The organism is Paenibacillus sp. J22P15 (assembly GCF_056269345.1).
The window spans coordinates 230,686-287,239 of sequence record NZ_JBWDNT010000006.1 but is presented as its reverse complement, the minus strand read 5'-3'; the positions used below and the strand labels follow the sequence as shown (position 1 = coordinate 287,239).

Genomic DNA, 56,554 nt, shown 5'->3' with positions numbered 1-56,554 from the left:
TTGTATATCAATTATATGGCGGAACCTATAGGAATTCGTAACAGAACAGTTACAAACCGGTATCAAACTGGAAACAACGGATTTGAAAAGTTACGGTCCTAAAGGTGTATGTTTCAACTAGCAAAGGGAACGGTAACCATAAGTATTTCTCTTAGGAGGTTCCCGCAAAATGAAAGTAATAAAAGTGTGGCTTGCTTTGTTTCTTGCGATGGTCTTTATGACGGGTGGAGTCGATATCGCTGCGGCCCCAAATGGGGAACAGCTGATAAGGGCTGCTTTTGTGCGTAATGGCGATCTCTGGCTTAAAGTAAGAAATGTAGAGAAGAAGCTGGTAAGCGGGCCGTATGTGCGTAATCCGAAGTGGTCATTCGACGGCCAATGGCTTGCTTATACGAAGGGAGAGGCAGAACAAGAGCTATGGGTGCTACAAATTGGTACCGGTCAAAGCAAACTCGTTGCTTTGGATGGCGGGATAAATTTTCAGTGGGCACCGCATGATCTAAAGCTTGCTTATCAGACGAAGGATCGGCTGCTATACGTTGATGCGAGAAGGCCTGAAGTGCCGCTCGGTTCCTCATCTGCTATAAGTAATTATTCGTGGCTTCCGGATGGCGAAGGTTTCTTTGCTTCTTCGCAATCAGACCTGCTCCCGGATGGTTGGACGCCTATTCGTCTTTACCGGATACCGCTCGATTCCATGGATGATCCTCGTACCTATACGACCGTCCATGTGCTTCCTGCACCATCGGATGATTTTTTTGCAGTGGGTACGAGTATATTCAAGTGGTCTGCGGATGGCAAATGGATTGCCTTCATAGCACATCCAACGGCCTCTTTGTCTGCTGACAGCAACTTGCTTTGTGTTGTTTCGTCTGATGGTGTTGTATTTCGAACGCTCGATGAGATGCTGCTTAATCCACAGTGGTTCTCATGGGCAGAGAGCGGAAATCGACTGGCTTATATTGCAGGTGTCGGACGTGAAGCCTTTAGTAATAAGGAACTCAAAGTACTCGAAGTGACCTCTGAGAAAAAAGCGGCTTATACGCCCAAGGGTTATGTTGATCAGGCGTTTGCATGGCAGGATATGCAGCATATCATCGTTTCGAGAGCGATTGAGTCTAAGCCAGAAGCCGATCGGCGTATACCTGTCTATCCGTACTTGGTAAAGATACAGCTGAGTGATGGGGTGCAGAAGCATGTGACGAAGCCTTCTCGCAAGTATGGCTCCTATAATCCAGTTGTCCTTCATTCGAAGCTGGTTTGGATCAATGCAGACAAGAATGCGGCTAACGTAATGGTGGCGAATGAAGACGGACGCCGTGCTGCTGAATGGATTCAAAATATCGATCGTACAGATTCCTATTACGGACAGTGGCACTGGCCCGCGGTGATCTCATTTTATTAAACGCTGGAATCACAATCTGGTATCACTCGATTCGTGTATACGTCATATCGTCTGATACCAGCCATTTGGTTCCAAGGGAAAAGATATTACGGTTGTCATCATCAAGCGTTATTTCACTGATTTGTCCTGTCTGAAGGTTCCACGTATGGTAGCTGGATGCTGCTGACTCATTTCCGAATGTCAGCCATTTGGCTTGCAGCTCATTTGGAGCGGAAAGCCACTTCCCGTTTTGCGTTAGGATTGTAATCTGCAGTGACTCCGTGTCGATCCCGTATATATGCTGTTCCGCTCTAGCAGTGTACCACGTACCGGAACGGATAGGAATGGGTTCTCTCAATCGTGATGAATCAGGCTCCATTCGTAATTCACTTGTTGTACCTGATTTTACATCGAGCAGCTTGTAACGTGATTTAATGATGGGTTTTATTTCATCCACAGGAGGAGCAAGCTCATATTCATGCAGCAGTGCAATTCCATCCGATTGATCAAGCCATCCCGCAACCTCGATATACTTTTTCGATTCATTGTCCGTTTGTATGGTTCGAATAATCTTTCCCTGTCGATCGTGAAATTGAATGCGCTGCGGTGCGATAGAGGGTATCTCTCCCATATTTGAGATGAGATGCTCATCACTCTGTTCTCTTGTGTCTTGGTACGCAGCATACCGGCTATCCGGGCTCCATTTGAGGAATGGGTATTGATTGTAGCCTTTGCCGAACGATGTACTCGAAAGCAGCCTTCCCATTATATCGTACAAGCGGTATTCGCTTTTGGCATAATCGATATACCAGAACCTTTCACCATCAGGTGATGGGATCGTCGAAAAAAAAGGCCAATAATGGTTGAATTTTTGTTTATGAAGTACGGTTTCCCCTTTGAGCAAATTATAGGACCATAATTGACCAGTGTTATAGCTGTTTAATACCAGAGTATCCTTTGAATCATTCAGCCAACCCGGGGCAAAATGGTCGTTCGGCGGCAATTTCTTAATTTCCGGAATGAGAATGGTCGTTTTCCCGGTTATTATATTGAGCTTTTCTATTCGATAAAAATAGTTGTCGGATTTGTCGGTGTTGTTAACCGCCGAGACGTAGACGACATGTCGATCATCAAGAAAGCCATAGGCTTCTGCTACGGAGTCAACCTGATAGCTATCATTCACTAACGCATTGTACAAAGGATAAGTTCGGAATTCTGATGTTTCAGGATCAACGATGATTGCATCTCTCTTAAAGGTAATATTTGAATCCCCGCTGAGCGTTCGGCCAATATGAACGGCGTAGACTTTGCCTTTAATGGGCGGTGAAATTAATGTTTGTAATATATTGAAATCATCCTGCCCCGCATAAGCCAATCGAAAACCGTTACTGGTTCCCTCCATCGACAGAAGCGTATCCACATTAGGAGTTTGGCCTGTTGTAAGCTCGCAGCCCTCGCACTCCGAGCGAACGTATTGATCAGAAGTATTTGGAGCGTTCTTGCAGCCTGAAACGAGCACCATTGCAATGATACACAGCAAAGAAAGAACACTCTTCATATCCCAACCATCCATTCCAAATATTTCTATGTAGTTAGACGCAAGAACGGGGGAAATGTTTCATCGATTGCGTATAAAAAATAGAAGTAACTTCACCCGCCTAAAATACCGCTTGCTCATAACAAATCAGGGATGCTCCTCAAGCCAATAACTCGCTTGAGAAACATCCCTATTACTTAAATCTGTACAAGCAGCAATATGATCGAAGATAGACATAAACAAGTGCTGATCAGGCAAAGGAACATGACGACCTGCTTATGATTGAGACCGGCGCGCAGCAAACGATAATGTGCTTGGCTGGCATCTGCCTGATAAATGGCTTTTCCTTGCAGCATCCGTCTCACGACGACGAAGATATTGTCGAAGATCGGGACGCCAAGCGCTAGAATCGGTATGAACAACGACATGACAGTCGCTTGCTTGAATGCGCCGTCTAGAGCAATAACCGCTAGAATAAACCCAAGGAAGGTTGCCCCGGCATCGCCCATAAAAATTTTTGCGGGAGGCTTGTTGTATCGCAAGTACGCAAGCGTAACACCTACTAAAATAATCGCCATGATAGCGGAATTGGATTGTCCTTTGGCTAAAGCCACAACGAAAAGCGTAACGGCAGAAATAGCTGAAAGCCCGCCAGCGAGCCCATCCATCCCGTCAGAGAAGTTAATGACCGTCGTTACACCAAATATCCACAAAATCGTAAGCGTGAACTGCAAAATAACAGGAAGCAGTACATATTCGCCTGAAAGCGGATTGTAAAAGCCGGTGAATGCTATGCCCGAGGCATATACGAGAACGGCTGCTGATATTTGTACGATGAATTTAGGAAGCGACGGGAAGTCCTTGCCCTTCGTCTTGTACCAATCATCGAGAGTACCAATGCTGAGCAGCAGTACGCCCCCTAAGAAGATGGCGCCAGTTTGCATCGAGAAATCTCTAGTGACGAGCAAATAGGTGAAGAAGAAACCAATGAAGATAACATAGCTTGCCGTGAGCGGGATCGGCTCTCGATGGAGCTTGCGCTCAACATCCTTGCGAGGCTTGTCCACAAAATCAAGGCGGAAGGCTAGCCTTCCAAACGGCGGAATTAAGAAATAAACGATTGCAAATGAAACGAGTAAAGAGAATGCGTATAAAATAATCGTCACCACCGTTAGTTAATGAAGGAACAACAGAATTATACAATTCGTGAAGAATATTGTCGATTAGAGAATTCAAATGTGAGAAGATATTAATCTGTTTCATCAGTAATATTCGGTATTACTTAGTCGTATTTTCATTTTAACATGCGTGTATTAATTGTACCTTAAAAAGCGATTTCGAATTCGTCTTAATCAAGATGCATCCTTCCTGCTAGGAATGAATAAGGATAAGCGATAATTGGTTTACATGCAGCGTTCGCTAATAGTTGCGATATAAGGGAGCGATAGATATGAAGCTGGATTGTGCTATCATTGGCGGCGGGCCGGCCGGCTTAAATGCTGCACTCGTGCTGGGCAGATCACGGAGAGTCGTTATTGTTTTTGACCACAATAAGCCAAGAAACGCAGTAACGCACGAGTCACATGGCTTCATCACACGTGATGGGATTGAGCCGCGCGAGCTTCGACGATTAGCCCATGCGGATATTGCTAAATATCCTTCCGTTACCATTAAACCAGACAAGGTGACAGAGGTGAGGCATCACGATACGGGCTTTCAGTTGATGACGAGCAACGGGGTCATATATCAAGCTCGCACCATTATTTTGGCAGCAGGACTGAAGGAGTCATTGCCTGCTATTCCCGGCATTCGTGACTTTTATGGAAAAAGCTTATTCAGCTGCCCTTACTGCGACGGCTGGGAGCTGCGCGACCAACCGCTCATTGTCATTTCGGAGGGCTCGAATATTTTTAACTTAGCCAAAACAGTGTATAACTGGAGCCGTAATGTAATCGTGTGCACGAATGGAGCGGATAGGCTAAGTGCCCAGCAAATTGGCCAGTTAGCGTACAAGGGCATTCAAGTGACTCAGCAAAGGATCAAGGGATTGTACGGGGAGAACGGTCGTCTTCATCGTGTTCTCTTTGCGGATAACACCGTGGTCAACTGTGCTGGCGGCTTCGTCACCCCATCATGGGATCAAGCAGCGCCCTTCGGCGAAGCGCTTGGCTGTGCGATGACGGGGTCAGGGGGCTTCGTTACGGACGATTATGGCAGAACGAGCGTAAGAGGTGTATATGCGGCTGGAGACTCTTCCATTATTGTGCCTGCACAGCTTGTTGTAGCAGCGGGAGAGGGCAGCAAAGCGGCAATCGGGGCGAATACTGATTTGACACATATGGATTTTGGATTTTAGCAGCGTATAATCTTACATAAACAGCTTGATCCAAAAAAACCGTCAGTTAAGATTATTTTTTACTAAAATAAGGATATTACACCGAACGTGCTTGTTACATCTACTCGCTTAATGGGTATTGATGTCGGACTGAAATAATTGAGCGGCTCTTAGCGTGCAAGAGGGCTTTAATTATGAGCAGAAGGAGGGATCTTATGCTAGAGAAGCTGCATCCAGATGATTACGTGTTGAATCAGTTTCCTTTTATGCGAGATGAGCTGCAATATAATTTGATTCATTTAATTTCGGCAATAGAAGGCGCAACGAGATTGAAGACGTCTGATGGTCGTATGCTGTTTGCAGGCTCACCAGGACATAACGCTTGGTTATGGTTGTCGGAGGACTTAACGGATGAGCGCAGAAACTTGCTGATGAAGGAGCTTATTGCTTACTATAAAGGAGGGGATTTGCCTGGTATTTGTGGAGACCCCTCTACGGCAGAATCATTTGCAAAGCAGTATGCAGAAGCCAATCAGCTGAAATATGATACATACATGATGATGATGGCCTATTCATGTCCGAAGGTGAATAAGCCCATTAAGGTAAATGGGAAAATGATTCAGGCTACGCGGCAGCATGTAGAGCTCGTTGCTGAATTTTTGGCGGGCTTCTCGGAGGATGCTTATGGCGCATCGGTTATCCCTGCTAGTCAACTTGCAGCCGCTGAGGGTATGGTTATGCGAGGAAACCTATACTTCTGGACAGTCGATGAGCTGCCGGTCGCAATGGCAAATATCGCTCATCGTTCTCCGCGGCATGGACGATTTAATGCGGTTTATACACCGCAGGTTCTACGGAGAAACGGTTATGCAAGTGCGATTGTAGCCGGACTATGTTCGGTTCTGGAGGCAGAGAATAGAGAAGCAATGCTGTATGCAGATATGAAAAATCCAGCGTCGAATAAGGTTTATAAAAATATAGGGTTTGTTGAGAGTGGTCCGATTGCTGAAATTAGATTTAAGTAGATGCAAAAGCTAAGAAAGTAGGGAATGAACTGAAAATCGATCGTTTACTGGCGATGACCGTACTGCTTCTTAATCGCGGAAGAATAAGCGCTAAGGAACTGGCTGACCGTTTCGAGGTTTCAACGAAGACCATATATCGGGATATGGATACGTTAAGCCAATCAGGTATTCCTGTACTCGCCCATCAAGGGACAACGGGCGGGTTCGAGATTATGGAGCAGTACACCCTGTCTCGTCATTATTTAACATTAGCAGAAATATCATCTCTGATCGCAGCCGTAAAGGGTATAGGCACCGCGTTAGACGATGCGACCTATGCCGGATTGCATGAGAAGGTCAAAGCGCTGCTTCGTAAATCCGATAAGCTCGAGGATGATCGCCTTGGGGACAGCTTGGTTTTTGATTTGAACCCTTGGGGGCAAGGGCCGGCAGCACGTGACAAGGTTAATCTGTTCAAGAAAGCGATTGAAGAGACGCGGAAGGTAGCGTTCAGCTATATTAATATGAATGGCTCTGAAACGGAGAGAGTGATAGAGCCTTATGCGCTTATTTTGAAAGGGAACATATGGTACCTGCAGGCGTATTGCACGCTAAGGGAGCAGTTTCGCATATTTCGATTGTCGCGTGTGCAGCAGCTCAGCCTGTTGATGGAGCGATTTGAACGCCGCCAGACACCGTCATTAGACGGTTATGCTTGGGATGCGGAATGGTCGAATAACGCCGATACCATTGTGACCCTCGTATTTCAGCCCAAGGTACGTCATCGTGTCATGGATGCCTTCCAACCCGATCAAGTGACTGTGCTTGCTGATGGGTGCCTGCGGGTAGAGGGCAAGCATACCGTAGACGAATGGTTTTATGGGATGCTGCTGAGCTATGGTGATCAGGTTAAGGTCGAGCAGCCAGCCTCCCTTGTAGAGGAAATTATTTTGCGAGCACGAAATATTGTCAGCCGCTACGAGAACTAAGACAGATAGCTGTCCAGTTTCCTTAGGTACAATAAGATTCATACCAAGGAAATGGGGAACAAATGATGACGAATACTATCGTAGTAAAACCAGCGGTTGTACTAATAGGAGTAACTGCACGCACGACTAATGCTGAGGAAGCGGGAGGAAATGGTCGTTTGTCTGGCCTTTGGGACTCGTATTTCGGCAGCGGCATCGCTAGTCGCACACAAGTGAGCAACGGTCATTTGATCTATGGGCTGTATACAGACTATGAGAGTGATGCCAGCGGTGCTTATACGGTTCTTATTGGCCATGAACAGGCAGGAGTGCATACTGAATTGCCGGACGGGCTAGAGCAAGCGGCGGTGCCGGAATCTAAGTTTATGGTTTTTAAGACGAAGAGGGGTCCTGTGTATGAGGTCGTAGCAGAGGCGTGGGGCGAGATTTGGACGTTTTTTGAGCAATCGTCGATCGAGCGTACTTATACCGGTGATTATGAGCTGTACGATGGCCGATCTTTTGATCCGGCGAATGCAGAGGTAGACATTTATATTGCTATAAAATAATTCGATAAAACAGCTTTCTCCAATTGGCTATTCCTATGCCGTGGGGACGGCTGTTTTTTTATGTGCTAGACACGTACGTTGTAGTTTATACAACAGATGCCTTACATACAGCCTTTAATCGTGAGCTACGTTGCAGTTATACATCAGAATAGTCTCAAAAGTGCACCAAATGCACTCTATCACCGGATTCTGTTGCAGAAACTACAATGTAGACCTCATTGGATAGTTCTGTCCGCCATTCTATTGCAGAAACTACAATGTAGGTTGGGCGGAGTTGCTACATAGGAGGATAACAGAGCATGTTAGTGGAGGAGCAACGTAAGTTTGTCTAGTAGAGAGCAGTAGTGTAGGTTAGTGGAGAAGCGGCGTAGGCTTGTCCAGCAGAGAAACAATATAGGGCAAGAGTTGTAGAAGCTATGGCGGAATAGACGCTAGCTACTTCTCGCACATAACCTGCAGCGCAACCACGCTTTGACACAGAATGTGCCAAGACGCGCCTCGCTGCATTAATTGTACGTAATAAGTTATGGGGAGTTGTTACGCCTCTTCGCGATAATCCTGAACGAGAAGCTCTAGAGCGCCCGTCTCTGGGTCGAGGATACAGCCGTGAACGGGAATCGCTTTAGGGAAGAGAGGATGCTTGCGAATCAATTTGACGCTGTGCATGACACCTTCTTCGGAAGTTGCGAATCCCCGCAAGAACTTCTCCATGCGTATGCCTGAGTTTTCGAGAGTTTCTATCGTAAGCGGATCGATGCCATGATCACTGAACTTGCTAACCATACCTTTTGTATCAAGATTGGTCATGCCGCAGCCGTGATGGCCGATGACAAGCACCTCTTGAGCGCCAAGCTCATAGACAGCGATCAAAATGCTGCGCATCGCACTTCCGAACGGTTGAGTAAGAATGGCACCCGCATTTTTAATAAATTTGGCATCACCATTTTTGATGTTTAATGCTTTCGGCAGCAGCTCGACGAGCCTAGTGTCCATACAGGTAAGGACAGCAACCTTTTTATCGGGAAATTTGTCGGTCAAATAGGTTTCATATTGCTTTTCTTCGACAAACTTCTTATTAAACTCCAAAATTTGCGGAATGATGGACATATTATTCCCTCCTACATTTCTATTGATAATTAATATTATTCATAGAAAAAGGGTGGTAGTCAAATGTTGTTCTAATGAATTAATCCGCTTTGCTTCGCTTTTTCCAGCATTTTGGTAGAATAACGGTTGATCCACTTTTTCAAAGCTAGACCAATCAGCAGTGCAGCGCCGGCAAAAATCGCAAGAGCGATCAAATCTCTTGTAACAATATCCCACAATATGCCACCCACAGCTTCCCGCATCATGCTGATAGCGTAGGTGAAGGGAAGGAAGGGATGAATCGCTTGGAAAAAAGGCGGTGTAACTTGTATCGGGAATGTGCCGCCGGATCCAGCAAGCTGAAGTACAAGCAGGACGATCGCCATCGCTTTGCCTACATTGCCGAATACAGACACGAGCGTATACACAATGAGCATGAACACTGCGCTCAGAATGACACCAAACAGAACAAACCACAATTTATTAGCGACATACGCCTGAAGAATCCATATATCACCAATCGTAACGAGCAGTGATTGTACGATCGCAATTGTAAGGAAGGTGAGGTAACGTCCGAAATAAATGTGATAGCTGCGGTACGAATTTTCAGTAGAATGTACATCTACGCTCAGCAACGATACGAGCAGCAGCGCACCGACCCATAGGGATAGTGTTGTAAAAAATGGAGACATCGCCGACCCGTAATTCGGTATCGGGAATAACCGTACTTCCTTCAAAACAACAGGCTCAGCGAAAAAAGCCGCCTCGCGCTCCGCGTCGTTTTTGAGCAAATCGACTAACTCGTTTAAGTTGCCTTCCTTCTCCAGCTCACGAATCCGCTGTGCCACTCCTTTAATCTTTTGCTTCGCTGCAGGCAGATTCTTTTGGATTTTCGCAAGCTCTTTGCCTCCGAGCTCCAGTCCCTTTGCCGCATCACCTACAATCAGCGCCGCACTCGGAATCATCAGCCCTGCTTCGGTTAATATGGATTCGGCAGTGGATGCTGCTTGCTTTGCTTTATCGACAGCTTGTGTAATCCGTGGCAGTATTTCGCTGTCATAGCGGCCTAGCACATCTGTTAGAATGGACGAGGTTTCTTTGGATATGGAGCTTAAGCGATCAATAAGTGTCTGTGCAGGCTTCTCGCCTTTCTCGATCGCAGATTGAATTTGCCTCACAAGGGTGAGCTGCTGCTGAAACCTTGTCGTGATTTGCTTCATTCGATCTATTGTCGAAATTAGTATTTTGCTCGGGGCGATGTTATTCAAACTCTCTAACACATGGATTAGTCCGCCGGTTGCAGCGATGGCGCCTGTCAAACGCTGCTCTGCCTGCGCCAAGGTCGTTTTCACAACCTCGGGATCAACCGTTGTATCTTGCAAAATAGCGGTAAGCTCCTGCATGGCATTCGCTGTTTGGAGAAGCAGCTGCAAATCCTGTTTGATCAGCGGGCCGGCCTTATTGAGTGCCGTCGTGCTTTGGTCAAAAAAAGCGCCTAGCTGCTTAGTAAAGGCTTCGCCATCCTTCGCAAGCTGAGCAGCTTTTGGCAGCTCTTTCTGAACGGTTGCGACGATCTTCTTCGACTTCTCAATATCGGCAGCTGCAAGAGCAACGGCTTCATCGATTTGAGGGAATAACGATTCCAACTTGAATACGGTACTGCGAACCTGATCAATCGCTGGCCGGTTTGCCTCTAGCTCGATACCGATTTGATTGAAAACGCGAAATATCGTTTCGTTTGCGGTTTTGACGAAGTTTGCGCGGACCTCCTCAATAATTCCGCTCGCGCCCTTTTGGGCGATTTTTGGCGATACGGCATTGATCTTCTCATTTACGGCATAGTCCAGCTCCGCTTGCTGCAAATTATTGCTCAGTACGGTAGCTAATTTGGCAGAGAAGTCAGCAGGAATCGTAATACTAGCATAATAATCGCCATGCTTAACGCCCTCTATCGCCTTCTTATTCTCCACAAACACCCAGCCAATTTTTTTATTTTCCTTCAAGGAAGCAATGATTTCATCTCCGACTTTAATGGGCGTGCCATGGAGCACGGCTCCTTCATCGTTGTTTACGACGGCGATGGCAAGTGAGCTCGTCTGGCCGTAGGGGTCCCATGACGCTTTGATGTTAAACCATGCATATAGAGAGGGCAGAAAGGTCAGTCCGATAATGACGATGGCAGCGGCGCTGTTTCGAAAAATATTGCGAAGATCTTTGGCGTAAATAGCGAAAATATGGTTCATGTTCTCCCACCCTCAAAAATGATTTTTTTAGTATTGCTAAATAAGCACAAATCTACACTACGGAATTGTCGATTTAGCTCAAAGAGGGGGAGAGGAGACCGGAGTAACAGAAATACTTTAGTGGATCAATGGCGAGGCAAGACAATCTTAACAGGACATGTGATAAAAGAAGGGCTGCTCTCAAGTAGATTTTTTCTACTTAAGTGCAGCCCCTAACTTGCTTATTACACCTCGGCAGAGGCACGGCTTTCATTAATAATTTCAGAGAGCAGCTTGAAGGAGCGAAGGCGTGCCTCATGATCATACACTTGGCTGACGACAATCAGCTCATCGGCGCCCGTCTGCTTGATTAAGGCGCTGAGCTGGTCCTTGACGGTTGCTTTCGAGCCAGCGACGGTGAAGCTTAGCTGCTTGCGGACGATCATTTTCTCTTGCTCACTCCAAAGCCCGTCCATGCTGTCCACGGGCGGGTTCAGCTGTCCCATACGTCCGCGTATCAAGTTCAGGAACGCTTGCTCTTGTGAGGTGGTGAGGAATGTGCCAGCCTCGTCCGAATCTGCCACAACGATATTGATACCGACCATAGCATAAGGCTTATCGAGCACCTCGGATGGGCGGAAGTTGTCGCGATAAAGCTTCAAGGCAGGAAGCAGGAAGTCCGGTGCGAAATGGCTCGCAAACGCAAATGGAAGGTCGTGGTGTCCGGCAAGCTGCGCGCTAAAGCCGCTAGAGCCAAGCAGCCAGATTGGGACATTTAGCCCCTCGCCGGGAACAGCTCTCGGCATCACTCCGCGTGATTCTGCGGTTGGATTGAAGTAATGGCGCAGCTCGTTCAACTGCTCAGGGAAGTCATCGCCGTTGCTGCCAAGTCCGCGGCGCAGCGCGCGGGCTGCAACCTGATCAGAGCCCGGCGCTCTTCCGAGTCCGAGATCAATACGACCAGGGTACATGGACTCAAGCGTGCCGAATTGCTCGGCAATGACGAGCGGAGCATGGTTTGGCAGCATAATACCGCCAGAGCCCACGCGGATTTTTTCTGTGCCGGCAGCGACATAACCAATAACAACCGAAGTCGCGGAGCTGGCGATACCGGGCATATTATGGTGCTCGGCGAGCCAGAAGCGGTTATAGCCCCATTTTTCAGCGTGCTGGGCCAAATCAAGCGTGTTACGGAACGACTGGGCAGGTGTGCTTCCGGTAACGATCGGCGCAAGATCCAATATAGAAAAGGGAATATCATGAATAGGCATAGTGAGCTTACCTCCTGAATCATGCACAGCAGTTCTGCGCTAATATAAATGTAAAGCCCCAACGCCAGTTGCAGGCGTGGGGCTGTATGCTGAATCTATTATTGCGGATTTGTTGTCCATATGCCTGCTGATTTAATAAACACGCGATCAGGCAGCTTCAAGGTTGCTACGACCAGTTCAGCCATATCCTCAGCCTGCATCATACGATCCTCATCACCTATTTTTAATCCAGCGTTAGATGCAAGCTCTGTATTGACGGTGCTTGGCGTAAGGGCAGTTACACGAATGTTGGATTTGCGAACTTCCTGCATAAGCGCCTCGGTCATGCCTAGCACAGCAAATTTAGAAGCACAGTAAGCTGACCCCGTTGCAAAACCGCGTTCACCAGCCGTAGAAGCGATGTTGATGATGCTGCCTCCGCTTTGCTCAAGCATAGTAGGAAGCGCAGCGCGAGTCACATAGTAGGTACCCAAAACATTCGTTTGGATGATGCGCTCCCATTGCTCGTGGTCCATGTCGAGCAATGTGCCGAATGTTCCAATTCCTGCATTGTTGATTAGAATATCGATGGAGCCTAGGCTCTCTTTGAGTGCAGCAATGGCTTGATCGACGTCGGATTTAACAGCCACATCGGCGGTTGCAATGTAAACTTTTACACCGTAAGCACTTGTTAGTGAAGCTTGAAGAGCTTCCAAATCAGAGCTTGTGCGAGCAACGATTCCAAGGTTGACGCCCTCCGCGGCTAGTGCGACAGCAATGGCTTTGCCGATACCCTTTCCTGCGCCTGTGATGATAGCTGATCTATTTTTTAATTCCATATTCATCTCTCCTCTATTTATTGTAGATTGCTTGATTCGTATGAAGCGGCATAGATATGATATCCTCATAATGAGGAATTTACTACGTTGTGTTCCATTATTAATCTATATTCTAACGATTGCAAGTACCGACTTTCTATCGAAAAATAGGACTGGAACATGGTGACGCTTTATTCAATCTCTCAGCCATTACGAAATTTGACGTCAATTGTTGTACGGTTGTTATGCTTTTGAATGAATATCATTTTTTGGTGAAAGGAGTCGTTATTAGTGGGAGATCAGCATTTTAAAGAAACGGTAGAGCTGACCTTGAAAGTCATAGGCGGAAAATGGAAGCCGGTTATTCTTTGTCATTTAACTGCGGGAACACACCGATTTGGCGAGTTGAAGCGGGAGATGCCGGCTATTACACAAAAAATGCTCACGCAGCAGCTGCGTGAGTTAGAGGAAGATGCGATCATCGATCGGAAGGTATATGTGCAGGTGCCGCCTAAGGTAGAGTATTCATTAACAGAGTACGGTTTGACGGTGAAGGAGCTGCTAAACGTCATGTCGAAATGGGGAGAACAGCATCAAGAAAGAGCTGTACAGTTGCACGAAAAAGAAGTGGAATGACGCCTCATAGTACCCAAATGGGAACTACGTTACATAAAAGTGCGTACTTTTTTTATCATCACAATGTCACTACAATAGGCGATATAAGCAAAACATAACCTATGAGGAGTGAAATATAGATGAAATTGCAATTAGCGTTAGACCTTGTCGATATTCAGGGGGCCATTGAAGTAGTGAAGCAAGTTGAGCCTTTTGTTGATGTTGTAGAAATTGGTACGCCGATCGTCATCAATGAAGGACTGCATGCGGTCAAAGCGCTTAAGGAAGCATTCCCTAACATGACGGTGCTTGCGGATTTGAAAATCATGGACGCAGGCGGCTACGAGGTTATGAAAGCTTCCGAAGCTGGTGCGGATATCGTAACGATTCTTGGCGTAGCAGAGGATGCGAGTATCAAGGGTGCGGTCGAAGAGGCTAAGAAACAAGGAAAACAAATATTGGTTGATATGATTGCTGTTAAAAACTTGGCGGAGCGAACTGCTCAGGTTGATGCCTTCGGCGTAGACTATATTTGCGTTCATACGGGCTATGATCTGCAAGCGGAGGGCCAAGACTCCTTCGAGGATCTGCGCACGATTAAGGCCGTGGTCAAAAATGCGAAGGTAGCCGTAGCAGGCGGTATTAAGCTGAATACATTGCAAGAGGTTATCGCCGCTGGACCGGATCTTATCATCGTAGGCGGCGGTATTACCGGACAAGCCGATATGAAAGCAGTAGCTGCCGAAATGCAGCAATTGATTAAAGCAGGTTAATTCGAATGATGCCTAACGAACACAATCTAACTGCCATCATACAAGAGCTGAATCAAGCAGCAGGTAAGCTTGCAGAGGAACAAATGGAGCTGCTCTTTGAAGCTATTAGCTCAGCTAGACGCGTATTTGTAGCAGGAGCAGGCCGCTCGGGACTGATGATGCGGGCATTCGCGATGAGACTTATGCAACTCGGCTTGGATGTGTACGTCGTAGGCGAGACGGTTACCCGCAGCTTAAGCAAGGGTGATCTGCTCCTGATTGGCTCTGGCTCGGGCGAGACCAAATCGCTGGTGCCGATGGCGGAAAAAGCGAAAAGTTTGGAAGCAGCGGTAGGTGCATTAACACTCTCACCAGCATCGACAATCGGCACTTTGGCTGATATTGTTGTGAAGCTTCCAGGCGCTCCGAAGGATCAAGCAGCGAATGAAGCGGCTACGATTCAACCGATGGGCTCATTATTTGAGCAGATGCTGCTAATTGTATGTGATGCGATCATTTTGCGATTGATGGAGAAGCAGGCATTAAGCGGTCAGGCGATGTATGGCAATCATGCGAATTTAGAATAATAATATTGAAAAGAAAAGAGGCTTTCTCTGCGGGTCAATAGGACCGGTGAGAAAGTCTCTTTCTATTGCTGCTGATTGTAAGGAGAGGGTCCGTTTTCGATTCATTCATTTGACATGAAACCAAAAGGTTTCGTATAATCGTCTTTATGAAACTAAATGGTTTCATATTAGTGAAAAACAATGGCATAGATACACCTAATGGAGGTCATGAAATGGAAAACAATAATACGCAGGGACCGCTGCAGGATATTAAGCAAACACTAGTACTTAACGCGCCGATTCAGAAGGTATGGGACGCAGTCGCAACATCTGAGGGCATTGCAGCATGGTTTATGCCGAATAATTTTCAAGCGGAGCTGGGCTATGAGTTTCATTTGGAAGCTGGACCTTTCGGTAATTCTCCTTGTAAGGTTACGGTGCTTGATCCGCCTAACCGGCTTACATTTGAATGGGGCAAGGATTGGTCATTGGCCTTTGAACTGATTGATCTGGAAGGCAAAACGGAATTCACATTGATTCACTCCGGCTGGGAAGCGGACAAGGTTACCGAATTCGGTCAGTCACACGGAGAGGTTCGCGATAGAATGTCGGGCGGCTGGGTCGGCATTGTACAAAAACTTAGCAAGTATGTAGAGGCTTAAGATGGCTGAACCTGCACCGAAGCATGATGTGTTCCAAGCCATTGCTGATCCAACAAGGCGCAAGCTGCTCCATCTGCTCGGCGATGAGGAGCTGCCGGTCAACGTTATAAGCGGTCATTTTACGATGAGCCGCACGGCGGTTTCGAAGCATTTGCGTGTATTGGCGGATGCCGGGCTTGTGAAGGATCGGAAGGTTGGACGGGAGACTCGCTATCGACTGAACCCCGAACCACTTCTAGAACTAAAGCGATGGCTGGCGTATTATGAGCGCTACTGGGAAAATAAATTGTTCGCGCTTAAGCGCTTCGTCGAAGCTGATGATGCTTCATCGGAGGAGTCAATGGGTCCGCTTACTGTAGTAGCTCGAGATTCCGTATTGCTAGACTAGCGGCTGTCTTGAACTTGAAGCTTGGTGAGGCTGAAGCGAGTACAGCCTTTACAGATGAAGCGGACCTATCCGGTTAAAGGTTTTTAAGTGTTTTGGCATGCGCACAATACAGCACGTGTGTTAAGAGACGCTTAGCTGGAACATTCTACTGCAGAAAGTGCAATAGAAAGCATCTAAAATGGCTCGGCATACGCGCTACGTTGCAGAAATACAATAGAACGCCCCCAATTCATCGGAATTGGGGGCGTTTTTGGCGATTCTATTGCAGAAAGTGCAACGTAGCACTCATGCACTCATTTTATAGGGTATTCTGTTGCAAAAACTGCAGTGTAGCGCTTTTGAGGCAGCAGGATGGTGACATCTGTTGCAATAAGTGGAACGTCACGCTCATGAGGTCGCTAGATGGTGACATCTGTTGCAATAAGTGGGACGCCGCGCACATGAGGTCGCTAGAAGGTGACATCTGTTGCGATAAGTGGGACGCCGCGCACATGAGGCAGCAGGATGGTGACATCGTGTCTAGACTAGTGCTAAAGGTATGTTATCGCAGCAGAGACAAGTCGAAGCTTGGCACAAGGCCCTCCTCGGCCGCGCGCCCGAGCAGTGCAGTTACAGCAGCATAGCCATCTTCTCCTAGGCTAGCAGTGAACGAATTGACGTAAAGATCGATATGCGCTTGAGCGACTTCCGGCGAGAGTTCTTGTGCATGCATCATGATGTAGGAGCGAGAAACCTCAGGATTAGCCCATGCATATTCAACGGATTCACGAATCCATCCCGCTATTGCTTCTGTATCTAACGAACGTTTGACAATGATGGCTCCAAGCGGAATGGGTAAGCCTGTGTCCGATTCCCACCAGCTCCCTAGATCAGTCAGCATGCTTAATCCATAGGTTGGATAAGTGAAGCGCGCTTCATGAATGACAAGTCCCGCATCCATTCGACCATCACGAACAGCAGGCATAATTTCGTGGAAGGGCATCACTACAATTTCGAGATTTCCTTCTGGAATAGCTTGCGCCGCCCATAATCTGAATAGAAGATATGCGGTTGATCGCTCACTTGGTACAGCCACTCGTTTGCCTGCGAGATCAGCGGCATTCGTAATTCCGCCTGCGGTTAATACGAGCGGGCCGCAGCCTCTGCCAAGCGCACCTCCGCAAGGCAACAGCTTATAGTCTTCGAGCACCCAAGGCAATGCCGCATAAGAGATTTTCATCACTTCGGGCCCTTTGGATTTGGCAGCCCATTTATTCGTAATGTCGATGTCGGCATAGGTAACGTCCAGTCCTGGCGCACCGGGGATTAGCCCGTGTGCCCAAGCATGAAAGACGAAGGTATCGTTCGGACACGGTGAGTAAGCAATATTCATTTTAAAACCTCCTGTATAGCTTTACTAGCTGCTTCTAATGAGGCTAACGCCTCTCCTATACGCCAAGCGGAGCGGTCCCGTGGTCCAACCGCATTGGAGATGGCGCGAATTTCAGTTACAGGAATGCCAAGTGCGGAGGCCGCTACGGCAACGCCGTGCCCTTCCATCCCTTCGGCAGCAGCGCCGCTGATCCGTTCGACAAGCGCAGCAGTTGTCTCTGCTGTGCCCGTTGCCGTATTGACTGTGAGTATAGGGCCGCTGCAAACGGATAAGCCCGCTGATTGAATAGCATCAAACAAGAGACTATTCCACGCCGTGCTTATCGCAATACGGGCTGAACCGAACCCCAGCTCGTCCAAGCTTAGGAAACCATCCTGTGACTCTGCGCCTAAATCCGCAGCGACAATCAGATCGGCAATGACCAATGTGCCAATCTCCGCTTTCCCAGCAAAACCGCCGCCAATGCCGGCACTAATGACCAGATCGTACGTTGCTGCAGCTGCAGCTGTCAGGAAAGCAGCTGTCCGAGCTGCCGCTGCTGCTGCACCCACCCCAGCAGCAATGACGTCAACGTTGCCTGGCTCTTGTAAACCGCGAAGCACAGCATCACGTTCAGCATCAACGGCGGTTACAATTAGAACACGTTTGCTGCGTGTAGAATCGTTATATGAATTTATTTGCATGATGACGTAAACTCCTTTAGCAGCTTTATCGAATAGCCTGTCGCTATCGTATCATCCACTAGAATAGCGAGGCAAATCTAAGCCTAGCCAATCGTGATTTTGCCTTCTGGGAAGCGGTAAAGCTCCTTCTTTGAACGTGTATTAAGCGCAAATGCCAACGTGACAGGCCCTAGCCGGCCCAAGAACATGAGGGAAATAATAATAAACTTTCCGATGTCGCTCAAGTGGCTCGTTAATCCCGCTGACATGCCAACCGTACAGTACGCAGAGGTAGCCTCGAACAATATAGCTAGGAATGACCCCGTCTCCGTAATGGAAAGAAGCATGGTCGCTCCGCAAATAATCGCGAATGCGATCATCGTGAACATAATAGCTTGATGAATTTGAGTTTTGGCAATGCGATAACGGAACAAGACGACATCCTCTTTGCCTCTCATCATCGCAATGATGGCCCCGATTAGAATCGCAAAGGTCGTTACTCGAATACCGCCGCCAGTTGAACCAGGCCCCGCACCGATAAACATAAGCAGGATAATGAAAAATTGGGTCACTTCTCGCAGTAAACTAGGATCAACCGTACTTACACCAGCAGAACGAGCGGTAACCGATTGAAACATCGCACCAAGAAATTTACCAGCAGCAGACAGGGGCTGAAGCGTATTGGAATTTGAAAATTCTAGTGCAAATATAACGATGGCCCCAACAACGGTAAGAGTACCAGTAACCGATAGGACCACCTTGCTATGTAAGCTGAGCTTTTTGTTTTTGGGATAGTTCACAAGCTCCGATATAACGATAAAGCCGACCCCCCCAAAGAAAATGAGAAGCATAGACACGATATTAACGAAGGGGTCATCTACATAATGGATGAGACTGCTTGCTCGTTCAGGGAATTGGGAGAACAAATCGAAGCCCGCATTATTAAAAATTGAAACACTATGGAAGATGCCAAAATAAATCGCCTGCCCGACCGGCATTTCGAGCATGAAATAGCTGCTAAGCAATACAGCGCCAGTCAGCTCTATGACAAGGGCATAGAGCAATACTGTTCGAACCATGCGCACGATACCTTCAGTAGAGCCATAGTTCATAGATTCTTGCAGTACAAGCCGCTCGCGAAACGATATACGTTTACGGAATAACAAAGCAAATAAGGTCGCCATCGTCATAAAACCTAATCCGCCAATTTGGACTAATATGATGATGACAACCTGACCGAAGGTAGAGAAATGGGTGCCGGTGTCCAATACAGTAAGACCTGTGACGCAAACAGCGCTGGTCGACATAAACAAGGCATCAATATAAGAAAGTGGCGCGTCGTTCGTAAAAGATATAGGCCGTGACAAGAGCTGAGCGCCGATCAGTATAATAAAGATAAAGCCGAAGGTCATCACTTGCGGAGGACTTGGCCGAAATCGCAATATGTTGCGCAAGGCAGCAACTTTTAACATGAAGTTATCCCACCTGTCTCTTTCGTACTAGTATGGTTATTTATCTTGGTAAGCATGTACGCCTTCATCGGTGGATAGATGTACGGCGTTCCTCCCGCCATGCTTGGAGCGGTAAAGGGCAATGTCTGCTTCACTTAGCAGCATCTCTAGCGACACTTCGTCGGATTTTGCTTCTGAAACCCCAAAGCTGGCTGTAATCGTAATGGATCTGGCTGCGCTGTAGAACGGATTGCCGGCAATTGCCGATCGTATCTGTTCTGCTTTATGACCCGCTTGCACCAGCGGCACATTCGGCAAACTAATGGCGAATTCTTCTCCGCCGTATCGGCCGAATACAGCATTAGCGGGGAGGGCCTGCTTGCAAATCATAACGACGTGCTGAAGTGCAAAATCACCTACGCTATGTCCATAGCGGTCATTAATTTGTTTGAAATAATCGATATCGATCAAAATAAACGATAGCGGCTGCTGCTTCTGATGGGCGGAGGCGAGCAGCTGTCTGCTTTTTTCCATAAAAAATGTACGATTATAAATAGAAGTAAGCCCATCGATTTCTGCAAGACGACGCAGCTTATTCTGTAGAAGTGTATACTCCGTTACGTCGATCATCACAATCGTTCTGCCCGCGAGCTGGCCATTTGGCCTCAATAGATTGGATGCTCTTATCCGATAATAAAAGGTTTCTCCGCCTCGAATCCATTTGAATTCTTGCTCATACTCTCCTGTTTTGTCCATTCCGAAGGAGAAGGCGCCGGATTCAGCCCCTCGCTTCCAGACGTGCTCCAGCTTTTGACCAATCGCTAGAGGAGTAAGCGCCGGGATAATTGTCGTGGCGGCTCCATTAAAGTCTATAATTTGATTTTCTAAATTAAGAACAAGGACGCCGTCACGCATACTCTCGAATATATGCTCCCTTGCAATAGGTGCAACGGTTAGCAGTGCAGTCGAGAAGATGGATATGACGTATAGAATAGATGTAATACACAAGATAATCGGAACAGGATCCATCCCCAGCGGAGTAAGTCCGAGAACGTACAAAAAAGCCCCTAACATAGGGAGCGATATGCCCACCCCCAGTGTAAGCATTTGTTTTCGATATATGGGCTTCGTCTTATTCCAATAACTTGCCAATATAAATAAGCTTGCTAACATAGAGCCAAAAGTATAACTTCCATGCACGTAATACCAGATTCCAGGCACGACATCGGCCATAGGTGTGAGCATATGAGGCCGTAAATATAATGACTTATAAAAAAGATGATGATAATCGTTTGTCGTGACCATGAGAAGAGTAACAGCTGGAATGACAAATAGGACCCATGATTTTGTCAGCGTGTTGAATCGATCTAGGCCGACATAGTGCATGATGAGCAACAGGCTGCAGGGAGCAATAAACGGCATGCCTACATATTCGATATTTAGCCAAAAACGGATTTCGCGAAGCGAATCGCTGGCAAGCTCGAAGGCAAAAGCGAAGGTGTACACGGCGGATAGAATAGTCATCGCCATAAATACGTTCATGCCAGTAAATTTAGTCTTGTTGTAATAAGCATATATGGCAAGCAGCACGCTAAGAACGCCTGAAATAATGACAATAATAGTATACTGTGACATAGGGGAATTCATAGTCATGAAAATTAACGGCTCCCAATGTAGCGGAATGATAATGCGTATTTATGTAAAAAAAAGTGTAATGGCATAAGTGCTTAGGACACATTTTACCATAGCAGCTTACAATTCTACAAAATAATATAAAATAGACAGCTAAGGGGTTACCCTAGCTGTCAGTAGGCAATGTTATTTCGACGCAAGTACCTGTACCGAGCTCGCTATGGAAGACGATTGTACCTTTGTGGGCAGCGATAATTTGCTGGCTAACCATGAGACCAAGTCCATTGCCGCTCGTTTTTTTCGTGAAGAAGGGTTCGCCGAGGCGAAGCAGGTCGTTCTCGGCAATACCACAGCCCTGATCGATGAACTGTAGGATGATATCGTCATTCGCACCACATTCTACTTTCACGGAAAGAACTCCTCCACTAGACATTGACTCGATGCCGTTTTTCATAATATTTACGAAAACCTGCTTTAACTGATTAGCTTCACCAATAACCTTAGGAAGCTCAGCTTCTGCAAGAAGAGTGAGCTGGACATTGCTCATTTTTGCTTCGGAATCAAGCAGCATCACAATATCACTAACGAGACTAATAATGTTAACAGGCTGGTAACTAGTGGCTTGCGGTTTAGCAAAAACGAGAAATTCGCTAACGATCATATTGATCTGATCCAGTTCACCAAGCATGATTTCAAGATGAGCAGGCGTTAGTGATCCGGTCTGCTTCTGCAACTGGACGAAGCCCCGCAATGTCGTAAGCGGATTACGCACCTCGTGTGCGACGCCCGCCGCAATCTGGCCAACGACGGACAACTTCTCAGACCGCCTAATAATTTCCTCCGTTTGCTTACGGGATGTAATATTCCGAGAAATGGAGGCAATCGCGATAATGGTTCCTTGTTCATCGCGAATAGGTGAAATCGTAATGCTAAGATCAATGAGCATGCCTGATTTGGTGTAGCGAACGGTTTCGAAATCGGTTACGGAGCCGCCAGCTAGCACGGTAGCCTCCAGCTCTTGATGGGAGCTGAAATAGTTGCGAGGTACATTGTCCAGCGGTATGCCTACAATTTCCTCTTGGCTCCACCCGTACATTTTCTCAAAGGCGATGTTCACCTGCATGACATGGCCTGCCAAATCCGTTACATGAATGGCATCTGACGTATGATTGACGAAAGATTCCAAATACTGCTTCGTGCTTTGCAGTTCCTCTGCTGCGGCTTTAAGCTGCGTTGTGTAATGATTCAGGTTATTTCCCATCGTATCTACCCGCGAGGCAAGCAGCCCGAATTCATCTTTGCTGCGAATGGTTATAACTTCAGTAAAGTCGCCTGAAGCGATCGCATTTACTTTTCGCAAAATTTGATTGAGTCCGCGCATCATAAAGCCTGCTATGAAATAACTCGCAATCATCGTAATCAGCACGAGCCCAAGAGCAATGTTAAATTGCATAATAAGCAGCCGCTTAACGGGTTTCTCGACTGACTTTTGATCGAAAACGACGCTGAATACATAGTTTTTATTCATTTTAATAGGGATGAAGTTTTTGATAACCTTTACACCATTGATATTTCTTTTGACCGTAAGGGTCTTGCCGCTTTTATTTACCTCTTGCATGTCTAAAATATCGTGAGATTGATCTTGAAAGTTATAGTCGCCAAAAGGAACGGCTTGTACATCCAGATTATATACCGGTATGCCTTGTTTGTATTTGATGATTTTGTCTTTGCCGAAAAATTCAAGATCGAAACCAGTAATTTCTAAAATGTCGGATTGATCGGAAATAATTTTATTCACAATCGCATCGGTTCCGATTGTATAGTCGAAATCAAGCAGCACCTGGGCGTTGACGTACGGATTAATCATGTAGTTAGTCGAACCGTCATAGTAGTAACCCCATTTGCGAACTTCTGTAGGGTCTGAGGTCGAGAAATTAAAAGGGCCCGACCAAAAATTTTTAAGCTTTTGTCCCTGTATGATGTCTACTTGATGTTTATCGAATAGCTGTAGAAAAGCAACATGCCAATAATCCCATGATTTTGCACTCATATTGATTTCATTCGGATCAGAGGAACGAATAGCGATAACTTCGTTGTTAATGCGCTGCCATAATGTAATATGATCAACACCAAGCTTAGCTGCAAGCTGTACGAGCTGCTCATTGGTTACATTTTTGATATCGGGATCGAGATGATCCTTAGCTGCTAAAGAAGCAATACGAAGCTTATCTCCAAGTGTGTTTTCCATGTATTGGCGAGCGTTCTCCGATGCTTCTACGGTAGTGCTTATTTGTTTAGCTATATTGGTAAATTGAGCCTCTAAGTTAGCTTCGGCTTCAGTTTTCGTTGAATAGTAATAGAGCAAGGTACTTAATGTTAGAATGACTGCTACTATTACAGATATGGAGAAGGATAACTTAGCTTTTATAGACAACGATAATCCCTCCCAAGGTCTAAAATGCTATTTATACAATTAGACATTGATCGACATAATTCCTGTTTTACAGCACAAGAAAAAGAGAAACAACGAGTGTTTCTCCTTTTCTGGCAATGAGAGTTCCAGTACTCATGGACAAAAGCGAATCTCCATGCTTGGTTATGCGCGTGTGAATTGTTCTTCTTCTAAGTATTGCTCTGCTTCTTCGTAAGTCTCGAATGCCGATTCCAGATTTAGATCAGCATATAAATACCAAAGGTCTTCTTCGAATAGCAGTGTAAGTACGGCGTCATCCGGTCCGATCCAACGCTCCTCTTGCGGAGCACTGCGTTTTTTCTTTTTCTTTGATTCCGGTTTCTCCGGCGGTGCGATAGCAAGGGAAGCAATTGATTTCGCAATAAGCGAGCGAAGCTCTTCCTCGTTGAAATCACGAATATTGACTAGGCCCTTATTATCGGTTGCTACACCATGTACCAAGCCGGCGAACACATAACCATTTCCGTTTGGATGCAGATGGTGCACGACTGACTTTTTCTCATGTGCGCTTTCTTCATAATGGAAGTTTGTGCGGCCAAGAGAAACGTCCTTTCTCTCCAATTCAGGAAAGGTTTCAATTATAGCGAGCTTTTGTTCAAAAGACAGCATTTTATTTGTTTCCTCCTAAAGGTTTGCGAAGCAAACCACTTCGTAAGCATGGGCTTAGGTTTGCGAAGCAAACCACTTCGTAAGCATGGACTTAGGTTTGCGAAGCAAACCACCTCGTAAGCATGGACTTAGGTTTGCAAAGCAAACCACTTCGTAAGCATGGACTTAGGTTTGCGAAGCAAACCACCTCGTATGCCTATGCTTAAGTTTGCGATGCAAGTGATTATACCATACCACAGGAGGGAGTTGTTACATGTCTTTCTTCTTCTTCAAAAGGATGACCGCGCCGGCGAGAATCAATACAATCGCAATAATTGGTTGGCTGAACAAAAACTTGTTGTAGAAGGAGCCAATCGAGAAGACAGCGAAGAAAAGAATCGATAGTACCGTCAGTATATTAATTGGAATAAGCAGCCACTTGTTGCGTTTGCCGAACCAATAAAATTCGAACAAGCCGATAGCAACAGCTAGAATAAAGCCTGGCCACATGTAGACCCAGTTGTTGAACAGCATAGCGATCTGACAAATGATGCCTGCGGTAAGTAAGATACCTCCCGGGATTAATAGACCGGTCGCTCTTCTGCCAATCATGGAGAAGTATAGCCAGTGAAAGAAGAGTCCAATCGGAATGACGAATAACGATGGCCAGAAGTAGGCGAATATTTTGCCCGGACCGAATGTTTCACCTTGATTTAGAAATAAGACAGCTCCGAGCAGCAGGAGGACAAGCCCGCCAATTGTTCTTAGATTCATTGTTTTAAAGCACCCCAATCAACGTTTTATTAGTTGATTTCAGCATAACATACAAAGAAATTAACTGTCCTCCTGCTGTGGGTAAATCTGCTAGCTAGACTAAAGTCCAGTATGGTCAGCACTCGTTGTTACGCTTAGTCGCTCAGTCAGCCGATTGCTTTCAAAGGCTATAACATAGGGAATACTAAGTACTGCCAAAATAACGAGAAGCACGCCGGTGTGCTGCAATCTGCGCAGCCAAGGGCGATAAATGAGCGGCGCCGCCGCTGCAAGCTGGTTGCGGTGAGTCTGGAACATCCAGAGCATGCAGGCAATGAACATAAGAACCGTTGTTGTTATCGTCACGGTCGACCAGCGAAAGGAATGAGGCGGAACAAATGAAAAGTAAAACAAAGCAAATGCGCAAAACGGTGCCAGCAGAAAAGGAACAATAAAAGCCGGATCAGATGCGTGGCGGCGACGGGCAACGTCAGCAGCGATTTCTGTCCGGGCATTCGTACGCCGCATGAGTCTACGTAGTCTTGGATAGGAACCAAGCCATAGGAGAAGAATAGGGACAGCTGCAAGCGGTGTGTGAATGAGCAATCGATTTGTCCAAAGCTGAGATTGGGACAATGAAGCAAGCATCACATCAGCAATGGCCATGCCTGTAACGAGGCAGCTTAAGCAAACCGACCAAAATATGAGTTTGCGTGCATTGTAATAAAGCTGCTGCTCCGTGTGGTAGTACACGAGTTTTGAAGCTTTGCCTGCAGCAACTAATGAGAGGATAACAAAAAGAAGCTGCGAGCCCAGCTCTATATAGATCATAAACAAATACATCTATGTGCCTCCTGAGACTATTAATATTTACTTAAGTAGGTTTGTTGAAGCAATCGATTTCTTGTCGTTATTCATCTTATCTAGTTCATCTGCTGCACAGAACGGTCGTAGGTCGGAATGGAGTACTAGACCTGTGGCGGGGGAGGAGAATGTCGAAGATTCACAAAGGAGCTCGAATACTACAAAAACTGAAAATAGTTTCGATGAAACGACAAAGAGGAAGACTGTTCTAAGGTTGCATTAGCAATCTGAGCACAGTCTTTTTTATGGATAAGAATCGACGTTGGTTATTCATGTAAGAGAGCAATTCTAACGTGCAATATATGTATTAGTATGCTACTATACCTTGTGCTTTATTTTTTATATTAGAAGAAGGTGACAACATGACAACAGCAGAAGCGGGTAATGGAACGGGGCAACAGGGGCAGAAAGGGTTAAATCTCTTTTTTCTGACATGGCCTATTTTTTTAGAAATCTTTTTGTTTATGCTCATGGGTATTGCAGACACACTGATGTTGAGTGCGATTTCGGATAACGCGGTATCCGGCGTTGGGGCTTCGAATCAATATTTGCATATTGCGATCTTACTATTAGAAGTAATCGGCAATGGGGCATCTATTGTGGTGGCGCAATATATCGGCTCACGTAAGTTTGTAGAAGCCGCAAAAATATCAGCGCTAGCCATAACGCTAAATCTAGTAGTCGGGATATTCATAAGCTTAATGTTTGTGCTGTTTGGCGGACATTTGCTGGAGACGTTGAATTTGCAAGGCGAGATACTAGAACATGCCAAAAGCTATTTAGCCATCGTAGGCGGAATGATCTTCCTGCAAGCGATCATCAACTCGATATCCGCTATTATTCGTGTACACGGCTTTACGAAGGAAGCGATGTTCGTATCGCTGGGGATGAACGTCGTGCATATTATTCTCAACTACGTGCTTATTTTCGGTAAGTTTGGCTTCCCGGAGATGGGTGTTCAAGGTGCGGCGATTTCATCGGTAATCAGTCGTGGGCTTGCGCTCATCGTCTTTTTCTGGATGCTGTATCGGATTATGTCCGTGCGGGTTGAAATTCGATATTATTTCGAACTGTCCAAGGAGTATATTTTTAAAATATTGAGAATCGGTATCCCGTCTGCGCTGGAGCAGGTAATGTACCAGGCATGCCAAATCGTCTTTTTGTATTATACGACCTACCTTGGCGCAGCCTCTCTCGCCGCCAAAAATTATGCCAATAACATTTCGATGTTTACGTATCTGTTCGCGTTCGCAATCGGTATGGGAACTGCGATCATCGTAGGCAGGATGGTTGGCGCAGGCGAGCAGACTATCGCCTATCGTCAGGTATGGAGAAGCGTGCGCTGGGCAAGCGCTGTAACCTTGTTCGCCGTATTCCTTGTTATTTTGTTCCGCGAGCCGCTCATGCGAATGTTTACTGATGATGAGGAAATTATCCGTTTAGGTATAACTGTGCTTTTGCTCAGCATCGTGCTTGAGACCGGGCGCACGATTAATATCGTGCTCATCAATTCACTACGCGCGGCAGGAGATGCGAAGTACCCGCTTTATATCGGTATGTTCTCGATGGTAGGAATGAGTTTACCGCTTGGTTACTTATTTATTTTTCAGCTGGAGCTAGGCTTAGCAGGTATTTGGCTGGCGATTGCAGCAGATGAATGGCTTCGCGCAATTATTATGTTTTTCCGGTGGAAGAGCAGAGCGTGGGAGAAGTACGGGCTGGTCAAAAACGATACTAAGGAGAAATCCGCGGTATTGCAAGGGTAAGAGTGAATAAGGCTGATGCGAATTGGCCTATAAAACGGCTTATCGGGCGATTGCCCCGGCAGGCCGTTTTTTTGTTGCTGTAAAACGCTTTCAGCGGTAGGATAAGAGAAGAAACAGCAAGTAAGGGGACATACAATGTGGAAATGAATGCTTCAACACATATACGAAACATCGGAATATTTGCTCATGTTGATGCGGGAAAGACGACAACGACGGAACAAATTTTATTTCATAGCGGACGGATTCGGTCACTTGGCAGCGTGGACGCGGGTACGGCGCAGACGGACTTTCTGGAAGTCGAACGCTCTAGAGGCATATCGGTGCGTGCAGCTGCGACTCGTTTCACATGGCAGGGGGTCACCATAAATTTGGTCGATACGCCTGGTCACGTCGATTTTCTCTCAGAGGTTGAACGGTCGCTGCGCGTTATGGATGGAGCGGTGCTCATTATATCAGCAGTCGAGGGCGTTCAGGCGCAAACAGAGGTCATATGGCATGCCTTGCGAGAGCGTAACATTCCAACACTTATTTATGTGAACAAGATGGACCGAATCGGAGCCGACCCAGCAGGGACGATTAAACAAATTAAACGTTTGTTATCGCCGCAGTCAACGCCGGTACAAGCTCCGCTTGGTGTCGAGGATAGCTTTGTCGGTTCGGTAAGCTTGCTAGAAGCTGGAACATTAGATAGTGAGCTGAGGCAGGCTCAGGACTACTTGCAGCTGCTGGAGGAGACGGTGGCAGAGCAAGAGGAATCGCTGCTGCTTCAATATTTGGACAGCGGTACGCTGCCGAAAGCGATGCTGAATCAAATGCTGCCTGAGCTTACGCATAGCGGAAAGCTGTTTCCGATTTTATTTGGCGCGTCGAATCGGGGAATCGGAATCGAACCGCTCATGCAGGCGATGATTACGATGCTGCCACCGCCGCAAGTCGTTTCAGACGGCCCTGTATCTGGAGTCATCTTCCGTATCGAGCGCGATGCGATCATGGGCAGAATCGCTTATGTACGCCTTTATAGCGGTGTTATTCGTAACCGCGATTTGGTTAGTAATGAGACGCAACAGATAGAGGAGAAGATTACGCAAATTCGCAAAATCGACGGGCAGAAGGCTGAGGATGTAGGGCTGCTCGCAGCGGGCGATATTGCTGCCGTTTGCGGCTTTACTCAGGCGCGAATTGGCGACATTATTGGCAGCGCCGAATATGTTCCCGGTGAAACGCGGATGGCTGTGCCGCTGTTGACGGTGCAGGTGCGCTGGAGCAATGAAGCCGAATATCCGGCTGTCGTTGCAGCGCTGCATGAGCTTGCGGATGAAGATCCGCAGCTCGATTTGCAATGGCTGCAGGAGCAGCGGGAGCTGCACCTTAAAGTAATGGGGCCGATCCAGATTGAAGTGCTTACTCACGTGCTGAACAATCGGTACGGCTTAAAGGCTGAATTCAGCAAGCCATCAGTCATTTACAAAGAGACGCCTGCACAAACGGGCGAGGGCTTCATTGCCTACACGATGCCGAAGCCGTGCTGGGCGATTCTCCGGTTTCATATTGAGCCAGGTGAACGCGGAAGCGGGATTGCCTTCAGCTCTGTTGTCCGTTCGGAGCGGCTGCTGGACCGCTATCAGAATGAAGTAGCGAGAAGCGTGCCTGAAGCGCTGCAGCAGGGGTTATTTGGCTGGGAGGTAACGGACATAAAAGTGACTCTTATTGAAGGGGAGCACCATGTGTGGCATACACATCCGCTTGATTTCTCTGTAGCTACGCCGATGGGCATCATGGATGGCTTATCACGTATTGGAGTGAAGCTGCTGGAGCCGATGCTGAGCTTTCGTATTTCTATTCCAGAGGAAACGGGCGGCAAGCTTATGAACGAGCTCGTTCTCATGCGGGGAGAGTTCGATACGCCGATTGTTAGGCAGGAGCGGATGGAAATTGAGGGAATTTTGCCTGTCGCGACTTCACTCGACTTTCCCGCACGCTTTGGTTCCCTTACGAAAGGAAGGGGGGCACTAGCGACCTTCTTCGCTGGTTATCGCGAATGCCCGCCAGACGTGCGGGCAGAGCGAGTACGCAGAGGGGTAAACCCATTAGATCAATCCAAATATATACTCGCTGTCCGAAAAGCGCTTGCCGGCTCTTAGCCGCAAGCGTTTTTATTTATGGCTGAGAGGAGAATGGAAAAAGGAATTTAAGCAAATTATTTTATCATAAGGTAAAATATGGGGTAATAAAAGTTCATTTCTGGCTAAAGGAGAGGACTTTATGTTGAAAAGAGTGAATGAGTTCCCAACAGATAAAAGAATCGGGGGATACATAGTATCCCTTTGTTAGACGATGGATCTATCGTGATGGTATGGGATCGACATGAACAAACGAATGGTGAACGGATTCACATTCTAAATTACGCAGAAGAAATAGCCTCCTTGAAATTCACATCGATAAAATATGATTATTATGCAACCCTCTCTCTTTTTTCTCGTCTAAATTAAATAGAGGTTAGGGAGGTGGAACCATTTGAGGAAGTTTATGTTTTTTATAAGTGTGTTTTTAATGGCAGGCACTCTTTTAGGATTAGAATCGATTCACGCGGATTGGGCAAATCGTTTTGTTGTACATGACGGCAAATCCTATATTATTTCAGAAGATCAGGTGAAAACGGCGCAAATTGGCGATAAAATTGGAAAGGTTACGTCCTTTTCAGAGGAAGAAGGTACGTACTCTGGCAATTTCTCCAACACTTATCCGAAAGGAACGGAATATTACGCAATCAAAGATATAGATTCAAATGAAGCAATTGCTATAAAGGTGAACGAAGATTCTTTCATCGTAGCAACGTATGGGGGCGAATATGCTGGCAACTCATTTAGCGCCAAAAAAATGCTGTTCTATGCTGGTGGTGTCTTCCTAGTCATTATTGTTATCTTGCTCGTGAGAAATAATTGGAGAACGAATTCGACAAATCAATCTTCTTAATTTAACCCTGGAGTACTCTCCTCGATTTTGAATGTATTCTCTGCACTAGCAATTAACCTCACTTGGATTGAGTCACGACCAACCGGCAAGAAGCTCGGGACGTATCGTTTTTTACTCGAATCAGAAGCAGCCCAAAGTGATCAACAAATGAGTAAAGCGATTAAGATTCTTGAAACGCTAGGTCACGATGTACATATAGTTGGCAGTTATTCGACGACAATTCTTTAATTAAAAAGCATAGGGAGGGATAGTAATGGAACGTGAAAAAGAGATAAAAGAACTTAAGGAACGGTTAGCTAGTGTCGAAAGTCAGCTCCAACGTAAATCGAACTCTTCAAACATAATTAGGTTTGTACTAGGCTTTATTATTGTCTTTGTCGTATTGCTAATCTTAATTGGAGTATTTCAATTTATAAGTGCTAATTCATCCTAGCTTTTTGCATGATTTTTAAGGGGGCGAATGCATTGAGGAAAATGATGATGATCATTTTTGTCATCTGCTTGATGATTACAGGGTGCACGAACGGAGATGTAATCGTCACTTCTGCACAGCTTCAAGATCTGTTCGAAAAACATAGTGTTCTATTAGCGAAGCAAACCGAAGTTAATCCCGAGGCTGTATTTTCAAGAGCGTACAACGATATTTTACCTGAACAATTCATCATTAATGATGATCAGCAAATTAGCATCTATATTTATTCCTCAAGTAAAGAGGCTCAAAAGGGAAAAGAGCATTTCGACAATAGTTGGGCGACAGCCGATATAGTGTCTCATAGCGCGTATCAAGTAGCGAATGTATTAATTTTTTATGTCACGGATAGAGAGTTGATAGATGAACGAGTAGAAATGGTTATCGAGGAATTAAAGACTATTACGAAGCAGTAGACTTGAAGGTATATATGAGGACCAGCCCAACACGCTGATTTGGTATGTGGACTGGTTTTTATTTTTTTGCCTTAATCAGAACTTGGCGTCTATTTCTTTGCGGGCTCCACTTGGGGATTCACGGCAATGATGCCATATACCTGAGGTTCTTCAGCCGAGGCACCGAACCACAGCTCACCGTCACCGACCATAACGCCTTGATCGCGAACGAATAACGTATCCACCGTTTGTGCTGCTAATGCTTCTTTCACAGATTTGGTCATAATCAAGTCATACTTCTCTATAAATTCCGCTTTGGACGTTATCTCCATCGGTATTTCTACATTAACACGGAGCGGCAGCAGCACTAGCTCTGCGACGTCATCCTTATCATCAGCGGCAACAGCGGCTTTAGCCACCTCAAACATTTTGATAAAGGCCTTTGGGTCGTTAATGCCCGCCGCTGCGAAAGGGTTATCCTTCTCGGACATCGCATTTGTTTCTTCGGATTGATTAGGCTGAGCAACCATCTCACTCGTCCCCGTTTGTCCGCAGCCTGCTAGCAATGTGACTGCTAATCCAATAGCGGCAAAAGCCGCAAAGCTTTTATTTCTTTGTTTTGGGTGCGGTATCGTCGTCATTTTATTTAGCATATGGAGCCTCCTTCATGAAGGGCGTTCGATATCCAACCCGTCTGATCTATCTCCTTACTAATTTAAACAACGATTCACATTTCCAACCCTATATGAAAAAAATCATATTAAAATGGTACTCAACGTTTCGGAATCCTCTTTGGTTAGTTTTTTGTAAGAGTGAATTCCGCTTATATAGACTCCTGCATAGCCGTTAGTAAACCAAATTTCGTATAAGAGTGCTTTTGCTTCTGAGCCGTCCGTTGGTTGGAAATGAATTTTATAATCAGGGGGGCGTGACATCTCGAATTTAACTTTTTCCCATTCGCCTGCGTTCAAAATGCTTCTAACCGTAGAAACGGATTTCTCATCGTTAACTTCCTTGTGCTCTTCATACTGATTTTCCATGCCGACTCTTTTCAAAATAATTAATTTTTTCTGAACGGATTCCGTAAGCGGATCGTTCTTTACTTGCTCAGAGTTAACGGTTAAATCATTGTTTACACCTGAGCTCTCACATCCAACCAGGCCAATCATGATGAAGAAGGTGATAATAAATAGAAGACTGTATTTCAATCCTTGCACCTCCCTTTTCTTATAGTCTATCGACTGTTAAAAAGTGGATAAAGTTGCAAGTCGAGATCAATATAGAAAGTGAACTGGAATTTATTTTCCACAATCACACTTGTGTTCACCGCATTAAGTATGTTATATTACTACAAAATTAATTATCGGATCACGCCAGTGAAGAGAATCCAACTCGGAGGCGTTCTCGTCAAGGGGAGGGAAGCACCTTCCCCCTAAGTTTACCGGGCCCGCCCGTTATCGCGGAGCAAAGAGGATTGAACAGCTTGTCTGTTTGGTCAATTTGGGTGGCACCGCGAGTAAAAAACGCTCCTCGTCCCATAGGGATGAAGGGCGTTTTTTGTGTTTTTTTAACGAAAAGGAGCGCGGGTAGCATGTTGGACATGAGATGGATTAGGCAAAATCACGAGCAAGTGCAGACGGTAGCGAATCAGAAGGGGATTCAGGTTTCGATTGCTGAGCTGCTGCTCTGGGATGAGAAGAAACGCTTGCTGCTGCAGGAGACGGAAGCTTTGCGTGAAATTCGCAACAAGCTTTCGTTCCATATTGGTACGCTGATGAGGCAAGGCGCACAGCTTGAAGCGGAGCAAACGAAGCAACAGGTAAAGGATACGAATGAGAAGCTGAGCATTGTAGAAGAGGAGCTGGCGACAGCTGAGCGGTATGTGGCGGAGCTGTTGATTCTAGTTCCTAATATCGTGTCACCCGACACACCGGATGGCCGATCGGATGCAGATAATGTAGAGCTGAGGCAGGTTGGCGAAGCGCCAAGCTTCCCATTCGAGCCGAAGGATCATATGGCGCTGGGCGAGCTCCACAATATGATTGATGTGCAGAGAGGTGTTAAGGCAGCAGGCAACCGCAATTATTATTTGAAGGGGGCAGGGGTTCTGCTCCATCGTGCCGTGCAGCAGTTGGCTCTTGATTTGTTGCTGCAAAAGGGCTTCACGTTGCTGGATGTGCCATTGATGGTTCGTACGGATGCGATGAGCAATACTGGATTTTTCCCGATTGGCGAGGATCAAAGCTACCGGATTGCGGGCGATGATAAATGGCTTGTCGGCACTTCGGAGGTTCCGATGATTACCTACTATGCTGGAGAAATTGTTGAGGCAGAAGCTCCAATCAAGCTTGCCGCGGCATCGGCCTGCTTCCGCAGTGAGGTTGGCTCGGCGGGCAGAGACGTTCATGGCCTATACCGCGTGCACCAGTTTGCGAAAGTCGAGCAAGTTATACTATGCAAGGCTGATCCCGAGCTGTCGGAGCTGCTGCTGCAGGAAATAACGGCGAACGCAGAGGAGCTTCTTCAACGACTTGAGCTGCCTTACAGAGTAATGGCCGTCTGTACTGGCGATATGTCGCAAAAAACGTATAAGCAATACGATATCGAGACGTGGATGCCGAGCCGTCAAGCCTACGGGGAGACGCATTCGTCGTCGAACCTGCATGACTTTCAAGCACGCCGCTCGAATATACGGTACCGTGATGAGAGCGGTGCGTTAAGATTTTGCCATACACTCAATAACACGGCAGTGGCAAGCCCGCGCATCCTCATTCCGCTCATCGAGAATCATCAGGAGGAGGACGGCTCGATTCGCATCCCAGCCGCACTTCAGCCTTATATGAATGGATTGCAGCGAATAACGGGCGGGGTAAACAACTAACATTCTCTTAAATGCATTAATGGGAAACAGCTCTTCCTCTTCCTCCCGAAGCAAAGTTTTGACTGCTAAAGATAAGAATGGGTAATTTTAGGCAGCGGTTTTCCAGTATTAAGGAGTTCGACTCCTTGTGCACAAACGCCATACTTCTCCCAAGGACAGGTGGTGCATAGACGGCTGATGTCTTCCGGCACCATCGTCCGGGCTACACGGTCGCGAATGGACTGCCAGCTGCCTTGCTCATTCACGTTAAGCCCAAGCTTCGCGAGTACGGCCTTATCTAAGTCGTAGACGGTCCCCTCACAATGATAGCTGTTGTCTTGGGGATAGGCTTTGCATATATCATCTGGGCCTGTAATAATCTGAATCTCAGTTTCTGGCTGTGATCGCAGTGTTTCATGTATGGCAGTCATATTTACACAGAATTCGTCCGAGTACCCCATGCCTCGATATCCGAGCAGACAGAGCAGATGGTGACCGCGCAATCGAATCGTCATGTTTTACCGCTCCTTAACTTAAAAAAACCTATATGTTAACCATATTATCACAATAACAGGTTTACATATAGGTTTTTTTGGCTTTGCTCATCTGCAATGCGATGTGCCTGAATCAGTAACAGGGCAAGTAAACGCTACTTCCCTAAGTACTTATTGTGTAGAACTTTCAAATGATGAAGTTCATGTCCAGCAATAATATAAGCCAGAGCTCTCGCTGAAATGTCACCGCCATTGGCTACGCCTATGCGAAGCCAAGCCTCTTCAGACAACCCACGCAATAAAGTCAGTGTAGCTCGGCGAACGGAAATGTAATCCTCAATGATTTGCGATAGTGTCCATTCATGAAAGGAAGCGCCGCTCATGAAATCATCCTGTTCATAGCCGGCAAGAGGTGTCTTGTCTCCGCGTGCTGCCCGAAGTAAACGGTAGCTCATGACTCGTTCATTATCCGATATATGGCCGATCACTTCTTTCAGCGACCATTTGCCTTCCGCATAACGGTAGTTTGCCTGCTCTTCGGGAATATCGGATAGTAATTCGGTTGTACTTGCCAGCTGCTTTTTAAGTAGTTCGGTAACTGAGCCTTCGCCTACAAGGCTGATATACTGTTCATAATAAGCATTGTATTCTTCCGTTGCTGGTCGTTGAGTCATACGATAACCATCCTCTCAAGTTGAAAAGCATAATTTTTTCCAAAAGTGTTCCTTACTTTTATCGGCTATCCTCAGCGTTTTTTTAAGCGATAGTGTCCCGGCGTAATTTCCTCTTGCTTGCGGAGAACGCTGCTCAAATAATTTGAATTATTTTTCTCAGAAATATTTTGGTATTGTGCTTCTTGTCGATCTTTGAAAATTGGGCAATCTATTTCCTCGGGGCTGCTCTTTTTTTATTGAAAACAATAATGAGCACAAAGAACTAGGAAGAAATACCGATATTAATTAAAAAATTTCATAATTTTGTCGAATTAACTCATAAAATGTTCAGAAATTACATAGAACGGCAGTATATAATAAGATTCTGCCTAAAGTTGCTAATAGATGACGGAAATGAACATGACGACATGGAGTGTGACTTGATATGAAGGAAGATTTTTTTCAAGAAGTACATAAGCTTGGCTACGATAACGAATGGAGATACCAGTTGCTCATACGAGGCATGCAAAACATACAGGAAGAAAAAAAGAGCCAAGGTTTTTTCAAGAAGTTGGAGAGGAAATTCGCTCGCAAATATAAGAAGATAAAGATTTCTGCTTGGAAGTAAAAAGATGAGCTGTAAGTATGTCATCTCATTTAGAACGATAAGCTGTATACGATTCGAGGGTGAAGAGTGATCTTCATCCTTTTTGCGTGGTTATCAAGGCAGCAACCAAAATGAAATTTGAGGTCAACGCTGTATGAAGAAAAAATCGGTTTCGATTCTGATGGGCGTGGTTTTATCGTTTAGCTTATTACTCGGAAGGAATAAACAAAGCTCTGCGGCTAACGGTGTCGCAGAGCTTTGTTTGTAATTGTTGTAAGAGTGGTTGGTTAACTTCTGCCTGATCAGCTGGAGCTCGGCGCCTATATAGGAAGGCATGACAGCTAGCTATATTGGACGGCTGCTTATATGCGTTTGTCTAGGAGGCTCCCTCCCTCGCAAAGAGCATTCTACTGTAGAAACTACAATAGAATGCTCTAGCCGAGGCGCATTGAATGTCTACGTTGCAGTAAATGCAATAGAATCAGCCATTGCAGCGTCGCATGAAGCAAAAACGATCCAATCTGCTGCATAACTGCAACGTAGCTGAAGTAACCATGTCTCATGTAAGGTATCTGTTGTAGAAACTACAGTGTACAAATCCGAGTGAGCTTTCTACGAAAGCAGCGCCCACAAGTTTAAAGCACCTGCTCCAGAAAACGTGCCGCTCGCTCGCTTTGCGGCTTCGTAAAGAACTGCTCGGGCTTTGTCCGTTCAACCAGCTTTCCGTCATCGAGGAAATAGATGGTATCAGCAGCTTCACGGGCAAACTTCATCTCATGCGTAACAATGAGCATCGTCATACCGCTGTCTGCAAGACTGCGAATAACGCTGAGCACCTCTTTCACCATCTCAGGATCAAGCGCCGAGGTTGGCTCATCGAACAACAATATATCAGGCTCCATCGCTAGACTTCTTGCGATGGCTACGCGCTGCTTTTGTCCGCCGGATAAGCGGGATGGATAGCTGTCTGCTTTGTCGGAGAGTCCTACGCGTGCCAGCAGCTCCATCCCCTTCTGGCGTGCTTCCTCCTGTGATTTCCCTTTGACCTGAATCGGAGCGAATGTAATATTATCGATGACGGTCATATGCGGGAACAGGTGAAAATGCTGGAACACCATCCCGATGTGCTGACGAACGCGGGCAATGTTCGTTTTGGGATCGGTAATTACCGTTCCATCAATGGTAATGACACCGGAAGTTGGTGTCTCAAGCATATTTAAACAACGAAGAAAGGTGGACTTGCCTGAACCAGACGGTCCAATGAGTGCAACGACCTCTCCTTTTTCTACAGTTGTTGTGATGCCTTTCAGCACTTGGTTTTTGCCGAAGGTTTTTGTTAAGTCGGTTACATTAATCACTGCGGCGCAGCCTCCTTTCAAGCATACGGGCAAACGATGTTAAGACGAGAACAAGCACGTAATAGATCGCGGCAATAAATAATAATACTTCGAGAGAGCGGAACTCAGTGGAGCGTACAACATCTGCACGACGCATCAAATCGGATACGCCAATGACAGAAACGAGTGATGACTCCTTAAGCAAAGCGACACATTCATTCACGAGCGCTGGCAAAATATTGCGAAGTGCCTGCGGGAAAATAATACGCAGCATCATTTTTCGGTAAGGGATACCGAGCGCAATAGCGGCCTCGCGCTGTCCTTTGTCCACGGCCATAATGCCGCCGCGGATCGTTTCTGACAAATAAGCAGACGAATTGAGTCCGAATGCTAGACCTGCCGCCATTAGCGCAGGAATGTCATAGTTGAATAGCTGCGGAGTCGCATAATATATAATCGTAAGCTGGACGAGCAGCGGTGTACCGCGGAATACGGATGTATAGGCGGTCGCGAACCATTCGAGCGGCTTAATACCGGATATTTTGAATAAAGACAGAACTGTACCCCATACAAGTCCGAAAAAAGCAGAGACGAGTGTGAAGAGCAGGGTTACATAGACGCCCTTGAGAATATAAGGGATGTAGCCCTCGAGTATGCTAAAGTCGATGTTCAGATTAAGAAACGTATTAGATTCTTCCTTCTCTGAAGCAAACCATTTTTGTACGATATCATCGAGCTTTCCGTCTTCCTTCATTCCCGAGAGGACACCGTTAAATTCGTTAACAATTGGTGATTTCTTAGGAAATGCAATGGCATAGCCATTATCCGCGGACTCTGCCGGCAGGAAATTCATCGCCAGATCCGGGTTGACGCTTATCATCTCTAAAGCGACAGCGTCTTCTACGATAGCGGCATCGACGCGGCCGGAATTCAGCTCTTGAATAAGATCGGGAATTTTATTGAGCTTCTTAATCGTAGCACCTTCAATTGTTTCTGCGTATAGATCCTGCGTAGATCCGAGCTGTGTCGCGACTAATTTGCCAGAAAGCGATGCCTCTGTTTCTAACGGTGCAGATTTTTTTGAGACGATCGTATTGCGGGCAGCGTAATACGTATCAGAGAAATCGACATTCTGCCTGCGCTCATCCGTCGCGGACATAGCGGACATGACGAAGTCAACTCTACCCGTTTGAAGCGCAGCGACAAGCCCATTGAAATCCATGTGTGTGATTTCCAGTTCGTAACCCAGCTGACTGGTGATATACTTGGCTATGTCGACATCTAATCCAACGATTTCGCCGTTGTTTTTGGCGTCAACCGATTCGTAGGGTGGATAATCGGCAGAAGTACCCATGACCAGCTTCTTTTTTTGACCAACGGTTGGCTCATTAGCAGCACTTTCTGCACTAACGGAATAGCTACTGCTCTTACCCATAGGGAAAGCTTGTCCAAGTCCGATAACCAGAACCGCAAAGATAATGAGCGATAAATAAATGACTTTAAGCTTTTTTCGATTCATGATGTCCTCTTTCTTCTAAGTTGATAGGTTTAACATGCTTATCTTTTATCGTGAAATAAGTCCAAGATGACAAAAGATATTTGTTTCAGCCGTATACGCCTGCAACATTAGAAATTATATGGTGTTCCCTACTCTTTGTAAACAACCAGAGGCTGGACTTTTTGAAAAAATCAGCATATTTATTAGTGTATGCTTATAAATATGCTTAACAAATTCCGCGAAAAGACTGTATTTTTTATAAATAAAGGTGACCATATTTTTCTTTGTATATTAATAATCGGGATAGTCGTAATCTGATGAGAATTACTGTTATAATATCCAAATAGAACGAAATCTATTTTATGTTGAAGGGAGGTGAGTACATTGTTCGAGCTTGAGCTGCATGACGTCATACCGTATTTGTTTTCGATCAGCCTTCTATGTTCATTAGCGTACGCTTACGCTTCGCATTTGCATTCGGGTGCTTATGAATACTGGGAGCGGAATCAATATTTGAGTATATTGTATAGCCTGATGCCGCAGGTGTTGATTCGTACCATCCCGCTGCATCATTGGCTAGTTAGAAAAGTAAAACGGAAGGAATCACCCGATGACGACATAGCAGACTGTTCCACCTCGTTTGCCCAGCTATTTTCAAACAAACGAGGAGGATTTTTATGCAAACGAGCAATGTATTCACTTCTTTAAAATATGGACGTGTAGTAATGGCCGGCATGATGCTGGCAGGGCTGCTTCTAGTAAGCGGCTGTAGTACGGCTAGCGGAACGATCGATGGAAATACGCCGGGCATATTTAACCACTATGTTATTTATCCCTTATCAGCTGTTCTTCAGTACATTGCTGATATGTTCGGCGGAAATTACGGCATCGCGATCATTGGTATTACGCTAATTATCAGACTTGTTCTACTGCCGCTTATGATGCGTCAATATCGTGCCCAGAATCTAATGAAGACGAAGATGGCGGTGCTTCAGCCGGAGCTCAAGCAGCTTCAAGCGAAATATAAGAACAAGTCGGATGCGGAATCCAAGCAAAAGCTGCAGCAGGAAACGATGCAGCTGTACCAGAAGCACCAGGTCAATCCGCTTGCGATCGGCTGCCTGCCGATGCTTATTCAAATGCCGATATTAATGGGTTTATATTCTGCGATTAGGCTGACGCCTGAGCTGGCGGATCATTCCTTTCTATGGTTTAAGCTTGGTTCGCCGGATATCGTGCTCCCGATTATTGCAGCGATCGTGTATTTTGTACAATTCAAGGTGTCACAAACGACGCAGCCGAACGCGAATGCTGCACAGCAGAAGCAGATGGCGTTCATGGGTTATTTGTCCCCAATTCTAATGGGTGTATTCGCGCTAACAGCGCCGGCAGCCATCTCGCTGTACTGGGTAACCGGTGGTCTATTCATGATTGCTCAATCCTATTTAGCCAAAAAAGTATACGCGCCGAAGGTAGAGGTTGCACTCGAGGGTAGCGCTTAATACGAAGGAGACGATCAAATGTCAGTCGGTGTACTCGCTCATTTATTCGGAAGTTTGCCATATAAGGAGCTTGCTCCTAAAGTCGCGGCGAGCGGATTTAGTCATGTGCAGCTTGCTTTGTGGAAGGCAATCAGCGATGTCGATTTCAGTAAGCCTGGCAACATAAGCCCAGGCCTTGCGAATGCAATCGGCGAGCAGTTCGATAAGCATGGTGTTTCAATTTCGGTGCTTGGCTGTTATGTTCATTTATTCGAGCGTGACGAGAAGCTGCGCCGTGCAAATGTGAGTCGCTTTAAGGAATTGCTGCGATATGCGAAGTTTTTCGGAGCGCCGATGGTAGCTGCGGAAACCGGACGGAATGAAGGCGGGGACTACACTGATCGTGATTGGTCCGTAATGAAGGCGACACTGGAGGAGTTAGCTGAGGAAGCCGAGAAGTGGGGCGTCTTTGTCGGGTTAGAGGCGGCCAACGACCATTTGATTGGAACGGCTTCTGAGCTGGCTCGGATGCTGGAGGAGGTTCCTTCCTCTAATATTGGTGTCGTTATCGATCCCGGAAATTTGCTGACGTCTGCTAATTTTGCGATGCAGGATGAGGTCATCGAGCAAGCATTCGAGCTGCTTGGCGACCGAATTATCGCTGCACATGCAAAGGATCGCATTATGCTCGAGAGTGGCGAATTGGCTACCGTAACTGCCGGACTTGGGCAGATGAATTATGAGCTGTATATGAAGCTTCTTAATCAATATAAGCCGCATGTACACATCATCATGGAAGAAGCGAAAGCGAACCAAATGGCGGAGTCGAAGGCTTATATTGATGGAATTCGTGTGCGGGTATAGAAAGGCTAAAAAGCGAAAAACAGTAGACCATGGGGACTCCCGAGGGCTGCTGTTTTTGTTTTTTTATAGTGGATAAGACGGTTTAGCCTGATCTGTCCAGTTGTGGTTTCATCTACATCACCTATTCACTCGGAACATTTGGAAGCAGCGAAAGTAATTTTTTTCTGGAATCGGCATGAACTACCCCGCGAAAGACTTGATGTTTTGTATGTATGTCGAGTGAAAACTTCGTATGTAAGAGATCGGTTTCCTTCAATTGATAATAAACGATATCCTCCCAAGGAATGACTGTGTTTGCATGGTAAACGCCATCACTGCCAATGGAATAGTTAATCTTACCGCCAGAGAATATGGTTATGAGCATAATGGGGAAAACATACGCAAACCAGTGCTTATAAACGATATCACTTATTTCAAAGATAAGCAGTAACCACAAAATCGTAACTACGAATACATAGGCCAGCACCGATAGCGTTAATTTCTTGTCGGCAATAAGGAAAGACGGGTTATATACTTGAACATTGTTTTTGGATTTGTTGAATATCTGAAATTGTATATACTCATTGTAGAACGACCAAATGAGGATCAAGCAGCTGAGGAGGTTCAATAATAATGTAAACAAAAAGTCGATGTGCAATTCGGTAGCTCCTCGTATATTTGCCGTAGTTGTTAGTAAAAAGAGATCTATCCGTTAATGTTGAGGAGATACTTTCCTATTTCATTTAAATTATATTTGATTTGAAAGAGAACAAGCAACGAAATATAGATTGGTAATTTCCGAAAGAAGTTTTGCGTGAATTAAATAAATAAAATAGTTTATAAAAGAGGGTCGAAGATTGATGAAGGGGATAACGTGTTTCCGAGGCTAGATCGTAGCAAGCATTCCTATCGAAAACCTACTTATAAAGAAAATGATATACTTCTGTATCATCATGTTTTTCATCACATTTAAGGAGAGCTTTCGAATATCTATAGAATTAAAACTTATCTAATCGTTTTTATTTTTTCTAAAGCCTGCTTGAATGTTCGAACCTTCATCTTTTTTAAAATACTGCTTACTTGATTTTTTATGGTGCTTTCCGCTTTATATAAAGTTTGGGCGATACTAGTTTGAGTAAAGCCTCGTTCCAGTAATTCGAAAATTTCTTTCTCTGAAGGTGATAATAGTTGAAGAAGGGCATCTCTTTTTAATTTTGCATAATCCTCTAAAAGTATCTCAATAGAATTTCCTTTATGTGAAAATGTTTGAATGATATGTGGTAAATTACGATATTCACTCTTGGATATACAATGGATAGCCACGCATTATATGCCATAAGTATGGTTTCACTACTTATTTCCTCAGTCATAAAGATGACTTTCGTTGGCATAATTATATCCATTTCCAATGAAAGTCCGATTCCGTCAAGCTGATGCATAGGTGAGTTTAATGTCATAAGCACAAGATCAGCTTGCTGAAATTGATTTAAAGCCTCACTTTTATTATTCGCGCAACCGATAATTTGAAAAACTTTTTCAAGAGATAGGTGGTCGTAAATTCGCTTCTGCCATACTGGGTCATCTTCAACAAATAAAATACGTAAAAATTGCATGAAATCATTCCCCATTTATAGTAGTTATAACAATACTTTCGAACTAAGGACTTTTATCCTATTAAATTAAAGTATATCTGTTTTTAAAGAACGCAAACAACGAAAAAAAGATTAGTATTTTCCGAAAGAGGTTTTGCGTGGAATAAATTAAAATATATGTTAATTTATAAAGAGCTAATAATTATGATTAATGAGTAAATATAAAGGACTGTAATTAAATAAATCTGGCTTGACATCTATTATGCAGAAGGACAACAAACAATAAGACTAACTCTGAGAAGATACAAGTACTAAATAAATTAGTACTAGTACTATTTAAGTGTAAATATACAATAGTTTTATTAATTAAAGTTTATATAAATTAAATTTAGGAGGCATGTGTGTATGAACGGAGTTGGGTTTTATGATATTTCAAATGAAGAATTAATGGAAATTGATGGAGGTGGTGTTAGGTCAAAATTGGCTTATTACACATTCGTTGCAGGTGTGGGTACTCTTGGTGCATTAGCTGGAGCAGCAGTTGGTAGCTCGGTAGGAGGGGTAATTGGTGCTCTCTTTGGGAGAACTGCGGGTGCTCTAGTGAGAGGGTATGTAGGAGATCAACTCTGGAATACAGCTCATTAATGATCCATACATTAATTAATTTAGTAATTATAATAGTTGTAATGATACTATTAGATTTTTTTGTTGAAGAAAAACTTCATATTCGTAAGAGAATAGTTAAAAAAATTGGAAACATTCTCACATTTGTTCTTACATTAATTTCAATAATTTTCTTGGATTATGTATTTATAAATTTTTGGCCAGAAGTAGAGAATGAAGAGTTGTATAAGTTATCTAAAATAGCTTGGATAATGTTTTTTTTACCAAGAAAGGGCGATAAACAATGGGGGAATTCTTAGAAATAGATAACAATGATTTAAGAGAAGTTGATGGCGGTGGATTACTAGGAGCAGTTGTTGAAGGGTTGGCGTACCTATAGGACTGACTTCATATACAGTAGGAAGACTTAGTCGATCAGCTTCAAATAATCAATTTGGTTACCCTTGAACGCCATGCGGAAGAAAACCTCAATGCGCCAACGTTTTCCATAGACTTCAAGGGCTTGACGATGGACATCATGCCTGTTGCTAATGATCAAAAGTTAATCGGCTGTCACTTGGATCAGTATCATCCCCAATACGCCTAAAAAACCAAGAATCCGATTTTTTATCGCATATATCCAACCGCAGCTACCGCTATTCGAATCGTTAGGTCCGAAAAAGGTAAATATAAATTCAAATATGGAAAGCCGAACTCGACGACTCTGGTAAGAATAATTAATATGATTACGTACGCTCAGACAAATATAAGTACGAACAAAAGAGCCCTGAATTTCTTCGAGGGCTCTTTAAGTGAAGTTCTTTTAGGTACTATTTCAAATATTATACTGGTTATAGAACTCCCAAAGCCAATATTCACTGCCTTGACAAACAATTAGTCTGTCAAACCACACAGTAAAGCTAGAATTTATTGGAATAGCTTCCTCGATAAACTCAATTGCATTTAGGAAATATAAATAAGGCATTTTATTTTCTTTATATCGTTGAGTATCTAAAAAAATACTACCAGCAGTACCGTCATCTGTCCATATAATAGGTAAGCAATGTGGTGGGAAAACATTTACCTCTCTATATATAGTATCGATTTCTTGAATACTAAGCACCCTTAATCCACCACCGTAATATGAATGAGTGAATAAGGTCGCCCCATTATGCAGTTGCATAAAATCCCTGTAATCATCGGGAATTGCCCAATTTCTACTACTGAAAAATTCGGATATTACCTCTTCACTTAAAGGATCATTCCATTTGCAAACTCTTTCATGTTTAAATCCAGAAGAAAGAATAACGGGCATCTCTTTATTTGGAAAACTAGCAATATACTCTTTTAATGATGCAACTAAGTCATTAATATTTAAACTGCTCTCGGTCATAACTCACCTCTGGAATTAATATTGTCTCCACCAATCATTCATCACATTGTGGCTTAGTATCCCTTTACCACCATTATAACCCGTTCTATATACTGGAATTAAATTACTGATATTATTTGATCCACCATAATCTATTAGTTTCATATGATGTACATGTATTTCGTTCCAAGTGAAATTTATATTAAATTGAAATTAAATAATAAAAAGTCCTAAAAAAGTTAGGACTACAGAAAGTATATTGATTGGTATAAGTTTAAAAGTAACAATTTTTTACAATAACACGTAGAGGGATTGCTAGAGCAGGAAGGGAACACAATCTTGGCAGAAGTTAATCAGTTGGAAGAAGAACAAGTAAGGCTAACGAAAAACATTCTTTTAGCGAATGCGTAACTTGGGTTATTTTACAAAAAAATAAATACTGCAGAAGATGAGTAAACTTTACTACAGAATTAAAGGAGGCAAATCGTGAGCCATAAAATATGGATGGGTATCGGAGCGGCATTAAGTTTATTTTACGGATACGATTTGATCAAGCAATGGATAGACACCCAAGCTATATCGTATTTTCGTCTGCTTCTCTTTTTTGGTTGCCTTTTGCTTGTTTTTACTCAGTGGACTGAAATGAAAAAGAATGCTTAGAAAGATTAGCTCTAGCAGAGTATTGATGTTCGCGTTATCGAGTAAACTTAAGGAATAATTGCGAACCGAAGTAAACATTTTCTACTCGGGTTCGCCCTAGTAGTTATTTTACAATACATTCAAATGAGGAATAACGAGTCCACCGTATGCGAATGCAATCACAATCACAATAGCAGGATGAATTTTGCGGAACTGCATCGCCCAGAAAGCGACCGCTGCAATAATGAGTGATTGAATCATACCAATGGATTCGATAGAGCTTTCAGCCATTTGCCAGGTAAGAAGCAGCATCATAATGGCGATCACGGGCTGTACAAGCAGCGTCATTCCTTTGACTACAGGTGATTGTCGATGCTTTTGCAGTACCTTGAGCAATAGAATAAGTGCGACAGCAGATGGAACAATCGTTGCGGCTAAAGCGACGATCATTCCGATCCAGCCGCCAACATCGTAGCCGACAAAAGCAGCAATTTTCGTTGCGATTGGGCCAGGGAGCGCATTGCCGAGTGCAAGTATGTTCGAAAATTCTACGGGTGTTGTCCACTGATTATTCATCACAATCTCTCGGTACATGAGCGGAATAGAGGCAGGACCGCCGCCGTAGCCTAGGACATTGGCAATGAAGAAGCCGATAACAAGATTAATCCATTCCACGAGTTACACCCTCCTTCTGCTGTGCATGGTGCAGCTGCTTCTGTTGTTTTCTTCGCTGAAGGGCAGCCGCCGTTCTGAGATGAAAAGCACCATAGCCGAGAAATAAAAGAATAACGACAGCGGGGTGAATATGAATGCCCTGCAGCAATCCGAATGCTAAAGCAAAAAAACCAATGCCGACGTATTTGCCAAGTCCTTTGACGGCCCTTTCTCCAAATTCATAGGCCATCATCCCAAGCATTACGGCGATGACAGGCGTTACAGCGCCGATCATCCCTTGTATGAATGCGGCGCTGCTAAGGAACTGCACAGTCGTTAACAGCAGAATCATTGCAATACCGGAAGGGATAATATGCGCGAGAACAGATACGATTGCGCCGAGTGTTCCCTTTTCGCGATAGCCTAGATAAGCTGCAATTTTTGTTGCGATGGGTCCCGGCAGTGCATTCGCAAGGGCGAGAATTTCTCCGAATTCTTCATCGTCTATCCATTTGTAATTTGTAACCGCCTCGTAACGAATAAGCGGGATGACGGAAGGACCGCCGCCGAAGCCGATAATACCCGTCTTCATCATCGCCCACGACAGCTGCATGTAGCGGTTACTCGTTATTTTTCCAGCCATCATTTACAGCCTCATTCCCATACGACTCTTATAACGATTAATTAACACCTGACAATCTACGCTCGTAATACCGGGTAATGTGTACAGCTTATCCTTGAGAAAATGCTCCATTTCTTGATTGTTGCGAAATAAGCCGTGCATATGCAATTTGCTCGGTCCGGTCATATGGTAGAGGCTTGTGACAAACGGCTCTGTCGATAGCTGATCGGCAACGGCATTCAGGTGCTTAGGCTACGTTGAAAAAAGCAGACACATTAATACCGATACGCTCCGGGTTAATGACAGCCGTGAAGCGCTCGATTACTCCGCCATCCATTAATGCATTGATTCGGGATTGAACCGCTACGCGTGATAGCCCGATTGCTTTCGCTAAGTCAGTGTAGGAAATTCTTCCATTAATATTGAGTTCAGCTATGATTTTACGATCAATATCGTCAATTTCTATTGCTAATGTTTCATTAGACGTTTTGGTGTGCACTTGTTTATCAGCTCCAATTTCATTTGGTGATATTACAAGATGTCTTGTAATATCTATTTTTGGTTACCATATGTATAAATATAAGCGGATAACCATTCGTTTTCAATGAAATAACGAATAATGAGTTACATTTTGTTGCTTATCCTTTTGCGGGCCGCTGCCGAATCCGGTTCGTGAATAAGGCTTGCTAGGAGGGAAGAAAACTGCTATAAATAAGTAAGTAAATAAAAAGTTGTTTGGAGGAGAGAGTGGATGATCGAAGTATTTCCCGCGGGAGAGCGGCATTCGGCAGATATCGGATGGCTGCGCAGCCAGCCTAGCTTCTCATTCGGTGCCTATTATGATCCGAATCGAACAGGTTTTAGTGTAATGCGTGTGTGTAATGACGATTATTTGGCGCCGGGAAAAGGTTTTGGTGCTCATCCTCACAGTGACATGGAGATCGTTTCTATTGTACTAAGTGGTCAAATTAGACATGAGGATAATATGGGCAACTCGGTTGTTACCTCGTTTGGCGAAGTGCAGCGTATGTCGGCAGGTACGGGTGTCATTCATACAGAATTCAATGCTTCGGAGGAAGATGAGCTTCGTTTGCTGCAGCTGTGGTTTATGCCGAAGGAGCGGGGCATGAAACCGTCTTATGAAGCAAGTCGGTTCGATGTAGACAAGCTGCATAATGCGTTGCTGCCAGTTGTTTCTGATAAGGCAATAGATCAAACGGCTTCAATCCATCAAGATATGACGATCTATTTGAGCAAGCTTGAGCAAGGAAAGCAGCTTGCCTATGCAGTGGAGACGGATCGCAAGCAATTCATATTTATTATTGAAGGTGAACTACAGGTGCATGGCGAAACGCTGACGGCTGGCGATACGGCACAAATTCAAGCAGCGGAAGAGCTTACACTTGCTGCTGTATCATCGACATTTTTTATGCTAATCGATTTGCCGTAGGCTTTCGAAGTAAGTTTGCATTCGCAAACTTTAGGCATACGCTTTCGAAGTAAGTTTGCATTCGCAAACTTTTAGGAGGGTTTAGAGATGAAACGGACGTTTCTTGTGAAGCATGCGGTGGGCGGTCGGATGTTTATTGATTCGAATAAAGAGGAAGTTCCCTATACGCTCGTTCCAGAGGGAGAGGGCTGGCGGTTCACGGTGAATGTGCCTTGGAGCAAGATGATTGAGGAAATTGTTAAGCATAAGGAAGAGCTGAATGTGTTTGTATTTCAGGAGTTTGATGATCAACCGACGCTAAAAACGTGGTATTATGTCAAAGATGGTCCAGTTGAATATGACGCTGACAAAAACAGCCTAACGATAGTTGCGGATTCGCATGTTGCCTATTATCCGCATGAGTATTCCGTTTGAAAAGGAAGCAAACACGCTTTAGAACTTATACGCGGTATCAATGAAACCAGTCTTACACGTCTGTCATGCGTGGGACTGGTTTTTTGTCTATCCTCCGTTCATCTATATACGTACGTTGTATAAAGTACAATAGAAACCTGACATGAGAGTCGGATTGAAGACCTACGCTGCAGAACTGCAATAGAATCAACCTCCATAGCTAGTAAAAAGGCCAGTTGGGAGCGATTATAGTGTATAAACTGCAATGTAGCAAAGGGGCAGCAGCTGGTGAGAGGATTCTATTGCACTAAGTACAGTAGAATATTGAGCGACAGCGTAGATTGGCGAAGATTGGAGTAACATGCTCCTAGTTTGTTCTCGCCTCGCCGCAAACAAGCTGCTGCCACCTAATTGGGGCAGCAGCTGTCTAATTGCGATGCTCATTTTTTTAGCGGAGTAAGCATAGCTTCTAAATAAGATACTTATGCCCAGCGTGCTCAATCAGATTATTTATTGGTGCTGTGCTGTTTAGTGGACAGTCTCTCTGCAGGGTTGCCGTTACCATTTCGTCTCTTGTTAAGCTCGGCTTTGTGCTGAGTAGCTTGAACCTTTTTAACAAATTCACTTGTGCTTTCCAATGTGGTTTTCCTCCTCGTGTTTTGGCAATGTATGCTGCTGCTTTATTAGAATATCCCAAAAAAATAAAAACTGGCGTTTGAGTCGCTTTTTTCAAAAAAAATGAATTGATCGCAGCGCTGATCCGCCTTCTGATACCGTTAAATACGACAAGAACAGATTCATTTTCGAACAACAAGGTTGAAATATGAACCTACTTGAGAGGAATGATTGATGTGTTGTACACGAGTGTCTTATTTATCCATGTTGTAGCAGCGGTAATGGGTCTGGGAGCGGCGTTTGGTTTTCCGGTTTTGGTAAGAATGGCTAAGACGGCTACACAGGCAAGGTATACATTAAAGTTATTGAAAAGATTGGAGATTTTGCCCAAGGTGGGCAGCATAGGCTTACTGCTAACCGGACTTATTATGGGTATTTTGGAAACCTCATTGTTCTCGGAGCCGTGGTTTATAGCTTCAATCGCCATTTATTTATTTACTCAAATTTTTGTGATCGGCTTACTGCCGAGAAATATGAAAGCACAAGAGGCCATATTGGAAAACCACAAGGGAGAAGAGCTTCCAGCTGAATACACGGCAATAACCAAGCAATCTGCAAAAATTGAAGGCTTAACACATGTCTTTGCATTTCTGCTCATCTTGCTGATGGTGTATCAGCCCTTTTGATAAGGCTTTAAATATATAGATCTTTTGATCATACGAGTGGAGCGGGGAATTTTATGTTTAGAGTCATTGCGAGGGCGTAGATTATGACGGTAGGCTGGTGCAACGTGTTCGCCATGCATGAGAATTTGCTGTATTTTGAGCCGATTGAGCAGCTGTTTGCGTATTACGTTAATTCTCCCAAAAAAAGGCGCTTAATTATTGGCTGATATTTGCCTTTATTGGACGAAATATGGTACAATGAAATCAATTGCAAGTTTGAAGCAAATATTCACAATACACTGCTGTTTATAAATGATGACTGCCCCTTACTCATAAGTTCGAGGCAGTTTTTCCTTTTTTAGCGCGAAGGGGGCTGACCATGTACAATCGTAAAAAACCGCTTGAAGAAATTCCGGAAGAAAACACGAAAGTATGGACATGCGAGACGGAAGGGTGCAACAGTTGGATGCGAGATAATTTTGCGTTTGATCACGTTCCTACTTGTTTAATCTGCCATGAACCAATGGTCAGTGGCGAGAAAATGCTGCCTGCGCTCAATAACTCCAATAGTGACATGAAGACGCTCAAGAAGGGTACACCGATCATGTAGGTGTCCTTCGAGGCGGAGAGAAGCTGAATTTTGTTCGGACGGCTAATGCCAACTGAACGAAATTCAGCTTTTTTTTCGGTTAAAGAAGCTGCCCCGCTAACTATCCCCGCTGTAATGTTGCTTCCTATAATCGTTGGGAGAGCAGTTTGTACGCTTCTTAAAGACACGGCTAAAATATTTCTCATCCTGGTAACCGACGAGCTCAGCAACCTGCGAAATTTTTAATTGGCCGTTCGCCAGTAGCTCCTTCGCTCGCTTAATCCGAACATCTGCAATGAAGTCAGACAGATTGCCATTCGTCTCTTGCTTGAATTTGCGCGAAATGTATTCTCTGCTCAAATAAAAACGCTCGGATATATCCTGTAGTGTAATGTCTTCTTGCGGATGCTGTTCAATATAAGCTGCAATGTCTTCTATGACACTCCGTTCCTTATCACGCTCGGTTATTCGCATGGAAACGTCGCAGGTTTCCATAAATACAGCTTGTTTCCACTGTTCATAATCAAAAAAACCGTTTGCATCCAGTGATAGAAGTGCCTGCTCCGCAGCGAAATCTGGTTTACCGCCGCTGCTGCTATTTTTTTCACTCTTGTATTCCCAAATGGACTTGGAAAGCTCGAATTGCTGTCTCCAAAGCGTCAGCTGTTCCAGCGAGAGGTATCCCTCTTGATCAAGCATATCGAACCACGGTTTTAAAGCGCGGCGAATTTGTTCTTTATTACCGCTCTGTACCGCGAACCGTATTCTCTCCTCATGTTCATTAAAGAGCATCAGCATGTTTTTGTGGCTCGACACCGCTGCATCGAACGTATGACAATAAGTCGTGTTAACGAGTAAATTGCGGCGTAAGAATGCATGCTTCGCTTGCTGATAAGCGGTGGCTGCCGATACAGGAAAAGTCTCGGAATGCCCGAGACCAAAGTGGAATCGCGTCTTGAGTGTCATAAATATCGCATCATTTATTTGCGCAATCAGCTCTGGCGCCTGCTCTCCCTCTCCCCAGAATAGAAGCAAAAGCTCGGACTCCTGTCCTCTATGGCGAAGGGCGAACCCGACTTCTTGGACCTTCAGAAACTCATTACATATATTCGTCAGGGAGAACAGCAGCAAATCGAGCCCAGAAGCAAACTTCTCTTTGAGGAAAGGAGAGGCTAGTTCAAGCTGGAATAGAGCTATTCGTGCACGAGTAATGGGCTTCGTAATGCCTAACTCTTTGCGGATCGTATCTTCAAAGCTTGCATAAGTGCCCGGCTCTTTAATCAACGTTGCAAAATATTGCTCTAGATAAATCGGCTTCAGCTGATTAAGCTCCATATTTATGCTGCGCTTACGAATTCGCTCCTGCTCCTCCGTTGCAAAACTGCTTACTGCTTTCGTCAAAGCGCTAACGAGCTGCTCTGCATCAATCGGTTTCAGAATATAATCGACCCCGCCGTACTTCACGGCATGGCGGACAAGGGTAAAGTCGTCATGCCCGCTAATGACAATGATTTTACTAGCCGGCGCATGCTCGGAGGCCCATTGCAGCAGCTGTGTACCATCCATATTAGGCATCATCATATCGGTAAAAATAATTTCTGGACGTTCCGCAGAAATGAGTGAAGTAGCTGTCATGCCGTCCTGTGCTTCGAGCAGCGTATCAATTCCGAATTCACGCCATGGGACAAGCAAGCGAATGGCTTCTCTTACATGCTTCTCATCATCGACAATTAAAGCCTTCATGCGTCATTCTCCTTTGCCAGCGGAATATGAATCGTTACAGAAAAACCGTGCGGCTGCACACGGCGCAGCTCCATCGCGGCAGTTGGATCGAAATGCAGACGCAGACGAGAAAGCACATTATGAAGACCGATGCCGCCCTCATCCTGCTCATTTTGCTGTGCAGCTCCGAGTACAGGAACCTCGCCCAGCCGCAGAAGCACCTCCTGCAGCTGCTCCTCAGTTAAGCCGGAGCCGTTATCTCGAACCTCGATAGAGAGCCATTCGCTCTTCTCATCCAAGCGGCTGCTAATAATAAGCTCCGATGGCTCCTCAGAAGATTGCACAAATCCGTGCTTGAAAAAGTTTTCGAGAAGCGGCTGCAAAATCATTTTTGGTACAAGAATATGCCTAGTCTGCTCGTCAATCAGAAGCTCAACATGCAGAGCGGTGTCAAAGCGCTGCTTTTGGAGATCGAGATAGGCCTGAACATAATCGAGTTCTCTGCGCAGCTCTACTGCGGCATCCATCGTGTTCATCTGATAGCGCATCATTTTGCCGAGAGACGTAATGAGTGAATACGCCTTTGTGTCACCGTGTTGAAGTGAGACAGTACCGATCGATTGCAGCGCGTTATACAGAAAATGTGGATTGACCTGTGCCTGCAGCGCTTTCAGCTCATTGGTCTTATTCGCGATCTCCAGCCGATATTCGGTCAGAATCAAGTTGTTAATCGTCTGCATCATCGAGCGGAATCGCCTTGCGAGCAGGCCAATTTCGTCATTGCTGTAAATATCGATCGACACATTCAAGTTGCCCGTTTCAATCTTGTTCACGTAACCGATCAGGCGCAAAAGCGGCTTTGTAAACCGAATGGAGATGAATAATGTAGCTAAAACCACCACACCCAGAAAAGCCATTCCGACCGCCATATTGATGCGTGCAATTCGATCGGCAGCGCTAAAGAGATGTTTGTAAGGCGTTTGTTTAATTAAATACCAATCCATATAAGGAGTCTTAATCCGATCATAAAAAATCATCCCGTCGAAGGCTTCCGCCTTCCAATCAATATGACCGCTGTTTTGCCCGGAGCTCGTAATCGCCCCGAACCAGCTTTCATTAGCCGTCATTCCAATTTCAGTCTCGTTCGAGGACAGCACGATTTGACCATCAGCGTCTGCAATATAGAAGCTCTCCTGCCCGCTGTCATAGAGCTGGCGGTTTAAATCCTCCAGTACATTCAGCTTGACATCGATGGATAGCTCAGCAAGCAGAACGTCGCTCGGAGCGAGAAAGATCGGACGGTGGAGCGTAAATACCATTTCCTCGCTGGCTGACGATTTGAGATCGACGAGTCCGTAATTATGGCTCATATGCGTAGGCTCAATGTATGCTTTCTTAAACGTTTGTGAGATAGGGACGTTGTTTCGACCAACCTTTATGTCGTCATTCCATAATAAATAGGTTGCGTTTTGGTTGACCGCGTAAAGCCTCACTTTATGAAATTCGCTGACGCTTTGATAAATGTTGTACAGATGATCCTTCAGCAGGTTGCGATTGCGGATGACATCGGTAATATCGTTCGGAAATACCTCGTCCTCCATGCTGTGCTCCAAAATATAATAGAGGGAGCGCGGCACATTCATCGCGTTATAGACAGCGAGAGACTTCTGGTTAATGTTGTTCATGTAGTTCATAATGTTGGTTTTGCCAAGCGAAAGCAATCGATTGTTTTTGGCAATGGCGTCTTCAGTAATGGATTTGGTTGTCGCATTATAGGAGATGATCATAGAGGTAGCAATTGGCAAAATTGTAGCTGCAAGAAGCAGGAACATGAGCTTTTTTCGAATTGTATTAAATGGCTTAATTGCATTCATAACAACGATCGCCCACTTTCGGTTCAAGTCACTCTTGCATACACAGTAACCGATCATACTGCGGATGGTCAATATAGTCCACCTATCTCATCATCATTCTCTGTGGTTTGACGGGGTCCTCGGTTTTATACTGTGATTATTAACCGATACTATCCGTCATAAGGAACGAGAAGGGGGACGAGAATCATGTCCAAAAAAATAAAATGGAACGAATGGGTGCAGCAAACGGTTTTTGTCGGCCCGGGACTAATAGCATTTATACTCATTGTGCTTGCGCCATTTGTGATGGGTTTTTACTACACGTTTACGGAATGGAACGGCCTTGATCTAGGCAACGCCAAATGGGTTGGAATGAAAAATATTGTAAAAATCTTCACTGACGATGAGCGTTTCTGGAACGCCTTCTGGTTCACAACAAAATTTACGGTTGCCGCGGTCCTTGTCACTAATCTGCTGGCATTTCTGTTATCTCTGCTGCTGACGCGAAATTTGAAGAGCCGTAATATTTTGCGGACCGTGTTTTTCCTGCCGAACGTAATTGGGGGACTACTGCTCGGTTACATCTGGTATTTCATTTTTGTAAGGGGATTTCGAGCTATCGGTGAAGCAACAGGGATCGGATTTTTTAATCTTCAGTGGCTTGGTACACCGGATACTGCTTTTTGGGGAATCGTAATTGTATTCGTATGGCAAACGGCCGGGTATATGATGATTATATACATCGCAGCCATGATCAGCGTGCCGAAGGATTTAATCGAGGCTGCCAAAATCGACGGGGCAGGAGCGTGGCAGATGCTGCGTTCGGTAACCGTGCCGCTTATTATGCCAGCCATTACGATCTGCTTGTTCCTTACTACATCAAACTCGTTCAAAATGTTCGATCTTAACTTGTCGCTGACCGCTGGCGGTCCTGGCAATGCAACGGAATCCATCGCGCTAAACGTTTACCGCGAGGGTCTTGTCAACAATCGTTATGGTCTTGGAACAGCGAAAGCGATGATTTTCTTCTTCGGCGTAGCTTTAATTACAGTTACGCAGGTATGGTTCACGAAGAAGAAGGAGGTGGAGGCATAATGGAAAAAGGGCAGCGCTACACTCCCCTCATTCTACTGCTGGAGCTCATAGGTATTGCGGCCGCGCTCATCTTCTTGGCGCCGTTCTACTTTTTGATCGTCAACTCATTTAAAGAGCTCAAATATATATTGCTCAACGCCGCTTCGCTGCCGGAGAAGCTGGGGCTCGATAACTTTAAGCGGGCTTGGGTCGCTATTGATTTCCCGACAGTGTTTCTTAATTCGTTCATGATTACTTCAATAAGCGTGCTCATGCTTGTGGTGATCAGCTCGATGATGGCATACCGCTTGGTTCGACGTCCAACTACTTTTAATAAATTACTGTTGACTGTGCTTATTGCGGCGATGATCATCCCATTCCAATCGGTTATGCTCCCACTGATGCGAATTACGTCTATGTTTGAGCTGCGAGGACATTTGTATGGTATCGTCATTTGTTATATGGGCTTCGGCATTTCGTTATCGATGTTTTTATATCACGGCTTCATTAAGTCGGTTCCACTTGAAGTCGAAGAGGCGGCGGTTGTAGACGGTTGTTCACCTTACGGCGTATTCTGGCGAATCGTATTCCCGCTGCTGAAGCCAATTACCGTTACCGTCATTATTTTGAATGTGCTGTGGATATGGAATGATTACCTGCTGCCGGTGCTCGTCATTAACGATAAACTAACGACGATACCGCTTGCGGTGCAAAAGTTTTTTGGTCAATATTTACGCAAGTGGGATCTGGCTATGGCAGCACTCACGCTGAGTACGATTCCGATTGTCTTGTTTTTTTTATTTTTGCAAAAGCACATTATTGAAGGAATTACAGCTGGTTCTGTGAAAGGTTAAGTATAAAAAATTCAAGTATGGAAGTTATCAACATTTTACACCTACAAGTACAATATATTCGGTGTTGTGCCACATTGTTGCACAATTATAATGACGTTGTAGCGAACAAAAACAAAATGATAGATAAATTTGCGGGAGGTCATAAGATGAAAAAAATGTCCTTGCTCATGTTAACTGCTGTTATGCTCATCGTTCTTGCAAGCGGTTGTGGAAGCAACAACAATAAAGGGGCTGCTACGAATGCTCCAAAGGAAACGAACGAGACGGGTAAGACGGACCCTACAGAGGCACCAAAGAAAGACGTCACCATTAAAGTGTTTCAATTTAAAGTAGAGATTGCTGATGCCCTTGCCAAAATGGCAGCAGAGTACGAGAAAGAAACGGGAGTTAAAGTAGATATTGAGACGCATGGCGGCGGAGAAGATTACAGCGCATTGCTGAAAGCGGAGCTGGCTGCCGGCGAAGAGCCTGAGATCTTCAACTCCAGCGGCTGGGCAGGTTTCGAACCTTATGTGGATCGTGCGAGTGAT

The 56,554-nt window shown here is 45.1% G+C and carries 58 protein-coding genes and 2 pseudogenes (1 of these 60 cut by a window edge); 30 read left to right on the top strand and 30 right to left on the bottom strand.

Annotated elements, in window-relative coordinates; genetic code table 11:
• Window positions 1–169 precede the first annotated feature (169 nt).
• Window positions 170–1,405: a TolB-like translocation protein gene (locus AC0YN6_RS16230; RefSeq protein WP_475748089.1), complete on the top strand. Its 1,236-nt coding sequence runs from the start codon at window positions 170–172 to the stop codon at window positions 1,403–1,405.
• Between the two features lie 22 nt (window positions 1,406–1,427).
• Here the strand turns inward: AC0YN6_RS16230 and AC0YN6_RS16225 are convergent, their stop codons facing one another.
• Entirely contained in the window at window positions 1,428–2,942 is a 1,515-nt protein-coding gene (locus AC0YN6_RS16225) for a TolB family protein (protein ID WP_475748088.1), read from the bottom strand.
• A 176-nt stretch (window positions 2,943–3,118) separates the two neighbouring features.
• Entirely contained in the window at window positions 3,119–4,081 is a 963-nt protein-coding gene (locus AC0YN6_RS16220) for an MraY family glycosyltransferase (protein ID WP_475748120.1), read from the bottom strand.
• Between the two features lie 290 nt (window positions 4,082–4,371).
• Between AC0YN6_RS16220 and AC0YN6_RS16215 the strand changes: the two genes are divergently transcribed.
• The 4 genes from AC0YN6_RS16215 to AC0YN6_RS16200 all read left to right on the top strand — a co-directional run bounded on the left by AC0YN6_RS16215 (window position 4,372) and on the right by AC0YN6_RS16200 (window position 7,797).
• On the top strand, window positions 4,372–5,277 hold the full coding sequence (locus tag AC0YN6_RS16215) for an NAD(P)/FAD-dependent oxidoreductase (protein WP_475748087.1): 906 nt from the start codon (window positions 4,372–4,374) through the stop codon (window positions 5,275–5,277).
• 173 nt (window positions 5,278–5,450) lie between these two features.
• Complete coding sequence (locus AC0YN6_RS16210) at window positions 5,451–6,281, top strand: GNAT family N-acetyltransferase (RefSeq protein ID WP_475748086.1); 831 nt, start codon at window positions 5,451–5,453, stop codon at window positions 6,279–6,281.
• Window positions 6,282–6,334: 53 nt separating this feature from the next.
• The gene (locus AC0YN6_RS16205) at window positions 6,335–7,249 is read left to right on the top strand and encodes a helix-turn-helix transcriptional regulator (protein ID WP_475748085.1); all 915 of its coding nucleotides are present in this window, start codon (window positions 6,335–6,337) and stop codon (window positions 7,247–7,249) included.
• Between the two features lie 62 nt (window positions 7,250–7,311).
• Window positions 7,312–7,797: a GyrI-like domain-containing protein gene (locus tag AC0YN6_RS16200; protein ID WP_475748084.1), complete on the top strand. Its 486-nt coding sequence runs from the start codon at window positions 7,312–7,314 to the stop codon at window positions 7,795–7,797.
• A 537-nt stretch (window positions 7,798–8,334) separates the two neighbouring features.
• Here AC0YN6_RS16200 and AC0YN6_RS16195 read toward each other — a convergent pair.
• From AC0YN6_RS16195 to AC0YN6_RS16180, 4 genes are all read right to left on the bottom strand, one after another.
• A complete protein-coding gene (locus AC0YN6_RS16195) occupies window positions 8,335–8,904 on the bottom strand; it encodes a beta-class carbonic anhydrase (RefSeq protein WP_475748083.1) in 570 nt (189 codons plus the stop codon).
• Between the two features lie 71 nt (window positions 8,905–8,975).
• Entirely contained in the window at window positions 8,976–11,126 is a 2,151-nt protein-coding gene (locus tag AC0YN6_RS16190) for a YhgE/Pip domain-containing protein (protein WP_475748082.1), read from the bottom strand.
• Window positions 11,127–11,350: 224 nt separating this feature from the next.
• On the bottom strand, window positions 11,351–12,376 hold the full coding sequence (locus AC0YN6_RS16185; RefSeq protein ID WP_475748119.1) for an LLM class flavin-dependent oxidoreductase: 1,026 nt from the start codon (window positions 12,374–12,376) through the stop codon (window positions 11,351–11,353).
• A gap of 98 nt (window positions 12,377–12,474) precedes the next feature.
• A complete protein-coding gene (locus tag AC0YN6_RS16180) occupies window positions 12,475–13,194 on the bottom strand; it encodes a 3-ketoacyl-ACP reductase (RefSeq protein WP_475748081.1) in 720 nt (239 codons plus the stop codon).
• Window positions 13,195–13,464: 270 nt separating this feature from the next.
• Here AC0YN6_RS16180 and AC0YN6_RS16175 point away from each other — a divergent pair, with 270 nt between their 5' ends.
• From AC0YN6_RS16175 to AC0YN6_RS16155, 5 genes are all read left to right on the top strand, one after another.
• On the top strand, window positions 13,465–13,809 hold the full coding sequence (locus AC0YN6_RS16175) for a winged helix-turn-helix transcriptional regulator (RefSeq protein ID WP_475748080.1): 345 nt from the start codon (window positions 13,465–13,467) through the stop codon (window positions 13,807–13,809).
• A 119-nt stretch (window positions 13,810–13,928) separates the two neighbouring features.
• Window positions 13,929–14,561, top strand: coding sequence for a 3-hexulose-6-phosphate synthase (gene hxlA, locus AC0YN6_RS16170; RefSeq protein WP_475748079.1), 633 nt, complete (start codon window positions 13,929–13,931; stop codon window positions 14,559–14,561).
• An 8-nt stretch (window positions 14,562–14,569) separates the two neighbouring features.
• Window positions 14,570–15,127 carry a 6-phospho-3-hexuloisomerase gene (hxlB, locus tag AC0YN6_RS16165; RefSeq protein WP_475748118.1) on the top strand — a complete coding sequence of 186 codons (558 nt, stop codon included), beginning with the start codon at window positions 14,570–14,572 and terminating at the stop codon, window positions 15,125–15,127.
• Between the two features lie 212 nt (window positions 15,128–15,339).
• Window positions 15,340–15,768 carry an SRPBCC family protein gene (locus AC0YN6_RS16160; RefSeq protein ID WP_475748078.1) on the top strand — a complete coding sequence of 143 codons (429 nt, stop codon included), beginning with the start codon at window positions 15,340–15,342 and terminating at the stop codon, window positions 15,766–15,768.
• Between the two features lies 1 nt (window position 15,769).
• Window positions 15,770–16,156, top strand: a complete 387-nt coding sequence (locus AC0YN6_RS16155) for an ArsR/SmtB family transcription factor (protein ID WP_475748077.1) — start codon at window positions 15,770–15,772, stop codon at window positions 16,154–16,156.
• Window positions 16,157–16,697: 541 nt separating this feature from the next.
• Here the strand turns inward: AC0YN6_RS16155 and AC0YN6_RS16150 are convergent.
• The 8 genes from AC0YN6_RS16150 to AC0YN6_RS16115 form a co-directional block, all read right to left on the bottom strand.
• Window positions 16,698–17,528 carry a 1,4-dihydroxy-6-naphthoate synthase gene (locus tag AC0YN6_RS16150; protein WP_475748076.1) on the bottom strand — a complete coding sequence of 277 codons (831 nt, stop codon included), beginning with the start codon at window positions 17,526–17,528 and terminating at the stop codon, window positions 16,698–16,700.
• Window positions 17,525–18,211 (bottom strand): futalosine hydrolase, encoded by a 687-nt coding sequence (locus AC0YN6_RS16145; protein ID WP_475748075.1) that lies wholly within the window; start codon window positions 18,209–18,211, stop codon window positions 17,525–17,527. The genes AC0YN6_RS16150 and AC0YN6_RS16145 overlap by 4 nt, the downstream gene beginning before the upstream one ends.
• Before the next feature lie 83 nt (window positions 18,212–18,294).
• Window positions 18,295–19,662, bottom strand: coding sequence for a TrkH family potassium uptake protein (locus tag AC0YN6_RS16140; RefSeq protein WP_475748074.1), 1,368 nt, complete (start codon window positions 19,660–19,662; stop codon window positions 18,295–18,297).
• 36 nt (window positions 19,663–19,698) lie between these two features.
• Entirely contained in the window at window positions 19,699–21,294 is a 1,596-nt protein-coding gene (locus AC0YN6_RS16135; protein WP_475748073.1) for a histidine kinase N-terminal 7TM domain-containing diguanylate cyclase, read from the bottom strand.
• A gap of 145 nt (window positions 21,295–21,439) precedes the next feature.
• The gene (locus AC0YN6_RS16130; RefSeq protein ID WP_475748072.1) at window positions 21,440–23,707 is read right to left on the bottom strand and encodes an ATP-binding protein; all 2,268 of its coding nucleotides are present in this window, start codon (window positions 23,705–23,707) and stop codon (window positions 21,440–21,442) included.
• A gap of 162 nt (window positions 23,708–23,869) precedes the next feature.
• A complete protein-coding gene (locus AC0YN6_RS16125; protein WP_475748071.1) occupies window positions 23,870–24,355 on the bottom strand; it encodes a hypothetical protein in 486 nt (161 codons plus the stop codon).
• A 249-nt stretch (window positions 24,356–24,604) separates the two neighbouring features.
• Window positions 24,605–25,108, bottom strand: a complete 504-nt coding sequence (locus tag AC0YN6_RS16120) for a hypothetical protein (RefSeq protein WP_475748070.1) — start codon at window positions 25,106–25,108, stop codon at window positions 24,605–24,607.
• Between the two features lie 99 nt (window positions 25,109–25,207).
• A complete protein-coding gene (locus tag AC0YN6_RS16115) occupies window positions 25,208–25,930 on the bottom strand; it encodes a hypothetical protein (RefSeq protein ID WP_475748069.1) in 723 nt (240 codons plus the stop codon).
• A gap of 383 nt (window positions 25,931–26,313) precedes the next feature.
• Here AC0YN6_RS16115 and AC0YN6_RS16110 point away from each other — a divergent pair, with 383 nt between their 5' ends.
• The 6 genes and pseudogenes from AC0YN6_RS16110 to AC0YN6_RS16085 all read left to right on the top strand — a co-directional run bounded on the left by AC0YN6_RS16110 (window position 26,314) and on the right by AC0YN6_RS16085 (window position 31,575).
• Complete coding sequence (locus AC0YN6_RS16110) at window positions 26,314–27,717, top strand: MATE family efflux transporter (protein ID WP_475748067.1); 1,404 nt, start codon at window positions 26,314–26,316, stop codon at window positions 27,715–27,717.
• A gap of 143 nt (window positions 27,718–27,860) precedes the next feature.
• Window positions 27,861–29,858, top strand: coding sequence for a GTP-binding protein (locus AC0YN6_RS16105; RefSeq protein WP_475748117.1), 1,998 nt, complete (start codon window positions 27,861–27,863; stop codon window positions 29,856–29,858).
• Window positions 29,859–30,231: 373 nt separating this feature from the next.
• Window positions 30,232–30,690 carry a hypothetical protein gene (locus tag AC0YN6_RS16100; RefSeq protein WP_475748065.1) on the top strand — a complete coding sequence of 153 codons (459 nt, stop codon included), beginning with the start codon at window positions 30,232–30,234 and terminating at the stop codon, window positions 30,688–30,690.
• 18 nt (window positions 30,691–30,708) lie between these two features.
• Window positions 30,709–30,918, top strand: a pseudogene (locus AC0YN6_RS16095) (prephenate dehydratase); the annotation flags it as partial.
• Between the two features lie 25 nt (window positions 30,919–30,943).
• Entirely contained in the window at window positions 30,944–31,123 is a 180-nt protein-coding gene (locus AC0YN6_RS16090) for an OadG family protein (RefSeq protein WP_475748063.1), read from the top strand.
• A 32-nt stretch (window positions 31,124–31,155) separates the two neighbouring features.
• Entirely contained in the window at window positions 31,156–31,575 is a 420-nt protein-coding gene (locus AC0YN6_RS16085; protein ID WP_475748061.1) for a hypothetical protein, read from the top strand.
• 89 nt (window positions 31,576–31,664) lie between these two features.
• Here the strand turns inward: AC0YN6_RS16085 and AC0YN6_RS16080 are convergent, their stop codons facing one another.
• Window positions 31,665–32,207 (bottom strand): hypothetical protein, encoded by a 543-nt coding sequence (locus AC0YN6_RS16080; RefSeq protein WP_475748060.1) that lies wholly within the window; start codon window positions 32,205–32,207, stop codon window positions 31,665–31,667.
• Window positions 32,208–32,309: 102 nt separating this feature from the next.
• Window positions 32,310–32,762, bottom strand: a complete 453-nt coding sequence (locus tag AC0YN6_RS16075) for a YhfM domain-containing protein (protein ID WP_475748058.1) — start codon at window positions 32,760–32,762, stop codon at window positions 32,310–32,312.
• 383 nt (window positions 32,763–33,145) lie between these two features.
• On the opposite strand from AC0YN6_RS16075, the gene serS reads away from it, so the two are divergent.
• Entirely contained in the window at window positions 33,146–34,435 is a 1,290-nt protein-coding gene (gene serS / locus AC0YN6_RS16070; protein ID WP_475748056.1) for a serine--tRNA ligase, read from the top strand.
• 65 nt (window positions 34,436–34,500) lie between these two features.
• On the opposite strand, the gene AC0YN6_RS16065 is transcribed toward serS, so the two are convergent.
• Together AC0YN6_RS16065 and AC0YN6_RS16060 are read right to left on the bottom strand one after the other, a co-directional pair.
• A complete protein-coding gene (locus AC0YN6_RS16065) occupies window positions 34,501–34,929 on the bottom strand; it encodes a DUF1284 domain-containing protein (protein ID WP_475748054.1) in 429 nt (142 codons plus the stop codon).
• Between the two features lie 134 nt (window positions 34,930–35,063).
• Complete coding sequence (locus AC0YN6_RS16060) at window positions 35,064–35,582, bottom strand: DinB family protein (protein WP_475748053.1); 519 nt, start codon at window positions 35,580–35,582, stop codon at window positions 35,064–35,066.
• A gap of 424 nt (window positions 35,583–36,006) precedes the next feature.
• On the opposite strand from AC0YN6_RS16060, the gene AC0YN6_RS16055 reads away from it, so the two are divergent.
• The gene (locus AC0YN6_RS16055; protein ID WP_475748052.1) at window positions 36,007–36,189 is read left to right on the top strand and encodes a hypothetical protein; all 183 of its coding nucleotides are present in this window, start codon (window positions 36,007–36,009) and stop codon (window positions 36,187–36,189) included.
• Between the two features lie 614 nt (window positions 36,190–36,803).
• Here AC0YN6_RS16055 and AC0YN6_RS16050 read toward each other — a convergent pair.
• Together AC0YN6_RS16050 and AC0YN6_RS16045 are read right to left on the bottom strand one after the other, a co-directional pair.
• Window positions 36,804–37,526 carry an amino acid ABC transporter ATP-binding protein gene (locus AC0YN6_RS16050; protein ID WP_475748051.1) on the bottom strand — a complete coding sequence of 241 codons (723 nt, stop codon included), beginning with the start codon at window positions 37,524–37,526 and terminating at the stop codon, window positions 36,804–36,806.
• Entirely contained in the window at window positions 37,519–39,024 is a 1,506-nt protein-coding gene (locus AC0YN6_RS16045) for an ABC transporter substrate-binding protein/permease (protein WP_475748050.1), read from the bottom strand. Before AC0YN6_RS16045 ends, AC0YN6_RS16050 begins: the two co-directional genes overlap by 8 nt.
• Before the next feature lie 363 nt (window positions 39,025–39,387).
• On the opposite strand from AC0YN6_RS16045, the gene AC0YN6_RS16040 reads away from it, so the two are divergent.
• Genes AC0YN6_RS16040 through AC0YN6_RS16030 form a run of 3 tightly spaced genes read left to right on the top strand, consistent with a single transcriptional unit; the run spans window position 39,388 to window position 41,348 of the window.
• Window positions 39,388–39,711 (top strand): hypothetical protein, encoded by a 324-nt coding sequence (locus AC0YN6_RS16040; protein ID WP_475748049.1) that lies wholly within the window; start codon window positions 39,388–39,390, stop codon window positions 39,709–39,711.
• The gene (gene yidC, locus AC0YN6_RS16035) at window positions 39,681–40,505 is read left to right on the top strand and encodes a membrane protein insertase YidC (RefSeq protein ID WP_475748047.1); all 825 of its coding nucleotides are present in this window, start codon (window positions 39,681–39,683) and stop codon (window positions 40,503–40,505) included. The genes AC0YN6_RS16040 and yidC overlap by 31 nt, the downstream gene beginning before the upstream one ends.
• An 18-nt stretch (window positions 40,506–40,523) precedes the next feature.
• A complete protein-coding gene (locus AC0YN6_RS16030; RefSeq protein WP_475748046.1) occupies window positions 40,524–41,348 on the top strand; it encodes a sugar phosphate isomerase/epimerase family protein in 825 nt (274 codons plus the stop codon).
• A gap of 121 nt (window positions 41,349–41,469) precedes the next feature.
• Here the strand turns inward: AC0YN6_RS16030 and AC0YN6_RS16025 are convergent, their stop codons facing one another.
• The 3 genes from AC0YN6_RS16025 to AC0YN6_RS16015 form a co-directional block, all read right to left on the bottom strand.
• Window positions 41,470–41,985, bottom strand: coding sequence for a hypothetical protein (locus AC0YN6_RS16025; RefSeq protein WP_475748044.1), 516 nt, complete (start codon window positions 41,983–41,985; stop codon window positions 41,470–41,472).
• 347 nt (window positions 41,986–42,332) lie between these two features.
• Window positions 42,333–42,650, bottom strand: a complete 318-nt coding sequence (locus tag AC0YN6_RS16020; protein ID WP_475748042.1) for a response regulator transcription factor — start codon at window positions 42,648–42,650, stop codon at window positions 42,333–42,335.
• The gene (locus AC0YN6_RS16015; RefSeq protein ID WP_475748041.1) at window positions 42,554–42,940 is read right to left on the bottom strand and encodes a response regulator; all 387 of its coding nucleotides are present in this window, start codon (window positions 42,938–42,940) and stop codon (window positions 42,554–42,556) included. The genes AC0YN6_RS16020 and AC0YN6_RS16015 overlap by 97 nt, the downstream gene beginning before the upstream one ends.
• 384 nt (window positions 42,941–43,324) lie before the next feature.
• Here AC0YN6_RS16015 and AC0YN6_RS16010 point away from each other — a divergent pair, with 384 nt between their 5' ends.
• Window positions 43,325–43,564, top strand: a complete 240-nt coding sequence (locus AC0YN6_RS16010) for a Blp family class II bacteriocin (RefSeq protein WP_475748040.1) — start codon at window positions 43,325–43,327, stop codon at window positions 43,562–43,564.
• A 793-nt stretch (window positions 43,565–44,357) separates the two neighbouring features.
• On the opposite strand, the gene AC0YN6_RS16005 is transcribed toward AC0YN6_RS16010, so the two are convergent.
• Complete coding sequence (locus AC0YN6_RS16005; RefSeq protein ID WP_475748039.1) at window positions 44,358–44,915, bottom strand: SMI1/KNR4 family protein; 558 nt, start codon at window positions 44,913–44,915, stop codon at window positions 44,358–44,360.
• Between the two features lie 465 nt (window positions 44,916–45,380).
• Between AC0YN6_RS16005 and AC0YN6_RS16000 the strand changes: the two genes are divergently transcribed.
• Window positions 45,381–45,554: a hypothetical protein gene (locus AC0YN6_RS16000; RefSeq protein WP_475748037.1), complete on the top strand. Its 174-nt coding sequence runs from the start codon at window positions 45,381–45,383 to the stop codon at window positions 45,552–45,554.
• Between the two features lie 108 nt (window positions 45,555–45,662).
• On the opposite strand, the gene AC0YN6_RS15995 is transcribed toward AC0YN6_RS16000, so the two are convergent.
• The 3 genes and pseudogenes from AC0YN6_RS15995 to AC0YN6_RS15985 form a co-directional block, all read right to left on the bottom strand.
• Window positions 45,663–46,208 (bottom strand): chromate transporter, encoded by a 546-nt coding sequence (locus AC0YN6_RS15995; RefSeq protein ID WP_475748036.1) that lies wholly within the window; start codon window positions 46,206–46,208, stop codon window positions 45,663–45,665.
• Window positions 46,195–46,833, bottom strand: coding sequence for a chromate transporter (locus AC0YN6_RS15990; RefSeq protein WP_475748035.1), 639 nt, complete (start codon window positions 46,831–46,833; stop codon window positions 46,195–46,197). Before AC0YN6_RS15990 ends, AC0YN6_RS15995 begins: the two co-directional genes overlap by 14 nt.
• Window positions 46,834–47,308: pseudogene (locus AC0YN6_RS15985) on the bottom strand (Lrp/AsnC family transcriptional regulator).
• A gap of 252 nt (window positions 47,309–47,560) precedes the next feature.
• On the opposite strand from AC0YN6_RS15985, the gene AC0YN6_RS15980 reads away from it, so the two are divergent.
• A complete protein-coding gene (locus tag AC0YN6_RS15980; RefSeq protein ID WP_475748033.1) occupies window positions 47,561–48,259 on the top strand; it encodes a pirin family protein in 699 nt (232 codons plus the stop codon).
• A gap of 87 nt (window positions 48,260–48,346) precedes the next feature.
• Window positions 48,347–48,673 carry a hypothetical protein gene (locus tag AC0YN6_RS15975; protein WP_475748032.1) on the top strand — a complete coding sequence of 109 codons (327 nt, stop codon included), beginning with the start codon at window positions 48,347–48,349 and terminating at the stop codon, window positions 48,671–48,673.
• 485 nt (window positions 48,674–49,158) lie between these two features.
• On the opposite strand, the gene AC0YN6_RS15970 is transcribed toward AC0YN6_RS15975, so the two are convergent.
• Window positions 49,159–49,290, bottom strand: a complete 132-nt coding sequence (locus tag AC0YN6_RS15970) for a DUF4023 family protein (RefSeq protein WP_475748030.1) — start codon at window positions 49,288–49,290, stop codon at window positions 49,159–49,161.
• A gap of 213 nt (window positions 49,291–49,503) precedes the next feature.
• Here AC0YN6_RS15970 and AC0YN6_RS15965 point away from each other — a divergent pair, with 213 nt between their 5' ends.
• Together AC0YN6_RS15965 and AC0YN6_RS15960 are read left to right on the top strand one after the other, a co-directional pair.
• Window positions 49,504–49,953, top strand: a complete 450-nt coding sequence (locus tag AC0YN6_RS15965; protein WP_475748029.1) for a DUF2269 family protein — start codon at window positions 49,504–49,506, stop codon at window positions 49,951–49,953.
• 358 nt (window positions 49,954–50,311) lie between these two features.
• On the top strand, window positions 50,312–50,542 hold the full coding sequence (locus AC0YN6_RS15960; RefSeq protein ID WP_053373644.1) for a cold-shock protein: 231 nt from the start codon (window positions 50,312–50,314) through the stop codon (window positions 50,540–50,542).
• Between the two features lie 96 nt (window positions 50,543–50,638).
• On the opposite strand, the gene AC0YN6_RS15955 is transcribed toward AC0YN6_RS15960, so the two are convergent.
• Both AC0YN6_RS15955 and AC0YN6_RS15950 read right to left on the bottom strand, forming a co-directional pair.
• Window positions 50,639–52,264 (bottom strand): response regulator transcription factor, encoded by a 1,626-nt coding sequence (locus AC0YN6_RS15955; RefSeq protein ID WP_475748028.1) that lies wholly within the window; start codon window positions 52,262–52,264, stop codon window positions 50,639–50,641.
• Entirely contained in the window at window positions 52,261–54,189 is a 1,929-nt protein-coding gene (locus tag AC0YN6_RS15950) for a sensor histidine kinase (RefSeq protein WP_475748026.1), read from the bottom strand. The genes AC0YN6_RS15955 and AC0YN6_RS15950 overlap by 4 nt, the downstream gene beginning before the upstream one ends.
• A gap of 114 nt (window positions 54,190–54,303) precedes the next feature.
• On the opposite strand from AC0YN6_RS15950, the gene AC0YN6_RS15945 reads away from it, so the two are divergent.
• The 3 genes from AC0YN6_RS15945 to AC0YN6_RS15935 form a co-directional block, all read left to right on the top strand.
• Window positions 54,304–55,191 carry a carbohydrate ABC transporter permease gene (locus AC0YN6_RS15945; protein ID WP_475748025.1) on the top strand — a complete coding sequence of 296 codons (888 nt, stop codon included), beginning with the start codon at window positions 54,304–54,306 and terminating at the stop codon, window positions 55,189–55,191.
• Window positions 55,191–56,024 carry a carbohydrate ABC transporter permease gene (locus AC0YN6_RS15940; protein WP_475748023.1) on the top strand — a complete coding sequence of 278 codons (834 nt, stop codon included), beginning with the start codon at window positions 55,191–55,193 and terminating at the stop codon, window positions 56,022–56,024. The genes AC0YN6_RS15945 and AC0YN6_RS15940 overlap by 1 nt, the downstream gene beginning before the upstream one ends.
• 146 nt (window positions 56,025–56,170) lie before the next feature.
• A protein-coding gene (locus AC0YN6_RS15935; protein WP_475748022.1) for an ABC transporter substrate-binding protein crosses the window boundary here: on the top strand, window positions 56,171–56,554 show its start. The gene runs 930 nt beyond the window's last position; the window shows 384 of its 1,314 coding nt (coding positions 1–384); its start codon is at window positions 56,171–56,173; its stop codon lies beyond the right edge, outside the window.

Excerpts from the sequence above, each read along its gene's own strand:
- AC0YN6_RS16230 (WP_475748089.1), top strand. The coding sequence starts at position 170 with ATGAAAGTAATAAAAGTGTGGCTTGCTTTGTTTCTTGCGATGGTCTTT.
- AC0YN6_RS16225 (WP_475748088.1), bottom strand. The coding sequence starts at position 2,942 with ATGAAGAGTGTTCTTTCTTTGCTGTGTATCATTGCAATGGTGCTCGTT.
- AC0YN6_RS16215 (WP_475748087.1), top strand. The coding sequence starts at position 4,372 with ATGAAGCTGGATTGTGCTATCATTGGCGGCGGGCCGGCCGGCTTAAAT.
- AC0YN6_RS16210 (WP_475748086.1), top strand. The coding sequence starts at position 5,451 with ATGAGCAGAAGGAGGGATCTTATGCTAGAGAAGCTGCATCCAGATGAT.
- AC0YN6_RS16205 (WP_475748085.1), top strand. The coding sequence starts at position 6,335 with ATGACCGTACTGCTTCTTAATCGCGGAAGAATAAGCGCTAAGGAACTG.
- AC0YN6_RS16200 (WP_475748084.1), top strand. The coding sequence starts at position 7,312 with ATGATGACGAATACTATCGTAGTAAAACCAGCGGTTGTACTAATAGGA.
- AC0YN6_RS16195 (WP_475748083.1), bottom strand. The coding sequence starts at position 8,904 with ATGTCCATCATTCCGCAAATTTTGGAGTTTAATAAGAAGTTTGTCGAA.
- AC0YN6_RS16190 (WP_475748082.1), bottom strand. The coding sequence starts at position 11,126 with ATGAACCATATTTTCGCTATTTACGCCAAAGATCTTCGCAATATTTTT.
- AC0YN6_RS16185 (WP_475748119.1), bottom strand. The coding sequence starts at position 12,376 with ATGCCTATTCATGATATTCCCTTTTCTATATTGGATCTTGCGCCGATC.
- AC0YN6_RS16180 (WP_475748081.1), bottom strand. The coding sequence starts at position 13,194 with ATGGAATTAAAAAATAGATCAGCTATCATCACAGGCGCAGGAAAGGGT.
- hxlA (WP_475748079.1), top strand. The coding sequence starts at position 13,929 with ATGAAATTGCAATTAGCGTTAGACCTTGTCGATATTCAGGGGGCCATT.
- hxlB (WP_475748118.1), top strand. The coding sequence starts at position 14,570 with ATGCCTAACGAACACAATCTAACTGCCATCATACAAGAGCTGAATCAA.
- AC0YN6_RS16160 (WP_475748078.1), top strand. The coding sequence starts at position 15,340 with ATGGAAAACAATAATACGCAGGGACCGCTGCAGGATATTAAGCAAACA.
- AC0YN6_RS16155 (WP_475748077.1), top strand. The coding sequence starts at position 15,770 with ATGGCTGAACCTGCACCGAAGCATGATGTGTTCCAAGCCATTGCTGAT.
- AC0YN6_RS16150 (WP_475748076.1), bottom strand. The coding sequence starts at position 17,528 with ATGAATATTGCTTACTCACCGTGTCCGAACGATACCTTCGTCTTTCAT.
- AC0YN6_RS16145 (WP_475748075.1), bottom strand. The coding sequence starts at position 18,211 with ATGCAAATAAATTCATATAACGATTCTACACGCAGCAAACGTGTTCTA.
- AC0YN6_RS16140 (WP_475748074.1), bottom strand. The coding sequence starts at position 19,662 with ATGTTAAAAGTTGCTGCCTTGCGCAACATATTGCGATTTCGGCCAAGT.
- AC0YN6_RS16135 (WP_475748073.1), bottom strand. The coding sequence starts at position 21,294 with ATGACTATGAATTCCCCTATGTCACAGTATACTATTATTGTCATTATT.
- AC0YN6_RS16125 (WP_475748071.1), bottom strand. The coding sequence starts at position 24,355 with ATGCTGTCTTTTGAACAAAAGCTCGCTATAATTGAAACCTTTCCTGAA.
- AC0YN6_RS16120 (WP_475748070.1), bottom strand. The coding sequence starts at position 25,108 with ATGAATCTAAGAACAATTGGCGGGCTTGTCCTCCTGCTGCTCGGAGCT.
- AC0YN6_RS16115 (WP_475748069.1), bottom strand. The coding sequence starts at position 25,930 with ATGTATTTGTTTATGATCTATATAGAGCTGGGCTCGCAGCTTCTTTTT.
- AC0YN6_RS16110 (WP_475748067.1), top strand. The coding sequence starts at position 26,314 with ATGACAACAGCAGAAGCGGGTAATGGAACGGGGCAACAGGGGCAGAAA.
- AC0YN6_RS16105 (WP_475748117.1), top strand. The coding sequence starts at position 27,861 with ATGAATGCTTCAACACATATACGAAACATCGGAATATTTGCTCATGTT.
- AC0YN6_RS16090 (WP_475748063.1), top strand. The coding sequence starts at position 30,944 with ATGGAACGTGAAAAAGAGATAAAAGAACTTAAGGAACGGTTAGCTAGT.
- AC0YN6_RS16080 (WP_475748060.1), bottom strand. The coding sequence starts at position 32,207 with ATGCTAAATAAAATGACGACGATACCGCACCCAAAACAAAGAAATAAA.
- serS (WP_475748056.1), top strand. The coding sequence starts at position 33,146 with ATGTTGGACATGAGATGGATTAGGCAAAATCACGAGCAAGTGCAGACG.
- AC0YN6_RS16065 (WP_475748054.1), bottom strand. The coding sequence starts at position 34,929 with ATGACGATTCGATTGCGCGGTCACCATCTGCTCTGTCTGCTCGGATAT.
- AC0YN6_RS16060 (WP_475748053.1), bottom strand. The coding sequence starts at position 35,582 with ATGACTCAACGACCAGCAACGGAAGAATACAATGCTTATTATGAACAG.
- AC0YN6_RS16055 (WP_475748052.1), top strand. The coding sequence starts at position 36,007 with ATGAAGGAAGATTTTTTTCAAGAAGTACATAAGCTTGGCTACGATAAC.
- AC0YN6_RS16045 (WP_475748050.1), bottom strand. The coding sequence starts at position 39,024 with ATGAATCGAAAAAAGCTTAAAGTCATTTATTTATCGCTCATTATCTTT.
- yidC (WP_475748047.1), top strand. The coding sequence starts at position 39,681 with ATGCAAACGAGCAATGTATTCACTTCTTTAAAATATGGACGTGTAGTA.
- AC0YN6_RS16030 (WP_475748046.1), top strand. The coding sequence starts at position 40,524 with ATGTCAGTCGGTGTACTCGCTCATTTATTCGGAAGTTTGCCATATAAG.
- AC0YN6_RS16015 (WP_475748041.1), bottom strand. The coding sequence starts at position 42,940 with ATGCAATTTTTACGTATTTTATTTGTTGAAGATGACCCAGTATGGCAG.
- AC0YN6_RS16010 (WP_475748040.1), top strand. The coding sequence starts at position 43,325 with ATGAACGGAGTTGGGTTTTATGATATTTCAAATGAAGAATTAATGGAA.
- AC0YN6_RS16005 (WP_475748039.1), bottom strand. The coding sequence starts at position 44,915 with ATGACCGAGAGCAGTTTAAATATTAATGACTTAGTTGCATCATTAAAA.
- AC0YN6_RS15990 (WP_475748035.1), bottom strand. The coding sequence starts at position 46,833 with ATGATGGCTGGAAAAATAACGAGTAACCGCTACATGCAGCTGTCGTGG.
- AC0YN6_RS15980 (WP_475748033.1), top strand. The coding sequence starts at position 47,561 with ATGATCGAAGTATTTCCCGCGGGAGAGCGGCATTCGGCAGATATCGGA.
- AC0YN6_RS15975 (WP_475748032.1), top strand. The coding sequence starts at position 48,347 with ATGAAACGGACGTTTCTTGTGAAGCATGCGGTGGGCGGTCGGATGTTT.
- AC0YN6_RS15960 (WP_053373644.1), top strand. The coding sequence starts at position 50,312 with ATGTACAATCGTAAAAAACCGCTTGAAGAAATTCCGGAAGAAAACACG.
- AC0YN6_RS15955 (WP_475748028.1), bottom strand. The coding sequence starts at position 52,264 with ATGAAGGCTTTAATTGTCGATGATGAGAAGCATGTAAGAGAAGCCATT.
- AC0YN6_RS15945 (WP_475748025.1), top strand. The coding sequence starts at position 54,304 with ATGTCCAAAAAAATAAAATGGAACGAATGGGTGCAGCAAACGGTTTTT.
- AC0YN6_RS15940 (WP_475748023.1), top strand. The coding sequence starts at position 55,191 with ATGGAAAAAGGGCAGCGCTACACTCCCCTCATTCTACTGCTGGAGCTC.